We start from the raw sequence: 40547 nt of genomic DNA, 5'->3' as shown, positions 1-40547 counted from the left end.
CGCTGTAACCGCCGTCTTTCTGAACGGTGGTGGTGACGGTTTGGGTATTGCCTTTGGCATCGGTTACCACCAAAGTCACCACTTGGCCTTCTTCCACGTCGGTGGTGGTGCCGGTGATGGTCGGGGTGTTGTCGCTGCTCAGTGCCGGTGCGTCTACGGTAATGGCGGCTTGGGTGTCCACCGAACCTTTGTCGGCGGCTTTGCCTTCGTTACCGGACGGATCTTTGACTTTGGCTTCCGCCGTGTAGTTACCGTCGGGCAATGCGTTCGGCACGTCTACACCGTAGCTGCCATTACCTTTAACGGTAGTCGTCACAGTTTGGGTGTTGCCCTTGGCGTCGGTCACCACTACGGTTACCACGGAACCGGCCGGAGCATCGGTTTTGCCCGTAATCGTCGGGGTGTTGTCTTTGCTGTTGTCCGGTGCGTCTACGCTGATCATCGGCGCGGTAGTGTCGATAGAACCGTTATCTTGGGCAGTACCTTCATTACCCAATTTGTCTTTAACGGTTGCTGTTACGGTATATTTTCCATCGGGCAATGCTTCGGGAACATCGATACTGTAACGTCCGTCAGCTTGAACGGTGGTAGTTAGGGTTTGTACTTTTCCGTTGGCATCTGTTACCACGATAGTAACGATTTGACCTTCTTCCACATCTTTTACAGAACCGGTGATGGTAGGTGTAGTATCAACGCTTGCATCGGGCGCATCAACGGTAATTTTAGCGGTTGTATCAATGCTGCCCGGGTCGGTTGCAGTAGCTGACTTGCCGGAAGACGTCTGCACAGTAGCGGTAGCGAGATACTCTCCGTCGGCCAAAGGTGCTTGCGGTTCTACGGAATAAAAGCCGGTTTCTCCGATAATGGTAGAAACGGTTTGGGTATTGCCTTGGCTGTCGGTTAACACAACCGTTACAATGCTTCCCGGCTCGGCAAAGGCTACATTACCTGTTATTTCAGGGGTGTTATCGGTTGTATTGTCGGGGGCATTAACCGAAATAGCCGGATCACGCGGAGCGTCGTCATCATTTGCACCCAAAGCGGCCAAACCGCCCAAAGGCAGAGCGGCCAACAGCCACAAGGGATTTGGCAGCCACATTGCGCTGATAATCTCACCGCCCAAAGCCTGACCGGCCTGAACTTCTTCGGCCAGCATCGTTACCGCATCAGAAGTTTCCGTGCTTTCGGGAACATAAGGATAAACATTTCCGTTTTCGTGCTCGCCGACCAGCAAGCTGCTTTTCGATGCGCCTGTTTCGCTTGAATAGTAACCTTCTAAAATCAAATCCGGATTTTGGATTTCGCTGCCTTCAAACGCAATTTCCAGATTGTCACCCACGCGCTTAGTCATGATGTTTTCAGGAGCGAACTGGGTCATCTCATCGACAAATTGATAGTTCACATCGGCTTGCGCAGGAATGCGCAAAACTTCGCCCGAGGCCGTCTGAAACTTGACTGTTTCCACAGTTTCTTTGGCATTGTTAATTTTTAACGTAATGTTTTTAGACATATTATTCACCTTTATTTTTTAGATTTAATTTATTTTTTTTCGCCGTGCAGAATCACTTCGACGCGACGGTTAGGTTGGTCGCATTGTTTGCGTGCATTCGCATCGGTCGGGTGCTTGGCGCGGCAATCTTCTACCAATAATTCGCGCTCACCGCGGCCTTCTGCTGTGATTAATCTGTTGTCTAAGCCGCTTTCCGCCAAAACGCGTTTAACGGTTTCCGCACGTTCAACCGACAGTTTTTGGTTATATTCCGGTTTGCCGGACGGATCTGTATGACCTACCACAACCACGCTGCGCACCAAATCGGGATGTTGTCTGATTTCATTGGAAATTTCGGCAATTTCCTGTTTGCCTTTGGGCAGCATGCTGGCATAATCTGAACGGTTGAAAGCAAACAGAGTTGCGGCTTGCAAATCGTATTTTTTCAATACGGTTGCACATTGTTGTGCACTTGAAACACGCGAAAGGGTGTGGTTTTGGCGGGGAATGCCCTTCATTTCAACGGCGGCCTGCTCGGGTGATACGGCTTGCAGCACCGGATTACCTGCTCCGTCATCGACAATTTTGAAAAAAGAAACGGCGGCTTCAGGCAGGTTGTAGTAGTCGCCTGAATTTAATTTGTGACGGTAACCTTCATCCCGCTTGGTGAACTCCGCATGGAAACGCTGGTTTTGCGCACATACGGTTTCCTGACGGTAAGCATTGGGTTGCAGCGAGCCTGAATATTGTCCGTTAACGTAAATATTGACGGTCGGGCCTGCAATCGCGTCGGCTTGGCGGTAAACCACCACGGAAGAGCGGTTGTCCGGCACGGAAGTGCTGTATGCGGCTTCTTTAGTACCCACCCAGCTTTCTCTGTGCTGATGGGCACATCCTACTGCTGTGAGCGGCAATAACATCCACAATAATTTACGATACTGAAACATAATTCAAAACTCCTGACTTTCGATAATGCATCTGCACAATAGATGCCGTTCGTTATATTTAAATATTTCCAACTATAATTAGAATCTGGCTAATGATTTTCCACATGACATAGTACATGGCAATAATAAGATGATATACGCATCAACTGTGCTTTTTCATATCAGAATACCAACGGTATTTTTTTACGGATAACAGGTATCCCATTGTATTCGCCTTAACATTTAATAACTTTTTAGCAGAAAACGTTAATAAGTTGAATTTAAACAACCTAATTTTAATCATTTAAAATATTTTGATAAAAACAACATAATAAATAAGGTAATTATCCTTTTTGCAACACACCTTTCATTTTTCCGGCTTTAAGTATTCCTGCAACTTTCCGGCCTTTAGCACATCAGCTTTGCAATTTCCGTTAAAATACGGCCTTTCACGCTTCAACTTTTCCACTTTATGCGCCTTACCCATATCAAACTTGCCGGCTTCAAATCGTTTACCGACCCCACAACCATTCATGTGCCCGGACAGCTCGTTGCCGTTATCGGGCCGAACGGCTGCGGCAAATCAAACGTGATTGATGCCGTGCGCTGGGTATTGGGCGAAGCTTCTGCCAAACAGCTTCGCGGCGAGAGCATGCAGGACGTGATTTTCAACGGTGCCGCCACCCGCCGCCCCGCTCCGCGCGCTTCGGTGGAATTGGTGTTCGACAACAGCGATCACAGCTTGCAGGGCGCATGGGGGCAATATGCGGAAGTGAGTATCAAGCGGCAGCTTACGCGGCAAGGCGAATCCACTTACTTTATTAACAACCAAGTGGTGCGCCGCCGCGACATTACCGATTTATTTTTAGGAACGGGCGTGGGCGCGCGCGGATATGCCGTGATTGAACAAGGCATGATTTCGCGCATCATCGAAGCGCGGCCGGAAGAATTGCGGGCTTATATAGAAGAAGCGGCGGGCGTATCCAAATACAAAGAACGCCGTAAAGAAACGGAAGGCCGTCTGAAAGACACCCGCGAGCATCTGCAACGATTGTCTGATTTACAAAGCGAACTCGCCCGCCAAGTGGAAAAACTGGAAAAACAGGCCGAAACTGCCGAGCGCTATCAAACGCTCACCCGCCAGCTTTCGCAACAGCAGGACTTGCTCGACTACGTGCAATGGCAGCAATCGCTGGCTACCGCCGACAAAGCCACCGTGCAACATCAAACCTTCCAACAACAGCAAGACGAAACAGCCGCCCAAGTTCAAGCCCTAACCGAAGAAATCCATACCCTGCAAGCCACCGAGCAGGCACAGCAACAGAGCGTGCACGACATCAGCAACCAGCGCGGCGTATTGCGCGAACAGATTGCCCGCTTGGAAGAACAAATCCGCCACCAGCAAACCCTGCACCAACGTATCGAGCGCGACAAAGCCGCCGCACAAGTGCAGCTTTCGCGCATCCATCAAGAACAGCAGGAAATCCGTATACAGCTTGAAGAAGCCGACATTCATATAGAAGACAAACAAGCCGAACTGGCCGCACTGGCCATGCAGGTTGCCGAATACGAAGAACGCCTGCCCGAACTCGAAGAAGCACAGTCGGCACTCAACACCGCCTATCAAAACCAGCAAGACGAACACAACCGCATCAAACGCGAGCTGGCCTTGAAACAGCAGCAACTCGCCCATTCGCAGCAAACCCTGCAACAGCATGAAGCACGCAGAGGCCGTCTGAAACAGGAAAGCCAAGCACTCAACCTGCCCGATGACAGCGAAACCGCCGCCGCACAAGAGCAGGCCGCCTTGCTGCAAAGCCAACAAGAACATTACGAAGAACAGATTCTCGCCGCCGAAGAACAGCTCAATCATCTGCGCGAACAGTTTCAGACGGCCTCACAACACCGGCAAAACCTAGAGCAACAACACATCACCCTGCAAGCGCAACAGCAGGCATTGGCACAACTGCTCGCCCAAGACGAAGCCGCCCAAACCGATTTTTGGCAACACACCTCCGCAGCCGAAGCCCCCCAACTGTGGCAGCACATCACCGCCCCTGCCGACTGGCAGCACGCCTTAAGCGTTATTTTGGCCGAACGGCTGCACGCCCGCGCCGTACCGCCTTCGTTCAGCCTGCCGTCGCCGTTTCCCGAAGGCCGTGCCGCCTGGCTTCACGACAACCTTTCAGGCGGCCTCAAGAAAACCCTGCCCGCTCAGGCGCTGCTAAACCAAATTCAAGCCAAAGCTCCTTTTCAGACGGCCTTACATCATTGGCTGGACGGCGTTTTATGCGCGCCCGATTTGGATTACGCACTCGCGCATCAAGCCGACTTGCAAAACAACCAAATCTGGCTAACCCCCGAAGGCCATCAAATCGACCGCATCAGCGTAGTGCTGTACGCCCAAGCCGCACAAGACAACCTGATGGCGCGCAAAGCCCGTTTGGACGAATTAACCGCCGAACTGGAACAAATCACCCCCCAACTGGCCACCGCCGAGCAACAGTCCGCCCAAACCCAAAACGCCTTAAACGCTGCCGAACAACACCATAAAAACCTGCAACAGCAGCAAAAACAGCACAGCCAGCAATACCAAGCGGCACAAAACCGCGCCGCCGAACTGCTCGCCCGCACCAATCAGGGTCAAATCCGCCGCGAACACATCGAACGCGAACTGGCGCAACTCGAAGAAGAACAAATCATTCTCGAACAAACTTCAGACGGCCTCGAAGACGACATCACCACGCTCACCGAAGCCGCAGCCGAACTCGAACACCAGCAGCAAAACACCGGCGGCAGCCGCCAAGAACAACAAGGCCGTCTGAAACAAGCCCAACTTGCCCTGCTCGAAGCCAACCGCCAATACGGTTTGGCAGAAGTGGCCGTGCACAAACTCCAGCAACAAAAACAGCACTTCCAGCAGCAGCTTGCCCAGCTTGAACAGCAAACCTTAGATTGGCAGGAACGCCAATCCGAACTGGCACTCGCCTACGAAACCGAAACCCAAAACGACGAACAGCACGCCAAACTCAGCGAACTGAGCGAATCCGTACAAACCCTCGACGAGCAATACGCCGCCATGCAGGAGCAACTCGCCGCCACCCAAACAAAAGGCCGCGAACAATACGCCCGCCAGCAAACCCTGTCGGCCAAACTGCCGCAATTGCAGGCCGCCACCCAAACCGCTTTGCTGCAACAACAAGAAGCCCTGCTGAACGCCAAACGCTTCCATCAAAATCTTGCCGAACGCCAAGCCGATTTCGACGCACTCGAATCGCTGGCTGCTGCGTCCGGCAGCTTAAAAAACCTCAACAGCGACATCGGCAGCCTCGCCCAACAAATCGAAGCCCTCGGTGCCGTCAACCTCGCCGCCCTGCAAGAGTTGGAAGAAGCCCGCGAACGCGACGGCTACTACCGCGGCCAAAGCGAAGACGTGCAGGCCGCTATCAACCTGCTCGAAGAAGCCATCGAACAAATCGACAACAAAACCAAATCGCGGTTTAAAGAAACCTTCGATGCCGTTAACGAGAAAGTACAAACCTTCTTCCCCACCCTATTCGGCGGCGGCGAAGCCAAATTACACATGATCGGCGACGACCTGCTCACTTCCGGCGTATCCATCATGGCCCGCCCGCCCGGCAAGAAAAACAGCACCATCCACCTCTTGAGCGGCGGCGAAAAAGCCCTCACCGCCATGAGTTTGGTGTTTGCCCTGTTCAGCCTCAACCCCGCCCCCTTCTGCCTGCTCGATGAAGTGGACGCACCGCTCGACGATGCCAACACCGGCCGCTTCTGCAATCTGGTGAAAGAAATGTCGGCGCAAACCCAGTTTCTCTACATCTCGCACAACCGCCTTACCATGGAAATGGCCGAGCAGCTTATCGGCGTTACCATGCAGGAAAAAGGCGTATCGCGGATTGTGGCGGTGGATATCCAACAGGCTTTGAGCATGGCCGAACCTGCTTAACTTCTCAATTTCCGCAGAAAACCCGCAAGCCGAACAACCATCACGCTATCGCAAACCATATGAACAACAATATGATCTGGCAGCCCGAACTGCCGCAAACCGTTTTACACAGCGTTTCAGACCATGCCGCCGCCCTTATGCAGGCGCAGTCGCTCACCACCGCGCTACGCAGCATTCATTCCGATTTTTCCGTACGCCTGCTGCATTTGGGGGAACACAGCTTCGACCAAGCCTTTTCAGACGACCTCATATCCGACGGAGCAGACTCATGGTTTGCCCGCGATGTTTTATTGTGCTTGAACGGCATACCGGTCGTATGGGCGCGCAGCATGTGCAAAAGTGATGCCGGCAACTGGCGCGGCCTTCTCGATTGCGGCACACGCCCGTTGGGTGAAAAACTGTTTGACGGCTCCCTGCCGCTTACCCGCTCCTGTTTCGAATACGCCGCCGTCCAGCCCGACCGCACACTACACGGCTTCGACGGCGCGGCCTTTGCGGCACGCCGTTCGTTTTTCAGCTGGCAGCGGGAAATATTGGGCTTAACCGAATACTTCCTGCCCGGGCTGAAAAGTTTTGTTTAAGGATGTGAGCATTTTCATAATCTGGTCTATAATTACTTTGTGAAACAGCGCAACACAAGCCGTTTGGAAACAGACGGCTTTCTGTATTTACAAGCCATCAATAAATAAAGTAAATATTGCACATGAACATAAAACGATTACTCTTAACATTCCTACCCCGCTATGTGGTGGGCAGACTGGTGATTTACAGCAGGCTGATGCGGATAGAAAAACCCATCGGCACTTTACTGCTGTTGTGGCCGACCTTATGGGCTTTGTGGATTGCATCCGAAGGCATACCCGACTTCACTATTTTGATTGCCTTTGCCGTGGGCACTTTTTTGATGCGCAGCGCAGGGTGCGTTGTTAACGATTTTGCCGACCGCAAATTTGACGGCTCGGTAGAGCGCACCAAAAACCGCCCGTTTGCCAAAGGTTTGGTTTCTACCGAAGAAGCCATTTTGTTGGCACTCATCCTCTGCCTGCTGGCAGCACTCTGCCTGCTTCCCCTCAACCGCCTCACATGGCTGATGAGCCTTCCGGCTTTGTTTTTAGCCGTAACCTACCCGTTTACCAAACGCTTTTTCCCACTTCCCCAATTTTATTTAGGATTAGCCTTTTCATTCGGCATCCCCATGGCATTTGCCGCCGTTAACGAAACCGTTCCCCCCCTAGCCTGGTTGATTTTTACCGCCAATGTATTATGGACTTTGGCCTACGACACCATCTATGCCATGGCCGATAAAGAAGACGACTTAAAAATCGGCATCCGCACCTCTGCCATCACATTCGGAGATAACGATATTTCCGCCATCATGATCTGCCACTTTTGGTTTACCGTATTGATGACCATACTCGGCTTGCAGATTCAGGCCACATGGCCTTTCTGGATAGCCTTGCCCATCAGCATTTACTGGCAATACAAACAATACAAACAAATCAAAACGCGTGATTGCTGGTTGTCTTTCCGTACTTTTCTAGAAAACAACCGTATCGGTTTGATATGGTTTTTGGCCATTGCCGGACACTATCTGTGGCTTTCTATTCAGACGGCCTAGAACCTTTGCAAAACCCCCATCTGCGGCGCATTTCTGCGTTGTGCGCTGCTCGCTCGCTTGCCTATCTATATGATATGTCTGCACTCGCTGTGCTGCTACGCCTTGAACTGCATCCGCATCTGGGGGTTTTGCAAAGGTCTCAGCCTAAAATAAAAAAGCAGATGTTTCAACATCTGCTTTTTTATAAACCATCGTAATCAACCCAAGTTATCCGCCATCGCGGCATGTTCGCTTTCCAACTGTTTCTCAGCCAGCACGGCAAGCTGCGATGCCACACCCTGCTCTATTTTGGTCAAGCTGGCCGCATGTGCTTCGTGATAGGCTTCCTCAAGAGCGAAGGCGAAACCCACAGAATCCGTGCCGCCGTGGCTTTTCACAACCACACCGCGCAAACCGAGAAAAATCGCCCCGTTGAACCGGCGCGGATCAAACTTGTTTTTAAACCCTTTCAAAGCAGGCATGGAAACCAATGCCGCCGCTTTGGTAAACAAGTTGGCTTTAAACTCCTGTTTGATGGCGCCGCCCATAAACTTAACCGCACCCTCAATGGTTTTCAGCACGATATTTCCGACAAAACCGTCGGCCACAATCACATCCACTTTGCCGGTGAATACCGTATTACCTTCCACATTGCCGATAAAGTTTAAATTGCTTTCACTCAGCAGCTTGAAAGTCTGCTTAACCGTGTCGGTGCCTTTAATCTCTTCCGTCCCCACATTCAGCAAGCCCACCTTAGGGTTTCCTTTTTCAGGATAAAGCGCCTGATAAAGCTCGCTGCCGATAACGGCAAATTGCATCAACTGCTCGGCCGAACAGTCTACATTGGCACCCAAATCCAACATCAAAGTGACATGTTCCGAAGCCGACGGCAAAAACTTGGCAATCGCCGGACGCTCAATACCCGGAATGGTTTTCAGCACAAAACGTGCCGTAGCCATTAATGCGCCCGTATTACCTGCCGACACGGCGGCTTGGGCATGCCCTTCTTTAACTTGGTTAATCGCCACACGCATAGAAGAATCTTTTTTATTTTTCAATGCCAACTGCGGCGGTTCGTCCATTTCCACAACCTGAGTGGAATGATGGACGGTAATCCTATCCATCGGCGCCTGCGCGGCCGCCAATGCAGATTTCAAAGCAGGCTCATCGCCTACCATAATCAGATGCACATTACTCTGCTGCTTAAGAAAAGCTACGGCACCGGGCACGGTAACATCCAAACCCGCATCTCCGCCCATAGCATCTACTGCCAAAGTAATCATAAATATTCTCCGTGTTCCCTAAACGCGTACCGTTTAACTTATCTAGTAAAGCTGAATCGGCTTTCCGGTAAAACCGCATATATAGTCAAGCCACTTATTTTTACTACGGCGTTGCTACGCCTTATCTCAAAGAGAACGATTGCGTAAGCCACTGAAGCGGCAACAGAATCTGCTCTCTACTGCTTGTACTGTCTGCGGCTTGCTGCCTTATATTAAAAATAAGTGGCTTGACGATACAACCGCCAGCATACTCACGATAACACGCTCAAAATACCGGCAACGGCAGGTATTTGATCAGATCCTCCTGCGCGCGCACGGCAACCCCTGCAATGTTTTCAGACGGCCTCATCATCCGGCTAGGCCGTCTGAAAAAATACTATCCGGCACAGCCCGAATCATTCAACGCCATCTTCAAATCAATCTATTTTATTTCGAGCGGCGATATTTCTTTATTCATCGGCTCCGGCAAACAAGCGGCCTGTCTCACATCAACCGCCGATAGCCAACAGACTTAACTTTTACCGCTGCATTGCTGAGCCTTGTTTTTTTATGAATGCGCCGCTTGACTATATAACAACGCCCAACGCCGGACTTTTATCTAAACTTAATCAATGGTCGACTGATCGGCCAAACGGTTATGCTCGTCGATATCTTCGGCATCCCAAGGATAATTAATCCACCAATCTTGCACGGTGATACCGCTGAAATAAGGCATACCCTGCGGCAACCGGCCTTTCTTTTCTTTGATTTTCTCATGCAGAACGGCAATGCCGATTGTGCCGAAATTTTCTTTGGCCAACTCGTTGAGACAGAATTCCAAAGTAACCCGGCTGTCGTCCACTTCATCCACCACCAATACGTTTTTGCCTTTTAAGGTTTCGGGCAAAGGATCCAGCCATTGGATTTTTTTAACACCGTCGGTTACTTGGCCCGTATGCTCGCCATCGTAATAAGCGGTGGTAACGGCATAAATGGGAATATTCAAAAAACAGCGCAAGATTCTTGCAGGAATAAACCCGCCGCCGCCGATAGCAATCATTGCATCATATCGAACACCCGATGCTTTAACTTTGTCGGCCAGTTGTTTGATGACGCGGTGGACATCATCGTATGTATACCAGATTTTCTTTTTCATTATTCAAAACACCACCAAGCCCGGCAAATCAGGCTTTAAAAGCCGTTCAAACGGCCTTTGCTGCCCAACTTGCGGCAGTTAACGCAAAAAAGCCAGCAATTGCAGTTTACGGGCAATTTTCTGGCTTTCTCTTCATCAGCAGAGGCGGAAAAATTATTCGCCTTTGGCTTTTACCACTTTACGGCCACGGTACATACCGTTGGGAGAAATGTGGTGCGGGCGGTGCACTTCACCGGTGGCACTGTCTACAGACAGGGCAGGTGCAGTCAACGCATCATGCGAACGGTGCATACCGCGTTTTGAGGGAGATTTTTTATTTTGTTGAACGGCCATTTCAAGCTCCTAAAAATATATAAAACTAAAACCGGTTAGCGGCTGCTTTTCAGCCCTGCCAAAACGGCAAACGGATTGGGTTTGTCCTGATTAACCTCTTCAAGAGCGGTATTGCCGCACGATTCGTGACGGGGCGAAAACGGCAGTGCCATCAGGATTTGGTCTTCCACCAAAACGCGCACGTCGATTTCGCTTTCTGCCACCATTCCTTCCAGCTCTTCATCGGAAAGCATGGCTTCGTCCAAAACGGCTTCATCATCAAACAAAACGATGCGGCTGTTTTCTTTCAGCTCGAATGCCATCGGTTTGATGCAGCGTTGGCAAACCAAAGGAAGGTTTCCGGTTACGCTCAAATCGAGAAACAAACGCTGCAAGCGGTCTTGCCCGCCTTGCAGCGTAAACGAAACCTCAGACTGTTTGTCGGCAAAATATTCGTGCGACCAAACGCGTTCGTCCAACTGGCTAAGCAAAAATCTGCCTTGCAAACTCTGCTTTTCTGCGGCGAAAGCTGCGGGGTCAATCAAATTAAGGTCTGACATAAACGGGATATGATATAATTTAAAAGGTTTAACGTCAACGATTTTATTGCAGCTATGAATACTCGTTTGCCGCTTATTTTAGGCTCAAGCTCGGCATTCCGCCAAGCCCAACTTCAACGCTTGGGCATTGATTTTCAGACGGCCCCGCCCGATTACGATGAAACGCCTTCGCAAAACGAAACGGCCGAAGAGACCGCATTGCGTTTGGCCGTGGGCAAAGCGCATTCGCTTGCCGCCCGATTTCCCGAAGCCTTGATCATCGGCGCAGACCAAGTGGCATGGTGTAACGGCACTCAGTTGGGCAAACCGATGAACGTAGCAAACGCACAACATATGCTGTTATCTTTAAGCGGCAAAAACATTGAATTTTATAGCGCGGTTTGTTTGCTGAACACATTTTCGGGCAACCTGCAAACACATGTCGACAAAACCGTGGTTGCTATGCGTGAGCTCACATCCGCGCAAATCAGCCGCTACATCGAACGCGAACCGGATGCTGTGTTTTGCGCCGGTGCTGCCAAAAGCGAAGGGTTGGGCGCGGCCTTGTTGGAACGCGTCGACAGCACAGACCCGAACGCCTTAATCGGCTTACCTGTCTTCAAGCTGATTGATTTTTTGGAGGTAGAAGGTTTCAACGTGCTTTAAAGCACGCGATTAGTTCTATAAGGCCGTCTGAAAATTGTTTTGTAAGTGTTATTAATGTTTCAGACGGCCTGCCCAAACCACCCGTATTTTTAACATACAAACCATTTTGCCCGACATCATTATGCAACCTATTCTTTATCTGATTCCCACACCGCTGGGCACACCCGACACACCTTGCCTTCTGCCGCATGAACAGGCTCAAATTACCGGCCTGACGGATTTCGTTGTGGAAGCCGAAAAAACCGCCCGCACCCATCTCAAGCATTTGGGCGTCAGCACGCCGATTCGCGAGCTTAATTTGCAGGCACTCAACGAGCACACCCCGCCGGCAACACTCCCCGAGCTACTCAAACCTTTGCATGAAGGCCGCAGTATGGGCATAGTCAGCGAAGCGGGCTGCCCTGCCATAGCCGACCCCGGTGCCGACCTTGTTGCCCTTGCCCACGCCCACGGGTTTGAAGTCCGCCCGCTTGTCGGCCCTTCCAGCCTGCTGCTTGCCCTGATGGCTTCGGGAGCAAACGGCCAGAGTTTCGCTTTTAAGGGTTATCTGCCGTCTGAAAAAACCGCGCGCATCCAATCATTGAAAACACTGGAACAACATTCCCGCAAGCACAACGAAACCCAAATATTCATCGAAACACCCTACCGCAATACCGCAATGCTGGAAGACGTTGTTGCCACACTTGCTCCCGCAACGCGTTTGTGCACGGCCAGCGACTTAACCTTACCCACACAAAGCATCATCAGCAAACCTGTTGCCGATTGGAGAAAACTCCCCGCCCTGCCCGATTTGAAAAAGCGCCCGACCATTTTCATCTTGCACGCGGCATAACTTTTGCTTGTTTGCTTGCCAAGCACACATTCTTTGCCTATAATCTGCCGCTTATTCGGAATGTAGCGCAGCCCGGTAGCGCACTTCGTTCGGGACGAAGGGGTCGGAGGTTCGAATCCTCTCATTCCGACCATTATTTTTCAGGCGGCTTTGAATATTCAAAGCCGCCTTTTTTACTTTGCGGCAAAGCTTTTATTCTTTTATTTTTTCAAGCCTATTTATTCAACGCTATTTATTCAAGACGCAGCCAAACCGTGAATCAGCTTTCAATGCACCGTAAGCAGGCAGCAAATTTGCACACATCTGCGGCCGTCTGAAAAACACATAACAACCGTTGTGAAAATGAATAATCCATACGAAAGGTTAACATTCAAGCATTCACTTGCAACAAAAGCCGATTCCGCTACCGTTTCAGCAATTTAAGCAACCCGCCGCCTTCTGCCGCCGCCAAACCACATAGCCGAAAAGATTGGTTTTCATCGTTATAGTGTTAGGAAAATCAGGCGTATTCCCTTACAATACCCTTTATTCAAAAACCATCACAAAGGCGATACCATGCAGTATGCCAAAATTCTCGGAACAGGCAGCTACCTGCCCGCCAACCGCGTAAGCAATGATGATTTAGCCAAAAAAGTAGATACATCCGACGAGTGGATTACCACCCGCACCGGTATCAAATTCCGCCATATCGCCGACGAACACGAAAAAACCAGCGATTTGGCCGTTGCCGCCGCACGCCGTGCGCTGCAAGATGCGGGTGTTGCCGCCGACGAAATTGATTTGATTATCGTGGCAACCTCAACACCCGATATGATTTTTCCTTCCACCGCCACCATCGTCCAACAAAAGCTCGGCATCGGCTCAACCGGCTGCCCCGCTTTCGACGTTCAAGCCGTGTGCGCGGGCTTTATGTATGCCTTAACCACCGCCAATGCCTACATCAAAAGCGGCATGGCCGAAAAAGTGTTGGTTATCGGTGCCGAAACATTCAGCCGCATTATGAACTGGGAAGACCGAACCACTTGCGTGCTGTTCGGCGACGGTGCCGGCGCAGTCGTACTCGGCGCGTCGGACGAACCGGGCATCATCCACAGCAAGCTGCAAGCCGACGGTAATTATATCGATTTGCTCAAAACGCCCGGCCAAGTGATGAACGGCCAAGTATGCGGCACGCCGTTTCTGACAATGGACGGCCCCGGCGTATTCAAATTCGCCGTTAAAATGCTGGCCAAAGTGGCAGACGATGTTATCAAAGAAGCAGGCTACACCCCGCAACAAATCGACTGGCTCGTGCCGCACCAAGCCAACAAGCGCATCATCGACAGCACGGCCAAGCATTTAGGGCTGAGCATGGACAAAGTGATCCTAACCGTGCAAGAGCACGGCAACACTTCCGCCGCATCCATTCCTTTGGCTTTGGATCACGGCATCCGCAACGGGCAAATCCGTCGCGGGCAACACCTGCTGCTGGAAGGTATCGGCGGCGGATTCGCATGGGGAGCAGTATTATTGAAATACTAATCGCCTAAATACGGGCCGTCTGAATTCCGGCAACCGAATCCAAACAAACACACAAGCGCAACAGCAGCTTATATAATCGGCTTCGGCACCAACCGGCTACAAAAAAATAATTTTTCAGACGGCCTTTAATCAGGAGCAGGGGAAGCTCCTTACTCACACAGAATAAAAAATGGACAAACAAATACATTACGGCACGGTAACCCACTGGTTTACCGATCTCCAACGCGGCTCGGTATTATCCGACGACCACGGCACACAACGCATCTTGCTTGAAGCGTATTCGTTAACCCCGAATTACCGCATCCCTAAAAGCGGCGACCGCATCAGTTTCAGCCTGCACGAAGACGGCAGAAACCGTTTATGCGCAGAAAACGCTACCCTGCTGCCGCCCCTAGCGGAAAACGAACGGATAGAAATTACCCTGAGCGATTGGAATTACCAGCAAAACGGCGGCTACGGCATACACCATGTGCAACGCAACTCGCCCATTTTCGTTTTGGGGCAGTTTCTCAACGATCAAACCCGCATCCCCGAAAACGGCGAAACACTCGAAGGCCGTCTGGTCAAACACAGCAACGGCCAATGGCTGCTGGTAGAAGTCGATATCATCGAAAAAACGCCGGCCCCCCTGCCCGACATACCGATTCCGGAAGATATTCCGGCACCGCCGCCCCCGCCGCCTCGTTGGGCCAAAAATACCACACTCGAAGCGCAAAACACCGAGCTGCCGGCAGCCCTGCCCGCAAACCGGGTGCTGGGCGGCACCATCGCGCGCTGGAACGATGAAAAAGGTTACGGCTTTATCGCCACCGAAAACCGGCAAAATGTTTTCTTTCATATTTCCGCATTCCACTATATGTCGCAACGCCCCCGCACCGACCAAAAAGTCAGTTTTTACTGCAACCGGCCGGTAGGCAGCGAACCGCAGCGGGCGATGCGGGTGGTATTGAGCGGACACGAAGCCTCGCTGTTTTCCGAACGCCCCTACGATTACCACGAATTCAACCTCAATATGCGCAAACTTTTGTGTTACGGCCTGTTTGGCAGCCTCTATCTTTTCGGAGTGGCCTATTTTTCACCCATCGTGGCAGCTTTTTACTGCCTGACCAGCGCAGCAGCCTTTTGGCTTTACCGCAGCGACAAACAAACCGCAGTAACCCAATCACATAAAAAACAAGGTTATCTCGGGCGCGTGCCTGAAAAAAAACTGCACCAAATCGGCCTGCTCGGCGGTTGGCCCGGAGCCTTGTTTGCACGCGGCGCATACAACCACAAAACCGGCAAAGCCTCTTTTATCCGCATTTTCTGGATTACCGTAGCCATAAATATTGCCATAACCTACGGCCTGCTGATACATTACTGCGACAATCCCGTTGCCTTATTCTTAAAAAGTTAACGCCAAAAGGAATATCATGTCTTTTGCATTTTTCTTTCCCGGCCAAGGCTCGCAAAGCCTCGGCATGATGAACGGCTTTGAAGGCACAGCCGCAGTAAAAGCCACCTTTCATGAAGCCTCTGCCGCCCTCGGCCAAGATTTGTGGGCCATGATGAACGGCGAAGATGCCGCCGCCATCAACGAAACCGTTAATACCCAACCGCTTATGCTTGCGGCAGGCATAGCCACTTACCGCGCTTATCTTGAAGCCGGCGGCAAAACACCCGATGCGGTAGCCGGCCACAGCCTCGGTGAATACACCGCTTTGGTAGCCGCAGGTGCATTGGATTTTGCCGATGCCGTCAAACTGGTGCGCTTGCGGGCAGAATTGATGCAAAGTGCCGTGCCGCAAGGCGAAGGCGCAATGGCCGCCATTTTGGGTCTGGACGATGAAGTTGTGCGCCAAGTGTGCTCTGAAGCCGCACAAGGCGAGGTGGTTGAAGCCGTAAACTTCAACTCGCCCGGTCAAGTGGTGATTGCCGGCTCTGCCGCCGCAGTCGAATGCGCTATGAATTTGGCCAAAGAAAAAGGCGCAAAGCGTGCCCTGCCCCTGCCGGTATCCGTGCCTTCGCATTGCAGCCTGATGAAACCCGCCGCCGAAAAATTGGCCGAAGCCTTGAAAAATATCGACATCAAACCACCGCAAATACGCGTTATCCACAATGCCGATGTTGCCTCTTATAACGATCCCGATAAAATCAAAGACGCTTTGGTGCGCCAGCTTTACAGCCCCGTGCGCTGGACGGAAACCGTTAACACATTGGTAGCGGAAGGCATTACCCAATCCGCTGAATGCGGCCCCGGCAAAGTGTTGGCAGGGCTGGCCAAACGCATTAATAAAGAAGCGGTATGCAGCGCATTAACCGATGCCGCCCAAGTGGAAGCCTTTATCGAATCACAGCGTTAAACCGCTTTTTCTCTAAATAGCCATACCAAACTTTTGGCAGCATTGCCGAATGGCGATGCAGTTTAAATTCAGGCCGTCTGAAAAACTTTTTTCAGACGGCCTGAGACCTTTGCAAAACCCCCAGATGTGAATACAGTTCAAGGCGTAGCAGCACAGCGAGTGCAGACATATCATATAGATAGGCAAACGAGCGAGCAGCGCACAACGCAGAAATGCGCCGCAGATGGAGGTTTTGCAAAGGTCTCGGCCTTTTACCGATATAACCAATCAAATGAAAAACAGCCGGAACGGTTTTACCCGCTCCGGCTGTTCCCCCGTAGTGTTTGCAGAAGCCGCTCGTGTTGCCGTTGGCGGCTTCTTTGGCCATTTATACCGTTTTCAAAGAGATTACCACTCGAAGTTCACGCCCACGTTATAAGCAGTGTGACCACCTTTCGGGTTGAACGATACGCCCGCTTTGGTAGCGAAGTGTTCGTTGAAGCGGTAGCCTGTACCTACGGCAACAGCGGTTTCAGAACGGTAGCCGCCTACTGCCGCAGATACGTTCAGTTTGCCTACGTTGTAGGGTTGAAACAAACCGCCCAATGCTGCTTGTGTGGCAAAACCACGGCGCACTTCTTTATCCAAATCTTTAACTTTTCTGTCTAACTGTTGGATTTTTTTGCTGTTTTGGGCTGCTTGAGCTTGAACGCCGTCCAAACGCTTTTGATCCAATGCTCTGCTTTGGTTCAAGCGGTTAATCGCTTCTACGTTGGCAGAAATTCTTGATTTGTTCTCTGCGATACCGGCTTTGTTGGCAGCGATATCGGTTTTGTTTGCTGCAATGCCTGCTTTGTTGGTGGCAATATCGGCTTTGTTGGCGGCAATGCCTGCTTTGTTGGTGGCAATGTCGGCTTTGTTTGCTGCAATGCCTGCTTTGTTGGTGGCAATGTCGGCTTTGTTTGCTGCAATGCCTGCCTTGTTGGTGGCGATATCGGCTTTATTTGCGGCAATGTCTTTTTTGTTGGTAGCAATACCTGCTTCGTTGGCGGCGATTCGAGCTCTGTTCGCATCCACCGCATTGTTCACTTCGGTGATTCTGTTTGTATTGCGTTTGATTTCTTCGGCATTGCTCTTGATGTTTGCAGCATTCTTGTCGATTTGTTCCACTTTTTTAGGATCTACACCTTTACCGAGAGAAATACGTGCAATAGCATCTTTATTCTCTTGGATTTGTTTAGCCTGATCAGCCGCACCTGCTTGCAGTTTGCCAATATCTGCCCCATGTTTTGTAGAAGCCTTATCCAAATTACCTAATTTCTCATTATGGCTTTTAAGTGCCTCTCCCTGAACGGCCAAATCATTGGTAAACGTATCGATTTGAACTGTATTACGGTTAATTCTTAGGATTTGGCTTTTTAACGTTTCATCATTCTTAGCAATAGTCTCTTGTGCTTTTTTCAAATCGGCTTTGACATTGGCAATATCCGACTTATTGGCTGCAATAGTTGTTGTGTTTGCGGCAACTGTTGTATCTCTAAGTGCAATAGTAGCTTCTTTAACTTGTTGCGCCTCATTTTTCAGTATTTCAAACTCTGTGCGTGCTTTTTGAGTATCAGCCGCGAGTTGGTTGATCTTTGCATCATTCGTTTTTACTTTTTGTAAATCTGCCTTAATGCCATTGATGTTTGTTTCCTGTTCTTTATGTTGTTTCTCAAGGGTTTGAATATAGCCGAGGTTTAATCCTACTTTTGAAGCTAAATTGGCATAATTATCTTCAATCTTTTTGATTTGCTCATCCTGTTGAGTATTTTTTTGAGTCAGCTGTTGACGATCTTGTTGGCCTTTTGTTATGAGATTAGCATGGTCATCAATAAGATTTTTGTGCAAGCCAAACTTTGCAAGTACTTCTGCAATCTCTTGCCCGTTATCTTGGATTAATTTTTTATTTTGCTCCACTTGTTTAGCCAAATCTACACCGTTTTCAGCATGTGCCTGCCCTGCAAAAACAGTCAACACTGCTGCCGCAGTCAATGAAAGTAAAGTATTGAATGATTGTTTTTTCATTTTATATTCCTTTAGTTTTGTTTGAGTAGACAACCGGTAATGGCAGCCGGATATAACGGCACGGCAGTAAACGGTAAGGCGTTGCTCAGCCTTCAACACTTGCCGGACACATCCGCCCGCCTTGCAGATAAAATGACGGAGCAATAAATGAAAACTTACAACCTATTGGAAAAATACACAAAAAAATTTTTATATTTATGTTTTTAAAGAAAATTTAATTCAAAAATATTCTTACACCAAGAACCAACAGGCGTATGACCGGTTTTTGCTTCTTTCTTATTGAGGCCGTCTGAACCTATGGTTAAGCCCGTTGCTGCGGGCTTTACACACCGGAGAAATAATCCGGCAAGCCTGTGTTCAGACGGCCCTAGAGCTTTTGCTGTATAATCACGCGTTTGTTTCCACGCGGTTCGAAATCCTCCCGCGATACCAAAACTAGGAACCCAAATGCAAAACGAAAAAGCACTGGTCGTCTTTTCAGGCGGCCAAGATTCCACTACCTGCCTGATTCAGGCGGTTCAAACCTATAGCCGCGAAAATGTGCAGGCCATCACGTTTCAATACGGGCAACGCCACGCCATCGAGCTGGAACGCGCCCGTTGGATTGCCGAAGATTTAGGCATCGCGCAAACCGTGCTTGATTTAAGCCTGATGCAGCAAATCACCCACAACGCTTTAATGGACGACACCGCCGAAATTCAGACGGCCTCAAACGGCGTGCCGAATACTTTTGTCGACGGCCGCAATGCGCTTTTTCTGCTCTACGCCGCCATTTACGCCAAAAGCCAAAACATCAAGCACATTATCGTGGGCGTATGCGAAACCGACTTTTCGGGCTATCCCGACTGCCGCGACATATTCGTGAAATCGATGAACGTAACGCTCAATCTGGCGATGGACTACGCCTTTCAAATCCACACGCCGCTGATGTATCTCACCAAAGCGCAAACATGGGCGTTGGCCGACCGCTTGGGCTGCCTCGACTACATCCGCCAACACACCCACACCTGCTATCACGGCGTGGAAGGCGGCTGTGGCGAATGCCCGAGCTGCGTGCTGCGCGAACGCGGGCTGGCGGAATATCTCGCTTCACGCTGACCATCTTATCTTCCTAAAACAAAAAAGGCCGTCTGAAAAGAGTTTCAGACGGCCTGAACCTCGAACCTGACCTACCATGAAAATCACCAAAATCTTCACATTCGATTCGTCGCACATGCTCGACGGACACGACGGCAAATGCCAAAACCTGCACGGCCACACCTATAAACTCGAAGTCACGGTTTCAGACGGCCTCATTCAAGGCGGCGCAAAAGACGGTATGGTCATGGACTTCTCCGACCTCAAAACCATCGTCAAACGCACCATTATCGAGCCGTTCGACCACGCCTTTATCTACAACGGCAACAACCCGCGCGAAAGCCAAATCGCCGCCCTGCTCGAAAGCTGGAACATGAAAACCCTGCGGCTCGGTTTCCGCACCACCGCCGAAAACATGACGGTGGAAATATTCGGCCGTCTGAAAACCGCCGGCCTGCCCGTAAGCCTGATCCGCTTGTGGGAAACGCCCACGTCTTGCGCGGAATACGAAGGGGAATAACGCCATGACCAAAATCCGCCCCGAAAACCCGCAATACCGCATCGTTGAAATTTTTGAAAGCCTGCAAGGGGAAGGCTACAACACCGGTATGCCCGCAGTGTTCATCCGCCTCGGCAAATGCAACCTCGCCTGCTCATGGTGCGACACCGATTACCTCACATTCAACATGATGAGTTTGCAGGATATTTTAGGCCGTCTGAAAAGCTACACAGCCCGCAACATCATCATCACCGGCGGCGAACCCACCATTCAGCCGCACGTCGATATTCTGCTCGATGCACTGAAAACCGAAGGCTACACGCTCTGCATCGAAACCAACGGTCTCAACCCTGCGCCGCCACAGATTGATTTTGTCGCCACCAGTCCCAAAGCCTGCTACGCCGAAAAATACGAAAAGCAGTGCATCGCAACCGCCGACGAAGTACGCATCGTCGCCGACGGCGACGTACTGGCGTTTTGCGAACGTATGGAACAAAAAATCCGTGCCAAGCATTACTATCTCTCGCCCTGCGAGCAAAACGGCGAAATGAACATTTACGATACCATCCGCCAAATCGGTCTGCTCAACAGCCGCTCCGATGCCCCCGTGCATTGGCAATTGAGCGTGCAAACACATAAATGGGCGGGGATTGAATAACTGAGACCTTTGTAAAACTCTCAGATGTGGATGCAGTTCAAGGCGTAGCAGCACAGCGAGTGCAGACATATCATATAGATAGGCAAACGAGCGAGCAGCGCATAACGCAGAAATGCGCCGCAGATGAGAGTTTTGCAAAGGTCTCTAACTGTATATCAATACGCTTTAATCCCGCAGAAAAGGCAGTATGCATCAGCACACTGCCTTTTTTGATGAAGGAAACGGTATTTCACATTTGAATCAACAAACCTGCTGTTTTTCAAACATCTATCAAGGGTTCACGCTTGATTTCAGATGGCCGTAACCTTCGGCATCCATTTTATCCAGCGGAATGAAACGCAGGCTGGCGCCGTTGATGCAGTAGCGCAAACCGCCTTTGTCTTTGGGGCCGTCGGGGAACACATGGCCCAAGTGCGAATCGGCGGCACGGCTGCGTACTTCGACGCGGCGCATGTTGTAGCTTAAGTCGTCGTGTTCGGTAACGGCAGCCTGTTCGATCGGGCGGGTAAAGCTCGGCCAGCCGCAGTGGGAATTGTATTTGTCGGCGGAGCTGAACAGGGGTTCGCCGCTGACCACATCAACGTAAATACCCGGGTCGAACAGATGGTCGTATTCGTGGCTGAAGGCGTATTCGGTGCCGCTTTGCTGGGTAACGCGGTATTGCTCGTCGGTTAATATGCGTCTCAGTTCGGCATCGCTCGGTTTGCGGTAGGTGGCGGCATTAAAACCTTTTTCGGTTTTCGGTGCGCTTTTTCCGGGCAGCGGCTCGTCGGCTTTGCGGATATCGATATGGCAATAGCCGTTGGGGTTTTTAATCAGGTAATCCTGATGGTATTCCTCTGCTTCGTAGAAATGCTTCAACGGCAGGTTTTCCACAACCAGCGGCAGGCTGTATTTGGTTTGCTCTTTTTTCAGGGCGGCTTCTACCACTGCTTTTTCGGCAGAATCGGTATAGTAAACGCCGGTACGGTACTGTGTGCCGCGGTCGTTGCCTTGTTTGTTGAGGCTGGTGGGGTCAATTACGCGGAAATAGTATTGCAGGATATCGTCGAGGCTGAGTTTGTCGGCATCGTAGGTTACTTTTACGGTTTCGGCATGGCCGGTATCGCGGTAAACCACGTCTTCATAAGAAGGGTGGTCGGTTTTGCCGTTGGCGTATCCTGATACGGCATCGACTACGCCGGGCACGCGCTGGAAGTAGGCTTCCAAGCCCCAAAAGCAGCCTCCGGCCAGATAAATGGTTTTGGTGTTGATCACGGCAGATTCCTTTTTCTTGTCGCTGGGTTTGTAGAATTGGGTTTTCAGACGGCCTATGTCGGCATCGGGGTTATCGATCAGAGCCAAAGCCTGCGCTTCGTTGATGCTGCCTTTGATAATGCGGGCGACTTCGCCTTTTTTGTTGAGCACCGCCCACGAGGGGTAAACACCGATATTGAGGCTTTTGGCGATTTTACCACCGTCATCCGCAATCACCGGCAGCTTGGGGTAGTTCAGGCCGGCATACCATTGCTGAAATTCGCCCGGTTTTTTCTCGCCGAGAAAGCCGGGAGAGGCCACGGTAATCAGATTGGCCGTCTGAAAACGGCTGTCTTTTGCCCATTCTTCGGTATGCCCCAGCTCGGAAAGGCACAGCGGACACCAACTCGCCCAAAATTTAATCAACGTAGGCTTGTCTTTTTGCAGATAGTTTCCGGCGGGCTTGCCTTGAGTGTCTTGCAGCTTATACAAAACTTGCGGCACGGGCGCAGCGGCTGCCGATTGCGTTTGCGGCAGCAAAACGGCCGTGCCCGCACCAATTGCGGCAATCAGGGCAAAAATTTTCCAGCCCGTATGTTTGGGGGTTTTCATGATTTCCTCCTGTTGATCGGGATTTTATACAGCAGACGCGCGCAACGGTAAATTCTTACACGGCAGATTGTTTTCCCATGTAAATTTGCCCAAGCAACGGTTTGCAAAGGCGGGTTGAAACTGTTGCAAGATAAAAACATCAAGGCCGTCTGAAAACCATGTTTTCAGACGGCCTCTTACTGATTAAACCATTCAGCGGGGTTTAGGCATAGTGGCGTTCTTCGCCTTTGCCGTCCACATTGTCGGCACAGCGTTTGCAGATGGTGGGATGTTCGGCAACCGCGCCGATGTCGTTGGTGTAGTGCCAGCAGCGTTCGCATTTTTCGCCGCTGCTCACTTTGGCCGTTACCGCCAACTCTTCGCCTTTGCTAACGGTGGCTTTGGACACCAGCAACACGAAACGCAATTCGTCGCCAAGCATTTTCAGGTAGCCTGCCAAATCTTCGGGAGCAGTGATTTCGACTTCGGCCTGCAAAGAAGAACCGACTGTTTTATCGGTGCGCAACGGCTCGATGGCGGCGGTGGCCGCTTCGCGCACTTGGCGCACGGCTTGCCATTTTTTCACCAATTCGGCTTCGCTCTTTTCGTTGATGGGCGGGAATTCGTGCCATGTGTGGAACAGCACGCTGTCTTCTTCGCCGCCGCCGATGATGTCCCACGCTTCTTCTGCGGTGAAGCAGAGAATCGGCGAAATCAGCAATACCAAGCTGCGGGTAATGTGATAAAGCGCGGTTTGTGCGCTGCGGCGGGCGTGGCTGTCGGTGTGGGTGGTGTAGAGGCGGTCTTTCAGGATATCGAGGTAGAACGCGCCCAAGTCTTCCGAACAGAAGCTCACGATGTCTTTCACGGCGAAGTGGAAGGCATAACGCGGGTAGTAATCGCCGGCCAAACGCTCTTGCAGTTGGCGTGCCAAAATCAAGGCGTAGCGGTCGATTTCCACCATTTGGTCTTGCGGCACGGCGTGCTCGATGGGGCGAAAATCGCTCAGGTTGGCAAACAAAAAGCTCAAGGTGTTGCGGATGCGGCGGTAGCTTTCGGTAACGCGTTTGAGGATTTCTTTGGAAATCGCCAATTCGCCGCTGTAATCGGTAGAGGCCGTCCACAAGCGCAGAATATCGGCACCGAATTCGTTATACACTTCTTGCGGAGCGACAACATTGCCCAGCGATTTGGACATTTTTCTACCGTTTTGATCCACCACAAAACCGTGCGTGAGCAGTTGTTTGTAAGGTGCGCGGCCCATCGATGCGCAGCCGGTGAGCATGGACGATTGGAACCAGCCGCGGTGCTGGTCGCTGCCTTCGAGGTAAAGGTCGGCAGGCCAAGCCAGCTCGTCGCGCTGTTTCAGCACAGAAAAGTGGGTGCTGCCGGAATCGAACCATACGTCCATGGTGTCTTTGAGTTTTTCGTATTGCTCGGCTTCCGCGCCCAAGAGTTCGGCGGCATCCAGCGAGAACCATGCTTCGATGCCTTTTTCTTCGATGCGTTTGGCCACTTCTTCCAAAAGCTCGGCGGAACGCGGGTGCAGTTCGCCGGTTTCTTTATGCACGAAGAAGGTCATCGGCGTGCCCCAATAGCGTTGGCGCGACACCACCCAGTCGGGGCGGCCTTCAATCATGGCTTGCAGGCGGGCGCGGCCCCATGAGGGGAAAAACTCGGTATCGTCCACGGCTTTGAGCGCGTTGTTGCGCAGGGTTTTGCCGTTGGCTCCGGCTTTGTCCATGCCGATAAACCATTGGCCGGTGGCGCGGTAAATCAGCGGGGTTTTGTGCCGCCAGCAATGGGCGTAGCTGTGTTCGATTTTGGCATGGGAAAGCAGTCTGTTTTCTTCTTGCAGCCATTCGATAATCACGGCGTTGGCTTCCCACACGGTTAAGCCGGCCACGCGCGGCACATCGCTGCGGTAGCGGCCTTCGCTGTTAACGGGGTTATCGAGCGTGATGTTGTATTTCAGGCAGACGAAATAGTCTTCCAAACCGTGCGAAGGTGCGGTGTGCACCAAGCCGGTACCGGCATCGGTGGTAACGTGTTCGCCGTTGAGCATGGGGATGTCGCGCTCTAAAAACGGATGGCTCATGTGCAGGTTTTCAAGCCTGTCGCCGGTGGTTTCGGCCAGCACTTGGGTGTGGCCGTCTGAAAAGCCGTAGCGTTTCAATGCTTCTTCGGCCAAATCTTTGGCGAGTACAAGTTTGCCTTTCGGCGTGTCGATCAGCCGGTAAACCACATCAGCACCTGCGCTCACGGCTTGGCTGGCGGGCAATGTCCACGGCGTGGTTGTCCAAATCACGGCAAAGGCTTGGCCGTCGAGGGTATCCAAACCGAAGGCTTGGGCAAGGGCGGCGTTGTCTTTGAAGGGGTAGGCCACGTCGATGGCGGGCGACACTTTGTCTTTATATTCCACTTCGGCCTCGGCCAGCGAAGAGCCGCAGTCCAAGCAAAACTGCACGGGCTTCTCGCCGCGGTAGAGGTAGCCGGCTTTGTAAATTTCGCCGAGGGTGCGCACGGTGTCGGCTTCGGTTTTGAAATCCATGGTCAGGTAAGGTTTGCCCCAATCGCCCAGCACGCCCAAGCGGATGAAGTCTTTTTTCTGGCGGGCGATCTGTTCGGCGGCATATTCGCGGCACAGTTCGCGGAACTTCGCATCGGGCATGTTTTTGCCGTGCAGTTTTTCCACCATCACTTCAATCGGCAGGCCGTGGCAGTCCCAGCCCGGTACATAAGGTGCGTCGAAGCCGGCCAGCGTTTTGCTGCGGATGATGATGTCTTTCAAAATTTTGTTGACGGCATGACCGATGTGGATGTCGCCGTTGGCATAGGGCGGGCCGTCGTGCAGAATGAATTTCGGGCGGCCTTGGGCTTTTTGGCGCAGTTTTTGATAGCGTTGCTGATCCTGCCAATCTTTTACCCACGCCGGTTCGCGCTTGGCGAGATTGCCGCGCATGGGAAAAGGCGATTCGTGAAGATTGACGGTTTTGCTGTAATCGGTCATGGTGTTCTCGGTTATTCGGTTATATAGCAGTGATTCAAATCGTTTTAGCGGATTTGGCCAAACCTGTGAAGCCGGTTATTTCAGACGGCCTGTTTTCAGGCTTGCAAAATTGTTTCATTTTATAAGGCTTTGCGTTGTCTGAAAAGTGCAACAGACTGTGAAAAGGCCGGTAAATGAAAGTTAAACGTTACAATGTTTAGGCCGTGCAGACAATGTTTCGGCCAAACGGCAGTAGTATATCCGCAGCCTGCCTTCGGGCGGCTCTATTTATAAAGATGATTTTACTGGAAAGGAATGTTTGATGAAATTTGTAAAAATGCTTGCTCCTGCCGCTGCTGCTCTGATTTTGGCTGCATGTGCTTCTGATGCTCCCCGACATCACGACCACGGCCACCGTCACGACCACAGCCACGGCCATGACCACAGCCACCATACACACGGTTCAGCTGCCAAATTCAGCTGCCAAAACGGCTTTACCGTTAACGTAAACCGAATCAACGGCGACCGCGTTGCTGTTGAATACGGCCTGCAAGACGAGCGTTATAACGCCACTCTTGAAAGCGTAGTATCCGGTTCGGGCGAGCGTTACGTATCACGCGACAAAAAAACCGAATGGCACCAAAAAGGCGGCGAAGCCATCTTGTCTTTCTCCGACCGCTACGGCAACGTCACCCAAACTTCTTGCAACAGCACTAAATAAACAGTAGCTTGCAGCCATACTTAAAAGGCCGTCTGAATCATGTTCAGACGGCCTTTCCTAATCGGCAATCACATTACCGTTAGCCTTCCACCCTTACTTCTACACGGCGGCCTTCGGCATCGTTACCGATGGCGCCGGTGGTGTTTTCAGGTTTGCGCAATTCGATGTTCGCGGGGTTTACGCCTTGTGCTTCAAAGAACGCTTTCACGGCGTTGGCGCGTTTTTTCGATAATTCAGCATTGGCGGCGGCATTACCGGTGCTGTCGGCAAAACCGCTGATAATCAGTTTTTTGCCTTCTTTACCTGCGGCAATCAGATCAGCCGCCATCACTTCCGCACCTTCGGCTACATCGGCTTTGGCAGTAGCAAAATAGAATTTGGCTACGCCGTCTTGATAAAGCACGTGTGCATCATCGGGTTTGACGGCATCGACAACGATTTGAGAAGCCGCGGATGCTGCCGCTTCACTGGCAACCGGCGTGGCAATCACAGAAGGTTCAGACGGCATAACGGGGGCAGACACGCCGGACGCATCCATAGGCTCGACAACCGCTCCCACATCAGAAACCGCTTCACCCGATGCGGCAACCGGCGTGGTATCGCCTGCTTTGCGGTCGCAGCTCTTGAAAGCAAACAAGGCCAACAGTGCGGCAAGCACCAAAGCAATCCATTTGCCCAATCCCGAACCTTTTGCCGCAGCAGTTGATGCGACGGGAGCAGCGGCGGCAGAAGCTCCGGTAGCCGCGGTGCGCGCGGTAGTACCGAACAAACCGGAAAGGCTGCCGAACAGGCCGCTCAAACTACCGATACCCAAGGCCGACAACATGCCGTTGCTGAGCGAACCCGACAACCAATCGCGTTGCGAGCTGAACAAGCCCAGCATTTGATCGCGGTCGAGATTTTCGGTTTTCATTTTATTGCGCAAAACCGACAATACCAAAGGCAGAGCCAAGGCTATCAAAGAACCCGCGGCCGATTTTGACACGCCGCTTTCTTGGGAGATCTGGTCGGATACATCGGCTGCGTTTCCTCCCAAGAAATGAGGCAGTTGGGTTTTACCCCATACCAGCAAATCGTTAAAGCCGGAACCGCCCTCTTCCGCGCGGCCCACGGCATTGGTCAAGAGATTGCCCGAAGCACCGCTAACGGTTTCGTATAAATTGGCTGCGTTGTCCGGCTGGTTGCTGATGTGTTTCAGCATACCGGCTACTACCGCAGGAAGGGCGAGACGGACTGCTTTGGTGCTGTTTTCGGCACTTTCGCCCGATTGGGTAAGAAAACGGCTCAACACGCCGCCCAGTTGGCTTTGCAATAAATTGCCCAAATCAAAAGACATACTTCTTTCTCCTTGTTGTGAGAGGTGTCGAAAATAAGCACCAAAAATACGGCACGGCTCATAATTTGTGTTTATGCTTCCGCAGCACGTTTTTTCTGACACTTAAACTTAACGTATCGGCAATATCGCGCAACCCGGAGAAAATAAAACAAAATGCCGAAGCACGTTAAATAAATTTCATCGGCATTTTTTGAGTTTTTCATTTCTTAACAAAGCCATCACGCCCGCAAAAACGGATTATGGCGTTTTTCATGGCCTATCGTGGTTGTTCTGCCATGCCCGCTGATCACTTGTGTCGTTTCGGGCAATACCAGCAGCTTGCTTGTGATATTACGGATCAAATCGGCGTGATTTCCGCGCGGAAAATCCGTTCTGCCGATACTTTCATAAAACAAGACATCCCCTGCTATCAATAATTCCGCATCTTTACAATAAAACACAACATGACCCGGGGTATGGCCGGGCGCATGCAGTACGTCAAATACATATTTGCCCACCTTCAAAGTATCGCCTTCCTGCAACCAGCGCGTAGGCGTGAACGACGGCGACACGGGGAAGCCGTATTCAGCCGTAATGCGCGGCAATTCTTCAAGCAAAAACAAATCTTCCGAATGCGGCCCCCATACCGGCACATCGAGATGCGAGCGCAGTTCCACCACTCCGCCCACATGATCCAAATGGCCGTGCGTCAGCCAAATCTGGGTCAAATTCAAATTGTGCTTTTCGATTTCCTGCAGCAGAAACGGCACATCGCCGCCCACATCGGTTAAAACGGCCTCACGGGTTTCGTCATCCCAAATCAAGGTACAGTTTTGACGGAACGGTGTTATCGCAATGATTTCGCATTGTAAAGTCATCAATCAATTCCTTTATTTTTCAGACGACCTGTAATAGTATCTTTCGCAACCAAATACACGAATGAAACAGCATTACAGGGGATCAAACAAAATGAAACGCATCATACTCTCTTGCGCCTTGTTTATCACGCAAACCACCGCAGCGGCCGCTTCGGAGTTGCTGCTGGCAAAAGAATATACCGGCCAAAATGTTAGCGGTTGGGCCATGAGTGAAAAATTAGACGGTGTACGCGCCTATTGGAACGGCAAACAGCTTGTCAGCCGTCAAGGTTATGCGTTTACTCCGCCCGCCGGCTACACCGCCCATTTCCCGCCCTTCCCCCTAGACGGCGAGCTGTTCAGCCAAAGAGGGCAATTCGAACGCATATCTGCCGCCGTGCGTTCAAGCTCGGGCAGCTGGCAGCACATCAAACTGCATGTGTTCGACGTGCCGCAAGCACAAGGCAATCTCTACCGGCGCTTGGCAGTATTGGAAAACTGGCTGAAACAACACCCTCAAGCACCTGTCAAAATCATTCCTCAAACACCGGTTCGAAACAATGCCCACGCCCACGCATTTTTAAAGCAAATCGAAGCGGCCGGCGGTGAAGGCGTGATGTTGCGCCATCCCGACATGCCTTATCAAAGCGGACGCAGCAACTACCTGCTCAAACTAAAAAGCCGGCACGACGACGAATGTACCGTTACCCGCCACTACGAGGGCAAAGGCAAATATGCCGGCATGGTCGGTGCCTTGGGCTGTACCAACCGCCACGGCGAATTCCGCATCGGCAGCGGTTTGAAAGATGCCGACCGCGCCAACCCGCCTGCCATCGGCAGCACAATCACCTACCGTTACAGCGGATTCACGCAAAAAGGCACGCCGCGCTTCGCTACGTTTTTACGGGTTAGAAAAGAGCCGTAAAGCGTCCGCCAATCGGTGCTGCGGCAAAATGTAAAGGCGGAAAAACCGCTTCGTTCGATATCTAAAACGGTTTTACCGATAAAGCGGCATGATTTGAACTTTCTTTTTTCAGACGGCACGTTACAATAAAAGCAGACACACACCGCTGATTACGATGCTTTTGCCGAATTTTATTTTGCCGGCCACTCCCGCATATTCCGATAACCATTACGCAAAGGCATCTCCATAACATCCGTATTCTATCTGCCACATGGACAACAAAGCCCCCGATTCCTACCGCATCAAACGCCGCCGCACAAAAAACACGCAGCCGTTTTGGCAAGCCGACAAACCTTATCTGCACGAACACAATATCAGCGATGTGCGCTTCCGCATACTCGGTTATCTGATGGCGCTGTTAGCGGGAGCCATTAACGCCGGGGGCTTTTTTGCGGTTGTACGCTACACTTCCCACGTTACCGGAGAAATGTCGCACGCAGCCGATATGGCTTATTTAGGCGAATGGAAAGCGGTATTGATTGCCATGCTCGGGCTGGTGTGCTTTATTCTCGGCGCAGCTCACTCGAGTTGGGTGGTTTTATGGGCGAAAAGGCGGAGGTTTCGCGGCGGATTCGGTTTTTCGATGTGGCTGGAAGGAATCTATATGCTGCTTTTCGGCGTTTTGGGCGTTACCGCGCTCGAATGGGACATTGCAGAAATGCCATCATTGGCCATGTTTTTATTGTGTTTCATCATGGGTATGCACAATACCGTCGTTACCATACTTTCCGGCGGTGCCATCCGTTCCACCCACATGACCGGCACGGCAACCGATTTAGGCATAGAAATTTCCAAAATGCTCTATTACAGCCGCAGCAACAACCCCAAACTGCCCAACGTGCACGTTAACAAACCCAAAGCCAAACTCTTTACCGGCCTGTTAACAGCCTTTTTTGCCGGCGGCCTGATCGGCGCATGGGGCTACCACACGGTAGGCCATCACTTCGCCTTACCCGTATCGGCAATACTGTTCGTGTTGGGATTCGGTTCGGTCGGATACGATGTCAAACTGAGAATCAAGCTCAGGCTGATACAGCGTTTGCAGAAATACGGCCAAAGAAAGCACAACCGGCAATAAGCACCTGCTACTTCTCCGTGTATCATAAAAGACACGGTTTATACCCGTTCAGACGGCATCAGGCCGTCTGAACAGTAAGCAAGCGGCCAGCTTTGTAATATAACGTTAAGCAAACTGTTTAGCATGGATAATGTTCTATATAGTAAACGCAGAAACATGTCTCAACAAAACAGGCCGAAAACCTGAATAAATCATTAGTACAGAATCGAAAGGAAAACCTATGAACCTGTTGAAACCCTTAACCGTATTGGCAGCCACTTCCGCATTAATGCTTTCAGGCTGCGTAACCGACCCCGTAACCGGCCAACAAAAAATGAGCAAAACCGCTATGTACGGCTTAGGCAGCGCAGCAGCCTGCGGCATCGTCGGCGCACTTACCCACGGCGGCAAAGGCGCACGCAACTCGGCTTTGGCGTGCGGCGCAGTAGGTGCGGGCGTTGGCGGCTATATGGACTACCAAGAGAAAAAACTGCGTGAAAGCTTAGCCAATACCAACGTAGAAATCGAACGCCAAGGCAATCAAATCAAATTGATCATGCCCGAAAGCGTAACCTTTGCTACCAATAGTGCGGCATTGAGCGGCAATGCCATGGACGCCTTGAATAAAGCGGCCGAAACGCTCGTTCAATATCACGACACCACTTTAACCATAGCCGGCCATACCGACAACACCGGTTCCGATGCCATCAACGAGCCGCTGTCGCAACGCCGCGCCCAATCGGTAGCCGATTACCTGAACCGCCGCGGTGTGGCAGCTTCGCGACTCAGCACCATCGGTTACGGCTCGCGCCAACCCGTTGCAGGCAACGACACCCTTGAAGGAAGAGCCAAGAACCGCCGTGTAGAAATCTTGATCAACCCTGATCAAAACGCGGTTCGCGCTGCCCAGCAACAGCAATAAACAGGCTGCAACCTTTACAAATCCCCTGATGCAGATGCAATTCAACGCGTCGTAACGCGTACAGAAATGCAGATGGGGATTTTGCAAAGGTCTCAGCAGAGTTTACCTGCCACACGCATATAGCCAATCAACTTAATTTCCGCTACTGAGCAGCAACGCCGTAGCAGAAATTAAGTTGATTGGCTATACACATATTGTCAGGTCGCTCGTTGCCTTGTATCAACAATAAGTTTATTTGCGATATAAAAAAGAGGCCGTCTGAAAAAAACGACGGCCTTTGAAGTGCTCTTACAGATGGGAGTGTCTGCAAAGAGATTCTGGAGAGTTAAACTAAAGGAAATCAATCAAAACATAAAACAGCCCGAGATTCTTGCAATACTGCTCCCGCCCTACCGTCACCGTACTCTACTCATATACGGCTTTACGCCATCACGCAGAAGCAGCCTGCCTAAACCCAGACTGATTTAATCTTTCAGCTTAAGATACTTTTTCCATCAAACGGGTGGGGCCGGCAGCAATTGCCGCTTCCAATTCTTCCGAAGAAGCCACTACCGTAATACCTGCTTGGCGCAAAGCATATACTGCTTTCAAGGTATCTTCAGGTGTATAACCGCTGCATGCCGCCAAATTCACAATAATATGCCAGTTGTCGTTATACCAAGCCAAATGAGAGGCAGTTTCCAAAACCGCCTGTTCCATCGCCAAACCGCCGATAATCACAGTTTGGGCATTTTGCGCATGCAGCCATTCGATTAAACCGGTGCTGCGGCTTTCTTTGGCATCATGAAAGCAGGCACTGAAAGACTCGTCGCCCTCCACTTCTACGGCATGATCATAATCCGCCGGGCTGGGCAAGCCTTTGAGCAAATGTGTTCCGCGGCAAGATTCAACACGGATAGCAAACTGGCTTTCTCGGCTGAACGTAAATGTGTTATGCACTTGACCTGCCCCACCGCTGCACAAGCTGGCGCATAAGGTCTTTTTCGCAGCAGAAATGTTTTCAACTAATAAACGCTTGTGGGCAAAACGGGCCTGACGGTTCAACTCCGGTACAATGTTTTCCGGTTGGTGAACACATTGTTGGTCGTTAGCCGCAAAGCAAGAAAAACGGCATTGGGGTTGAAGGTCGATAGCAATGATGGTCATGATGTTTGCCCCTTTAAAAATGGTTCCCGAACAAATAAACGGAACAAATTTAAGATAATTGGTTTATTTCGATAAACGGCATATTATCAAGACAAACGTATTTTCTCTAGTTATTATTTTTAACTGTAAAAATAATTTCGTTAGAAAATATCTATCAAAAAGCATAAAAAAATACCGGATATTCGGTATATATAACAAATAAAAATAATAAATACTTGATTTTAATATAAATTTAAAAATGCCAAATTATAGATATAGACAATTAACATATTAACCACTCGTTTGTTGTTGCAACATCATTTCAACCCACCGCATCAAAACTCCGGCTGAAAATATAATTTTCATATTAAAATCAATAACAAATATAAAAGCGATTCTGTTAACAAAATGATACAGTCGGCATTATTTTAAGACAAACGGTATAAAATTTTGCGAACACCGAATATGGATGCCGATCAGGACGCAATAACACCGTAGTAACAGTTAAGGTGATTGAATATATATTCCGCTAAATCGGGGCATACTTACTTTCTTTTTAAAACAGATGATTGCCTGCTTTCTTTATTCCCGAAAAAAACCGAGACCTTATATAAACATAAGGTCTCGGCCGGCAGATGCTCCATACACTCTTTTATCCGCTTACTGAAACGGGCAGAATCGCTAGCTGCAGAGAGCGCATTTCACGAAAGTCGAACATTTAGTTTTTGTCTAAATCAACCAGTTTGTTTTTGGAAATCCAAGGCATCATGCTGCGGAGTTGTGCGCCCACTTTTTCGATTTGGTGATCTGCATTCAAACGGCGGCGGGCAGTCATGCTGGCATAGTTGGTGGCACCTTCCTGAATAAACATTTTTGCGTATTCGCCGCTTTGGATGCGGTACAGTGCCTTTTTCATGGCTTCTTTAGTGGCCGGAGTAACCACTTCGGGGCCGGTAACATATTCGCCGTATTCGGCATTGTTGGAAATGGAGTAGTTCATGTTGGCAATACCGCCTTCATACATCAAATCCACAATCAGTTTCAGCTCGTGCAAGCATTCGAAATAAGCCATTTCGGGGGCATAGCCGGCTTCTACCAATGTTTCAAAACCGCATTTCACCAATTCCACTGCGCCGCCGCACAATACGGCTTGCTCGCCGAACAAGTCGGTTTCGGTTTCTTCGCGGAAGTTGGTTTCAATCACACCGCCTTTGGTGCCGCCGTTGGCTGCCGCGTAAGACAAGGCGATATCGCGTGCTTTACCTGAGTTGTCTTGGTAAACGGCAATCAGGGTAGGCACACCGCCGCCTTTGAGGTATTCGCTGCGTACGGTGTGGCCGGGGCCTTTAGGCGCAACCATGATAACGTCGACATTTTTTGCAGGAACAATTTGGTTGTAATGAACATTGAAGCCGTGTGCGAATGCCAAAACGGCACCGTCTTTCAAATTATCGTGGACTTCGGCGTTGTAAACGGCAGGAGCGGTTTCGTCAGGCAACAGAATCATTACCACATCTGCAGCTTTGGTGGCTTCCGCTACCGAGCGTACGTCGTGACCGGCGGCTACGGCTTTATTCCAAGAACCGCCTTGGCGCAAACCGATCACTACGTTTACGCCGGAATCTTTTAAGTTAGCCGCGTGGGCATGGCCTTGCGAACCATAACCGATGATGGCTACGGTTTTACCTTTGATCAATGACAGGTCTGCATCTTTATCATAAAAAACTTGCATGTTTTTTCCTTTGTTCATTTAGTAAATAATATTGGGTTGGGCGGGCTTATTGTGGTGCATTTTCGGAAAGATCTCGCATGGATATGATTTCCACACTTTGAGTTTTGCCCTCGATTGCCTTGAGAAAGGCTTGAAAATGTGCCGAGGCGGCATGTTCGTCAACTGCTGCCTGTGATTTCCAGATTTCAAAAAACACTACTCTGTCGGGGTTTTCCAAATCTTGGTGTAAATCGTAACGTATATTGCCTGCTTCTCTGCGGCTGGCGGAGACTAATTGCAGGAACTCATCAAACAGCTCTTGGCGGTATTCGGGTTTCACAACAATCGTTGCGGCAATTTTTACGTTAGGCATGGCGTTTTTCCTTATAGATATTTTTCAGACGGCCTCTAGAAAGCTCCATCAAACTATCTATATAGTGAAGAGGCCGTCTGAAAAGGTCAGATTCTCAATATCCGTTCGCCGCGGCCGATACCTGCCGCACCGGTGCGCACGGTTTCCAAAATCTGGCTACGGCCTACGGTTTCCAAAAACGAATCCAGTTTATCGCTGGAACCGGTAATTTCGATGGTGTAGGTTTTATCGGTTACGTCAACGACGCTGCCGCGGTAGATTTCGGTCAGGCGCAGAAACTCGTCGCGGTCTTTTCCAACGGCACGCAGCTTAACCAGCATCAGTTCGCGCTCGACAAACCGGCTTTCATTCAAATCGACCACCTTCACCACTTCAACCAGTTTGTTGAGTTGTTTGGTGATTTGCTCCAACACGGTATCGTCGCCATGAGTAACAATGGTCATGCGCGAAAGGGTTTTATCTTCGGTTGCCGCAACGGCTAAAGAATCAATATTGTAATCGCGAGCGGAGAACAAGCCTACCACGCGGCTCATCGCGCCTGATTCGTTTTCCATCAGGATAGATAATATATGTCGCATTATGGCACGCTCCTTGTGTCGTAATCACGGTCTTTAACGTCGTTCACGTCCGAATCCATCGGGGTTTCGCGCATATGAGGCGGCAGCACCATTTCGTCCAAACCTTTGCCGTTGCCTACCATCGGGAACACATTTTGCTTTTTGTCGGTAATGAAATCCAAGAAAACCAAACGGTCTTTCTGATTCAAAGCTTCAAGCAGCGCACCCTCTACATCTGATTTTTTGTCCACTCGGATACCGATATGCCCGTAGGCTTCGGCCAATTTCACAAAATCGGGCAGTGAATCAAAGTAAGTTTCCGATTCGCGGTTGCTGTAATACAGCTCCTGCCATTGGCGCACCATACCCAAATAACCGTTGTTGAGCGTTACTACATTAATCGGTATGCGGTATTGGAAACAGGTTGAAAGCTCTTGGATGTTCATCTGAATCGAGCCTTCGCCGGTAATACAGAACACATCTTGGTCGGGAGCGGCAAGTTTCGCACCCATTGCATAAGGCAAACCTACGCCCATCGTGCCGAGGCCGCCTGAATTGAGCCATTGGCGCGGCCGCTCAAACGGGTAGTATTGAGCGGCGAACATTTGGTGCTGCCCTACGTCGGAAGTGATGATGGCTGAATTGTTGGTTACTTCGGCCAGCTTTTTCACCACATATTGCGGTTTGATAATTTCGCTGTCGTAATCCACCCATAAGCAATCACGGCTGCGCCATGATTCGATGTTGTGCCACCATTTCTCCAAAGCGGCAGGCGTCACAAGCAGTTCCTGCTTTTGCCACAGGCACGACATTTCCGACAATACGTTTTTCACATCACCCACAATCGGCACGTCAACTTTAACGCGCTTGGCGATACTGGAAGGATCAATGTCGATATGGATAATTTTCTTAGGTTTTTCTAAAAATTTAGCAGGTACCGAAACCACACGGTCGTCAAAACGCGCACCTACGGCCAACACCACATCGGCATTCTGCATAGCCAAGTTGGCTTCGTAAGTGCCGTGCATACCCAGCATACCCAAATACTGACGGTCGCTGGAAGGGAACGCACCCAAGCCCATTAAAGTGCCGGTGCAGGGCGCTCCGGTTAAACGCACGAAATCAATCAATTCCTGATGCGCGTTGCCCAATACCACGCCGCCGCCGAAATACACCAACGGCCGTTTGGCCGAAGCAAACATCTGTACGGCTTTTTTGATTTGACCGGTGTGCCCTTGCGTAACCGGTTGGTAAGACCTGATAAAAATATCTTCTTGCGGATAGCTGAATTTCGCCATCGCCTGCGTTACGTCTTTGGGGATATCCACCACCACCGGGCCGGGTCGGCCGGTTGAAGCAATCTGAAAGGCTTTTTTGATGGTCGTTGCCAGCTCGTTGATGTCGGTAACCAAAAAGTTATGCTTCACGCAGGGACGGGTAATACCTACCGTATCCACCTCCTGAAACGCATCCGTGCCGATTGCGGGCGTACCCACCTGACCGGTAATAACCACCATGGGAATGGAATCGGAATACGCGGTGGCGATACCGGTTAGCGCATTGGTTGCTCCCGGCCCGGAAGTAACCAACGCCACGCCGACTTTACCGCTGGTGCGCGAATAAGCGTCTGCGGCATGCACCGCCGCCTGTTCGTGGCGTACCAAAATATGTTTGAATTTATTGAGTTGGAAAAGCGCATCGTAGATTTCGAGAACTGCGCCGCCCGGATAACCGAAAACGTATTCCACGCCCTCGGCTTTAAGACTCTGCACGAGTATTTGTGCACCTGATAATTGCATGTCTGCCTCTATTTTCTGCGTGTAAACCAATAGGAGCAACCGGCTTCGCCACAGCACCTGTAATGCATTTTCTGTAAGCAGCGATTTAGGGTACGCGCACCACAGAAAAACGGCGACAACCAAGCTGCCCAATCAATTGAATCAGACGCTTGAGCGTTCATCAAAGTAAAAAAGAGTTTGCACAATACCCCAAACTCCCCAATCCAATCAAGACAAAAACTTTCATCTGCCTGCACAAAATTTTCATAAAGCCTTTACTATTTGATTTTCATCAAAATAAATTAAAACAACATCCGACTACAATACTCAGATTAAACGGACGTAAACACAAAGGCCGTCTGAAAACATGCTTTTCAGACGGCCTTAAATATCAAACAGCGCTAAGAAATACAAACAAACCCCGCCTCTTTTCGAGCCATAGCAATAAAGCTCGTTTGGATTGCAGGGTTTGCGGTTATTCTGGCGCACCCAACAGGGATCGAACCTGTGACCTCCAGCTTCGGAAACTGACGCTCTTCCAACTGAGCTATGGGTGCGAAAAGGCGTAAGGTTAGCGTAAAACATCCCGTTTGGCAAAATTATTTACCGCAGCTCCGAACAGATACCCGATCATGGCGCAGCTTGCGGCAAACCGCCCGCTCCGCTGTTAATTTAACGGCATTTTTTGCGGCGGATTCAACTTAAAGATTGGAAAGACGGCGTGAATTCAGTATAATCCAGCAAAATATTGTTAACTCGAATTAACACAACCCCTAGAATTACAACTTAATTTCGTCACAACCTACCAAAACGGCGAGGCCATACCAAATGAATCAACTGAGCAATCACAAAGCCCGAGGTTCTGCATTAACCACCCTTGTGGGCGGTATCGTTATCCTGCTTGCAGTACTGTTTTTTCTGGTTAAACTGGCAAACAGCAACTATTTCAGCAACGTAGAAGAAACCACCACATCCGCCACAGAAACCCGCATCATGCCTGCCGGCAGCTTGGCTATGGGCGACGGCACGCCGATCGGCGAACGCACCGGCGAACAGATTTTCAACAAAGTCTGCATTCAGTGCCATGCTGCAGACGGCAACGTTCCCAACGCACCGCGCATCACCAATAACGGCGAATGGGCACCGCGCATTGCCAAAGGTTTTGAAACCCTGTTTAACAACGCACTCAACGGCTTCAATGCCATGCCTGCCAAAGGCGGTCAAGCCGATTTGACCGACGACGAACTCAAACGCGTTATCGCTTACATGACCAACCAATCCGGCGGTAATTTTGAAGCGCCTGCCGTAGGTGCAGCTGCATCCGAAGCTGCCGCATCCGGTGAAACTGCTGCTGCCGCTTCTCCAGCCACTTCGATTGACGGCAAAAGTATTTTTGATACCACTTGCGTAGCCTGCCACGGTGCCACTTCTGCCATTCCCAATGCACCGCGCATTACCAAAAACGACGAATGGGCTCCGCGCATCAAAAAAGGTAAAGACGCATTGTTCAAAAGTGCCATCGAAGGCTACACCGGCCCGAGCGGCAGCCTGATGCCTGCCAAAGGCGGCAACACCAACTTGAGCGACGATGAGGTTAAAGCTGCCGTAACTTATATGGTGAACGAATCAGGCGGTAAGTTTTAACTGACCCGATCAATCTGAGTGATAAAAAAGCACACTTTAAGCGAATTAAAGTGTGCTTTTTTAATTGATGCGTGTTTTCAAAGCATTGAAAACACGCATCCGTAATATTCCAATGTAGTCAATCATTTAATACAAGACAGCAAGTCGCAGACAGTACAGATGCCATATCAACTCAGATCCAAACACAAATATTTCAATTCCAAATATTCACCCATCCCATACTTGCTTCCTTCCCTGCCCAAGCCGCTCATTTTGATGCCGCCAAATGGCGCAACTTCATTGCTGATCATGCCGGTGTTAATGCCGACCATGCCGTATTCCAATGCTTCCGATACCCGCCATTGCCGCGCTGTATCTTGGGTAAACAGGTAAGCAGCCAAACCGGATTCCGTGTCGTTTGCCTGCTTAACCGCCTCTTCTTCGGTTTCAAACTTAAATATGGGGCATAACGGCCCGAAAGTTTCTTCGCCGGCCACTGTCATTTGAGCCGTTACTCCGGCCAACACAGTAGGCTCGAAAAACGTACCGCCCAAACTGCTGCGCTTACCGCCAGTTAAACATTCCGCGCCCTTCTCCAGCGCATCGCGGATATGTTCTTCCACTTTGGCCACCGCTTGCTCGTCAATCAACGGCCCCTGCTGAACGCCGTCATCCAAGCCGTTGCCCAGTTTCAGACGGCCTGCTTCGCGGGCAACCCGGCGGCAGAGTTCGTCATACACGCCTGATTGTGCGTAAATGCGGTTACTGCATACGCAAGTTTGCCCGCTGTTGCGGAATTTGCTGAGCAAAACCCCTTGCACGGCTTTATCCAAATCGGCATCGTCAAACACTATCAAAGGTGCATTGCCGCCCAGTTCCAAACTGAGTTTTTTGATATGGTCGGCACTTTGGCGGTAAATTTTCATACCGGTTTCGGTCGAACCTGTAAAACTGATTTTTCTTACCACCGGATTTCGGGCAAAAACCGCGCTAAGCTCTGCCGCTTTGCCGTTAACCACTGCAAACAATGCTTCGGGCACGCCTGCCTCATAAGCCAATAATGCCTGCGCATAAGCGCTCAAAGGCGTTTGGCTGGCGGATTTCACAATCATTGCACACCCCGCAGCCAATGCCGGTGCGGCCTTGCGCGTGATCATGGCAGCGGGGAAATTCCACGGAGTGATGGCCGCCGCAACACCCACCGGCTGTTTAATCACCATCAGCTTTTGGCTTTGCTTGACGCTCGTGAGAATATCGCCATCCACCCGACGCGCTTCTTCGGCAAACCAGCGGATAAAACCGGCGGCGTAGTCGATTTCGCCCAACGATTCGGTAAGGCTTTTGCCCTGCTCCATCGTCATGATGCGCGCCAAACTTTCCTTGTTGGCTTTGACCAAACGATACCAATTCCACAAAACATCGGCACGCTCCAACGCGGTTTTCGCCGCCCACTCTTTTTGCGCGGCATGTGCTTTGGCAATCAGTTCGTCCAACATTTGCGGCGTGGTCATACGCACATAGGCGATGGTATCGCCCGTGGCCGGATTTTTCACCGGCAGGCCGTCTGAAAAAGATTCAAACTTAATATCAGGGTGTTTCAACAACTGCAGAACGGTTTTCATGATACGACTCTCGGCAATAAACAGGCGCAACCGCCTTATAGCCATTCAACTTAACTTTTACTAGCGCGTTGCCGCTTTGTATTAAAAATAGGGGCTGAAGTAGATTAGCCCTAAACACCACACCAAAGCCGCAAAGTTTTTAACTGCTGCTTTGGTGTCCCGAAGTTAAAACGAAACTCACATTCTTTCAAGAACAGAGGAAAAGATTTTCGGTCGA

Annotated in this window: 36 protein-coding genes, 2 tRNA genes and 2 pseudogenes; 19 read left to right on the top strand and 21 right to left on the bottom strand. The window is 50.6% G+C overall.

What is annotated here, in order from left to right:
- On the bottom strand, positions 1-1510 hold a 1510-nt coding region (locus tag AKG43_RS08955; RefSeq protein ID WP_197273138.1), incomplete at its 3' end, for an Ig-like domain-containing protein.
- Positions 1511-1539: 29 nt separating this feature from the next.
- On the bottom strand, positions 1540-2436 hold the full coding sequence (locus tag AKG43_RS08950; protein WP_054600228.1) for an OmpA family protein: 897 nt from the start codon (positions 2434-2436) through the stop codon (positions 1540-1542).
- Between the two features lie 451 nt (positions 2437-2887).
- Here AKG43_RS08950 and smc point away from each other — a divergent pair, with 451 nt between their 5' ends.
- The 4 genes from smc (at position 2888) to AKG43_RS13355 (ending at position 8197) form a co-directional block, all read left to right on the top strand.
- Positions 2888-6382, top strand: coding sequence for a chromosome segregation protein SMC (gene smc / locus AKG43_RS08945; RefSeq protein ID WP_054600227.1), 3495 nt, complete (start codon positions 2888-2890; stop codon positions 6380-6382).
- Between the two features lie 59 nt (positions 6383-6441).
- Positions 6442-6963, top strand: a complete 522-nt coding sequence (locus AKG43_RS08940; RefSeq protein ID WP_054600226.1) for a chorismate lyase — start codon at positions 6442-6444, stop codon at positions 6961-6963.
- 122 nt (positions 6964-7085) lie between these two features.
- Positions 7086-8000, top strand: a complete 915-nt coding sequence (ubiA, locus tag AKG43_RS08935) for a 4-hydroxybenzoate octaprenyltransferase (protein ID WP_054600225.1) — start codon at positions 7086-7088, stop codon at positions 7998-8000.
- A 5-nt stretch (positions 8001-8005) separates the two neighbouring features.
- Complete coding sequence (locus AKG43_RS13355; protein ID WP_231718144.1) at positions 8006-8197, top strand: lipoprotein signal peptidase; 192 nt, start codon at positions 8006-8008, stop codon at positions 8195-8197.
- Here AKG43_RS13355 and plsX read toward each other — a convergent pair whose 3' ends face one another.
- Positions 8198-9262, bottom strand: coding sequence for a phosphate acyltransferase PlsX (gene plsX / locus AKG43_RS08930; RefSeq protein ID WP_054600224.1), 1065 nt, complete (start codon positions 9260-9262; stop codon positions 8198-8200). It abuts the gene before it with no gap.
- A 290-nt stretch (positions 9263-9552) separates the two neighbouring features.
- On the opposite strand from plsX, the gene AKG43_RS08925 reads away from it, so the two are divergent.
- Positions 9553-9777 (top strand): hypothetical protein, encoded by a 225-nt coding sequence (locus tag AKG43_RS08925; protein ID WP_156300649.1) that lies wholly within the window; start codon positions 9553-9555, stop codon positions 9775-9777.
- A gap of 89 nt (positions 9778-9866) precedes the next feature.
- On the opposite strand, the gene AKG43_RS08920 is transcribed toward AKG43_RS08925, so the two are convergent.
- The 3 genes from AKG43_RS08920 to AKG43_RS08910 form a co-directional block, all read right to left on the bottom strand.
- Positions 9867-10397 (bottom strand): phosphoribosyltransferase, encoded by a 531-nt coding sequence (locus tag AKG43_RS08920; RefSeq protein WP_054600222.1) that lies wholly within the window; start codon positions 10395-10397, stop codon positions 9867-9869.
- A gap of 153 nt (positions 10398-10550) precedes the next feature.
- The gene (rpmF, locus tag AKG43_RS08915) at positions 10551-10730 is read right to left on the bottom strand and encodes a 50S ribosomal protein L32 (RefSeq protein ID WP_004283533.1); all 180 of its coding nucleotides are present in this window, start codon (positions 10728-10730) and stop codon (positions 10551-10553) included.
- Between the two features lie 35 nt (positions 10731-10765).
- Complete coding sequence (locus AKG43_RS08910) at positions 10766-11269, bottom strand: DUF177 domain-containing protein (protein WP_054600221.1); 504 nt, start codon at positions 11267-11269, stop codon at positions 10766-10768.
- 54 nt (positions 11270-11323) lie between these two features.
- Between AKG43_RS08910 and AKG43_RS08905 the strand changes: the two genes are divergently transcribed.
- The 6 genes from AKG43_RS08905 to fabD all read left to right on the top strand — a co-directional run bounded on the left by AKG43_RS08905 (position 11324) and on the right by fabD (position 16609).
- Complete coding sequence (locus tag AKG43_RS08905; RefSeq protein ID WP_054600220.1) at positions 11324-11914, top strand: nucleoside triphosphate pyrophosphatase; 591 nt, start codon at positions 11324-11326, stop codon at positions 11912-11914.
- 121 nt (positions 11915-12035) lie between these two features.
- Positions 12036-12746: an SAM-dependent methyltransferase gene (locus AKG43_RS08900; RefSeq protein WP_054600219.1), complete on the top strand. Its 711-nt coding sequence runs from the start codon at positions 12036-12038 to the stop codon at positions 12744-12746.
- 56 nt (positions 12747-12802) lie between these two features.
- Positions 12803-12879: transfer RNA gene (locus AKG43_RS08895), tRNA-Pro, on the top strand.
- A gap of 422 nt (positions 12880-13301) precedes the next feature.
- Complete coding sequence (locus AKG43_RS08890; RefSeq protein ID WP_054600218.1) at positions 13302-14267, top strand: beta-ketoacyl-ACP synthase III; 966 nt, start codon at positions 13302-13304, stop codon at positions 14265-14267.
- 169 nt (positions 14268-14436) lie between these two features.
- Positions 14437-15663 carry a DUF1294 domain-containing protein gene (locus tag AKG43_RS08885; RefSeq protein WP_054600217.1) on the top strand — a complete coding sequence of 409 codons (1227 nt, stop codon included), beginning with the start codon at positions 14437-14439 and terminating at the stop codon, positions 15661-15663.
- 16 nt (positions 15664-15679) lie between these two features.
- The gene (gene fabD, locus AKG43_RS08880; protein ID WP_054600216.1) at positions 15680-16609 is read left to right on the top strand and encodes an ACP S-malonyltransferase; all 930 of its coding nucleotides are present in this window, start codon (positions 15680-15682) and stop codon (positions 16607-16609) included.
- 91 nt (positions 16610-16700) lie between these two features.
- Here the strand turns inward: fabD and AKG43_RS12410 are convergent, their stop codons facing one another.
- Positions 16701-16877 carry a lipoprotein signal peptidase gene (locus AKG43_RS12410; protein ID WP_369799574.1) on the bottom strand — a complete coding sequence of 59 codons (177 nt, stop codon included), beginning with the start codon at positions 16875-16877 and terminating at the stop codon, positions 16701-16703.
- Between the two features lie 119 nt (positions 16878-16996).
- Positions 16997-18655 (bottom strand): YadA-like family protein, encoded by a 1659-nt coding sequence (locus AKG43_RS08870; protein WP_054600214.1) that lies wholly within the window; start codon positions 18653-18655, stop codon positions 16997-16999.
- Positions 18656-19102: 447 nt separating this feature from the next.
- Between AKG43_RS08870 and queC the strand changes: the two genes are divergently transcribed.
- The 3 genes from queC (at position 19103) to AKG43_RS08855 (ending at position 20889) form a co-directional block, all read left to right on the top strand.
- On the top strand, positions 19103-19753 hold the full coding sequence (gene queC, locus AKG43_RS08865) for a 7-cyano-7-deazaguanine synthase QueC (RefSeq protein ID WP_054600213.1): 651 nt from the start codon (positions 19103-19105) through the stop codon (positions 19751-19753).
- 76 nt (positions 19754-19829) lie between these two features.
- A complete protein-coding gene (queD, locus tag AKG43_RS08860) occupies positions 19830-20252 on the top strand; it encodes a 6-carboxytetrahydropterin synthase QueD (protein WP_054600212.1) in 423 nt (140 codons plus the stop codon).
- 4 nt (positions 20253-20256) lie between these two features.
- On the top strand, positions 20257-20889 hold the full coding sequence (locus AKG43_RS08855; protein ID WP_054600211.1) for a 7-carboxy-7-deazaguanine synthase QueE: 633 nt from the start codon (positions 20257-20259) through the stop codon (positions 20887-20889).
- Here the strand turns inward: AKG43_RS08855 and AKG43_RS13665 are convergent.
- From AKG43_RS13665 to ileS, 3 genes and pseudogenes are all read right to left on the bottom strand, one after another.
- Positions 20890-21027, bottom strand: a pseudogene (locus tag AKG43_RS13665) (lipoprotein signal peptidase); the annotation flags it as partial.
- 132 nt (positions 21028-21159) lie between these two features.
- Positions 21160-22737: a bifunctional peptide-methionine (S)-S-oxide reductase MsrA/peptide-methionine (R)-S-oxide reductase MsrB gene (gene msrAB, locus AKG43_RS08850; protein WP_082403042.1), complete on the bottom strand. Its 1578-nt coding sequence runs from the start codon at positions 22735-22737 to the stop codon at positions 21160-21162.
- A 202-nt stretch (positions 22738-22939) separates the two neighbouring features.
- Positions 22940-25726, bottom strand: coding sequence for an isoleucine--tRNA ligase (gene ileS / locus AKG43_RS08845; RefSeq protein WP_054600210.1), 2787 nt, complete (start codon positions 25724-25726; stop codon positions 22940-22942).
- A gap of 301 nt (positions 25727-26027) precedes the next feature.
- Between ileS and AKG43_RS08840 the strand changes: the two genes are divergently transcribed.
- Positions 26028-26426: an MliC family protein gene (locus tag AKG43_RS08840; RefSeq protein WP_054600209.1), complete on the top strand. Its 399-nt coding sequence runs from the start codon at positions 26028-26030 to the stop codon at positions 26424-26426.
- A 79-nt stretch (positions 26427-26505) separates the two neighbouring features.
- Here AKG43_RS08840 and AKG43_RS08835 read toward each other — a convergent pair whose 3' ends face one another.
- Positions 26506-27762 (bottom strand): OmpA family protein, encoded by a 1257-nt coding sequence (locus AKG43_RS08835; RefSeq protein ID WP_054600208.1) that lies wholly within the window; start codon positions 27760-27762, stop codon positions 26506-26508.
- 218 nt (positions 27763-27980) lie between these two features.
- Positions 27981-28619: an MBL fold metallo-hydrolase gene (locus AKG43_RS08830; protein WP_054600207.1), complete on the bottom strand. Its 639-nt coding sequence runs from the start codon at positions 28617-28619 to the stop codon at positions 27981-27983.
- A gap of 91 nt (positions 28620-28710) precedes the next feature.
- Between AKG43_RS08830 and AKG43_RS08825 the strand changes: the two genes are divergently transcribed.
- From AKG43_RS08825 to AKG43_RS08815, 3 genes are all read left to right on the top strand, one after another.
- Complete coding sequence (locus tag AKG43_RS08825) at positions 28711-29523, top strand: DNA ligase (protein ID WP_054600206.1); 813 nt, start codon at positions 28711-28713, stop codon at positions 29521-29523.
- A gap of 250 nt (positions 29524-29773) precedes the next feature.
- Positions 29774-30640, top strand: coding sequence for a YoaK family protein (locus AKG43_RS08820; RefSeq protein ID WP_054600205.1), 867 nt, complete (start codon positions 29774-29776; stop codon positions 30638-30640).
- A 220-nt stretch (positions 30641-30860) separates the two neighbouring features.
- Positions 30861-31541, top strand: coding sequence for an OmpA family protein (locus tag AKG43_RS08815; protein WP_054600204.1), 681 nt, complete (start codon positions 30861-30863; stop codon positions 31539-31541).
- 477 nt (positions 31542-32018) lie between these two features.
- Here the strand turns inward: AKG43_RS08815 and AKG43_RS08810 are convergent, their stop codons facing one another.
- The 6 genes from AKG43_RS08810 to AKG43_RS08785 form a co-directional block, all read right to left on the bottom strand.
- On the bottom strand, positions 32019-32687 hold the full coding sequence (locus AKG43_RS08810; protein WP_054600203.1) for an isochorismatase family protein: 669 nt from the start codon (positions 32685-32687) through the stop codon (positions 32019-32021).
- A 697-nt stretch (positions 32688-33384) separates the two neighbouring features.
- Positions 33385-34398 carry a ketol-acid reductoisomerase gene (gene ilvC, locus AKG43_RS08805; RefSeq protein ID WP_054600202.1) on the bottom strand — a complete coding sequence of 338 codons (1014 nt, stop codon included), beginning with the start codon at positions 34396-34398 and terminating at the stop codon, positions 33385-33387.
- Positions 34399-34444: 46 nt separating this feature from the next.
- A complete protein-coding gene (locus AKG43_RS08800; protein ID WP_054600201.1) occupies positions 34445-34750 on the bottom strand; it encodes a putative quinol monooxygenase in 306 nt (101 codons plus the stop codon).
- 86 nt (positions 34751-34836) lie between these two features.
- Complete coding sequence (gene ilvN, locus AKG43_RS08795) at positions 34837-35328, bottom strand: acetolactate synthase small subunit (RefSeq protein ID WP_054600200.1); 492 nt, start codon at positions 35326-35328, stop codon at positions 34837-34839.
- Complete coding sequence (gene ilvB, locus AKG43_RS08790; protein ID WP_054600199.1) at positions 35328-37106, bottom strand: biosynthetic-type acetolactate synthase large subunit; 1779 nt, start codon at positions 37104-37106, stop codon at positions 35328-35330. Before ilvB ends, ilvN begins: the two co-directional genes overlap by 1 nt.
- Before the next feature lie 460 nt (positions 37107-37566).
- Positions 37567-37642: transfer RNA gene (locus AKG43_RS08785), tRNA-Arg, on the bottom strand.
- 271 nt (positions 37643-37913) lie between these two features.
- Here AKG43_RS08785 and AKG43_RS08780 point away from each other — a divergent pair.
- Positions 37914-38729: a cytochrome c5 family protein gene (locus AKG43_RS08780; RefSeq protein WP_054600198.1), complete on the top strand. Its 816-nt coding sequence runs from the start codon at positions 37914-37916 to the stop codon at positions 38727-38729.
- Between the two features lie 167 nt (positions 38730-38896).
- Here the strand turns inward: AKG43_RS08780 and AKG43_RS08775 are convergent, their stop codons facing one another.
- Together AKG43_RS08775 and AKG43_RS12805 are read right to left on the bottom strand one after the other, a co-directional pair.
- The gene (locus tag AKG43_RS08775; protein WP_054600197.1) at positions 38897-40330 is read right to left on the bottom strand and encodes an NAD-dependent succinate-semialdehyde dehydrogenase; all 1434 of its coding nucleotides are present in this window, start codon (positions 40328-40330) and stop codon (positions 38897-38899) included.
- A gap of 110 nt (positions 40331-40440) precedes the next feature.
- Positions 40441-40547 (bottom strand): annotated as a pseudogene (locus AKG43_RS12805) (IS1595 family transposase); the annotation flags it as partial.

This window comes from Neisseria sp. 74A18, from assembly GCF_001308005.1.
Classification (GTDB): domain Bacteria; phylum Pseudomonadota; class Gammaproteobacteria; order Burkholderiales; family Neisseriaceae; genus Neisseria; species Neisseria dumasiana.
The sequence above is the reverse complement of the archived record's forward strand: the minus strand, read 5'-3'. Positions and strand labels throughout refer to the sequence as shown.

Coding starts and splice junctions, on each gene's coding strand:
- AKG43_RS08950 (WP_054600228.1), bottom strand. CDS start 2,436: ATGTTTCAGTATCGTAAATTATTGTGGATGTTATTGCCGCTCACAGCA.
- smc (WP_054600227.1), top strand. CDS start 2,888: ATGCGCCTTACCCATATCAAACTTGCCGGCTTCAAATCGTTTACCGAC.
- AKG43_RS08940 (WP_054600226.1), top strand. CDS start 6,442: ATGAACAACAATATGATCTGGCAGCCCGAACTGCCGCAAACCGTTTTA.
- ubiA (WP_054600225.1), top strand. CDS start 7,086: ATGAACATAAAACGATTACTCTTAACATTCCTACCCCGCTATGTGGTG.
- plsX (WP_054600224.1), bottom strand. CDS start 9,262: ATGATTACTTTGGCAGTAGATGCTATGGGCGGAGATGCGGGTTTGGAT.
- AKG43_RS08920 (WP_054600222.1), bottom strand. CDS start 10,397: ATGAAAAAGAAAATCTGGTATACATACGATGATGTCCACCGCGTCATC.
- rpmF (WP_004283533.1), bottom strand. CDS start 10,730: ATGGCCGTTCAACAAAATAAAAAATCTCCCTCAAAACGCGGTATGCAC.
- AKG43_RS08910 (WP_054600221.1), bottom strand. CDS start 11,269: ATGTCAGACCTTAATTTGATTGACCCCGCAGCTTTCGCCGCAGAAAAG.
- AKG43_RS08905 (WP_054600220.1), top strand. CDS start 11,324: ATGAATACTCGTTTGCCGCTTATTTTAGGCTCAAGCTCGGCATTCCGC.
- AKG43_RS08900 (WP_054600219.1), top strand. CDS start 12,036: ATGCAACCTATTCTTTATCTGATTCCCACACCGCTGGGCACACCCGAC.
- AKG43_RS08890 (WP_054600218.1), top strand. CDS start 13,302: ATGCAGTATGCCAAAATTCTCGGAACAGGCAGCTACCTGCCCGCCAAC.
- AKG43_RS08885 (WP_054600217.1), top strand. CDS start 14,437: ATGGACAAACAAATACATTACGGCACGGTAACCCACTGGTTTACCGAT.
- fabD (WP_054600216.1), top strand. CDS start 15,680: ATGTCTTTTGCATTTTTCTTTCCCGGCCAAGGCTCGCAAAGCCTCGGC.
- AKG43_RS08870 (WP_054600214.1), bottom strand. CDS start 18,655: ATGAAAAAACAATCATTCAATACTTTACTTTCATTGACTGCGGCAGCA.
- queC (WP_054600213.1), top strand. CDS start 19,103: ATGCAAAACGAAAAAGCACTGGTCGTCTTTTCAGGCGGCCAAGATTCC.
- queD (WP_054600212.1), top strand. CDS start 19,830: ATGAAAATCACCAAAATCTTCACATTCGATTCGTCGCACATGCTCGAC.
- AKG43_RS08855 (WP_054600211.1), top strand. CDS start 20,257: ATGACCAAAATCCGCCCCGAAAACCCGCAATACCGCATCGTTGAAATT.
- msrAB (WP_082403042.1), bottom strand. CDS start 22,737: ATGAAAACCCCCAAACATACGGGCTGGAAAATTTTTGCCCTGATTGCC.
- ileS (WP_054600210.1), bottom strand. CDS start 25,726: ATGACCGATTACAGCAAAACCGTCAATCTTCACGAATCGCCTTTTCCC.
- AKG43_RS08840 (WP_054600209.1), top strand. CDS start 26,028: ATGAAATTTGTAAAAATGCTTGCTCCTGCCGCTGCTGCTCTGATTTTG.
- AKG43_RS08835 (WP_054600208.1), bottom strand. CDS start 27,762: ATGTCTTTTGATTTGGGCAATTTATTGCAAAGCCAACTGGGCGGCGTG.
- AKG43_RS08830 (WP_054600207.1), bottom strand. CDS start 28,619: ATGACTTTACAATGCGAAATCATTGCGATAACACCGTTCCGTCAAAAC.
- AKG43_RS08825 (WP_054600206.1), top strand. CDS start 28,711: ATGAAACGCATCATACTCTCTTGCGCCTTGTTTATCACGCAAACCACC.
- AKG43_RS08820 (WP_054600205.1), top strand. CDS start 29,774: ATGGACAACAAAGCCCCCGATTCCTACCGCATCAAACGCCGCCGCACA.
- AKG43_RS08815 (WP_054600204.1), top strand. CDS start 30,861: ATGAACCTGTTGAAACCCTTAACCGTATTGGCAGCCACTTCCGCATTA.
- AKG43_RS08810 (WP_054600203.1), bottom strand. CDS start 32,687: ATGACCATCATTGCTATCGACCTTCAACCCCAATGCCGTTTTTCTTGC.
- ilvC (WP_054600202.1), bottom strand. CDS start 34,398: ATGCAAGTTTTTTATGATAAAGATGCAGACCTGTCATTGATCAAAGGT.
- AKG43_RS08800 (WP_054600201.1), bottom strand. CDS start 34,750: ATGCCTAACGTAAAAATTGCCGCAACGATTGTTGTGAAACCCGAATAC.
- ilvN (WP_054600200.1), bottom strand. CDS start 35,328: ATGCGACATATATTATCTATCCTGATGGAAAACGAATCAGGCGCGATG.
- ilvB (WP_054600199.1), bottom strand. CDS start 37,106: ATGCAATTATCAGGTGCACAAATACTCGTGCAGAGTCTTAAAGCCGAG.
- AKG43_RS08780 (WP_054600198.1), top strand. CDS start 37,914: ATGAATCAACTGAGCAATCACAAAGCCCGAGGTTCTGCATTAACCACC.
- AKG43_RS08775 (WP_054600197.1), bottom strand. CDS start 40,330: ATGAAAACCGTTCTGCAGTTGTTGAAACACCCTGATATTAAGTTTGAA.